The sequence below is a fragment of the Nostoc sp. genome (assembly GCF_036917535.1).
Taxonomy (GTDB): Bacteria; Cyanobacteriota; Cyanobacteriia; order Cyanobacteriales; family Nostocaceae; genus Nostoc.
The window spans coordinates 115,343-173,013 of record NZ_JBALDA010000091.1; the positions used below are offsets into that span (position 1 = coordinate 115,343).

The 57,671-nt window shown below is 42.0% G+C and carries 42 protein-coding genes and 1 pseudogene (2 of these 43 running past the window's edge); 24 read left to right on the top strand and 19 right to left on the bottom strand.

Annotation, left to right across the window (positions count from 1 at the left end):
- Positions 1–194 carry the 5' portion of a hypothetical protein gene (locus V7K56_RS30365; RefSeq protein ID WP_334916729.1) on the bottom strand. It extends 529 nt beyond the left edge of the window, so only the first 194 of its 723 coding nucleotides appear in the window; it begins with the start codon at positions 192–194; the stop codon falls past the left edge of the window.
- Between the two features lie 354 nt (positions 195–548).
- Between V7K56_RS30365 and V7K56_RS30370 the strand changes: the two genes are divergently transcribed.
- The 3 genes from V7K56_RS30370 to V7K56_RS30380 all read left to right on the top strand — a co-directional run bounded on the left by V7K56_RS30370 (position 549) and on the right by V7K56_RS30380 (position 4,554).
- Entirely contained in the window at positions 549–2,186 is a 1,638-nt protein-coding gene (locus tag V7K56_RS30370; protein WP_334916731.1) for a peroxidase family protein, read from the top strand.
- A gap of 28 nt (positions 2,187–2,214) precedes the next feature.
- Entirely contained in the window at positions 2,215–3,222 is a 1,008-nt protein-coding gene (locus V7K56_RS30375) for a DUF2235 domain-containing protein (protein WP_334916733.1), read from the top strand.
- A 150-nt stretch (positions 3,223–3,372) separates the two neighbouring features.
- Complete coding sequence (locus tag V7K56_RS30380) at positions 3,373–4,554, top strand: catalase (protein WP_334916735.1); 1,182 nt, start codon at positions 3,373–3,375, stop codon at positions 4,552–4,554.
- A gap of 612 nt (positions 4,555–5,166) precedes the next feature.
- Here V7K56_RS30380 and rpsU read toward each other — a convergent pair.
- The 5 genes from rpsU to V7K56_RS30405 all read right to left on the bottom strand — a co-directional run bounded on the left by rpsU (position 5,167) and on the right by V7K56_RS30405 (position 8,585).
- A complete protein-coding gene (rpsU, locus tag V7K56_RS30385) occupies positions 5,167–5,361 on the bottom strand; it encodes a 30S ribosomal protein S21 (protein WP_069073011.1) in 195 nt (64 codons plus the stop codon).
- A 122-nt stretch (positions 5,362–5,483) separates the two neighbouring features.
- Positions 5,484–5,798, bottom strand: a complete 315-nt coding sequence (locus V7K56_RS30390; RefSeq protein ID WP_292779617.1) for an RNA recognition motif domain-containing protein — start codon at positions 5,796–5,798, stop codon at positions 5,484–5,486.
- 415 nt (positions 5,799–6,213) lie between these two features.
- Positions 6,214–7,074 (bottom strand): 3'(2'),5'-bisphosphate nucleotidase CysQ family protein, encoded by an 861-nt coding sequence (locus tag V7K56_RS30395; protein WP_334916737.1) that lies wholly within the window; start codon positions 7,072–7,074, stop codon positions 6,214–6,216.
- Positions 7,075–7,111: 37 nt separating this feature from the next.
- Positions 7,112–7,972, bottom strand: a complete 861-nt coding sequence (locus tag V7K56_RS30400; RefSeq protein ID WP_334916739.1) for a sugar kinase — start codon at positions 7,970–7,972, stop codon at positions 7,112–7,114.
- Positions 7,973–7,991: 19 nt separating this feature from the next.
- Positions 7,992–8,585 (bottom strand): PadR family transcriptional regulator, encoded by a 594-nt coding sequence (locus V7K56_RS30405; RefSeq protein WP_334916741.1) that lies wholly within the window; start codon positions 8,583–8,585, stop codon positions 7,992–7,994.
- A gap of 387 nt (positions 8,586–8,972) precedes the next feature.
- Here V7K56_RS30405 and V7K56_RS30410 point away from each other — a divergent pair, with 387 nt between their 5' ends.
- The 3 genes from V7K56_RS30410 to V7K56_RS30420 all read left to right on the top strand — a co-directional run bounded on the left by V7K56_RS30410 (position 8,973) and on the right by V7K56_RS30420 (position 11,917).
- Positions 8,973–9,386: a hypothetical protein gene (locus V7K56_RS30410; protein ID WP_334916743.1), complete on the top strand. Its 414-nt coding sequence runs from the start codon at positions 8,973–8,975 to the stop codon at positions 9,384–9,386.
- 224 nt (positions 9,387–9,610) lie between these two features.
- The gene (locus tag V7K56_RS30415) at positions 9,611–10,588 is read left to right on the top strand and encodes a DNA polymerase III subunit delta' (RefSeq protein ID WP_334916745.1); all 978 of its coding nucleotides are present in this window, start codon (positions 9,611–9,613) and stop codon (positions 10,586–10,588) included.
- A gap of 135 nt (positions 10,589–10,723) precedes the next feature.
- On the top strand, positions 10,724–11,917 hold the full coding sequence (locus V7K56_RS30420; RefSeq protein ID WP_334916747.1) for a Coenzyme F420 hydrogenase/dehydrogenase, beta subunit C-terminal domain: 1,194 nt from the start codon (positions 10,724–10,726) through the stop codon (positions 11,915–11,917).
- Between the two features lie 86 nt (positions 11,918–12,003).
- On the opposite strand, the gene V7K56_RS30425 is transcribed toward V7K56_RS30420, so the two are convergent.
- The 3 genes from V7K56_RS30425 to V7K56_RS30435 all read right to left on the bottom strand — a co-directional run bounded on the left by V7K56_RS30425 (position 12,004) and on the right by V7K56_RS30435 (position 18,843).
- On the bottom strand, positions 12,004–12,363 hold the full coding sequence (locus tag V7K56_RS30425) for a VOC family protein (protein ID WP_334916849.1): 360 nt from the start codon (positions 12,361–12,363) through the stop codon (positions 12,004–12,006).
- A 124-nt stretch (positions 12,364–12,487) separates the two neighbouring features.
- A complete protein-coding gene (locus V7K56_RS30430) occupies positions 12,488–14,137 on the bottom strand; it encodes a hybrid sensor histidine kinase/response regulator (protein WP_334916749.1) in 1,650 nt (549 codons plus the stop codon).
- On the bottom strand, positions 14,134–18,843 hold the full coding sequence (locus tag V7K56_RS30435; protein WP_334916751.1) for a PAS domain S-box protein: 4,710 nt from the start codon (positions 18,841–18,843) through the stop codon (positions 14,134–14,136). Before V7K56_RS30435 ends, V7K56_RS30430 begins: the two co-directional genes overlap by 4 nt.
- 202 nt (positions 18,844–19,045) lie before the next feature.
- Here V7K56_RS30435 and ldpA point away from each other — a divergent pair, with 202 nt between their 5' ends.
- The 7 genes from ldpA to aroF all read left to right on the top strand — a co-directional run bounded on the left by ldpA (position 19,046) and on the right by aroF (position 26,075).
- Positions 19,046–20,254 carry a circadian clock protein LdpA gene (gene ldpA, locus V7K56_RS30440; RefSeq protein WP_334916753.1) on the top strand — a complete coding sequence of 403 codons (1,209 nt, stop codon included), beginning with the start codon at positions 19,046–19,048 and terminating at the stop codon, positions 20,252–20,254.
- Between the two features lie 82 nt (positions 20,255–20,336).
- Positions 20,337–22,070 carry a R3H domain-containing nucleic acid-binding protein gene (locus tag V7K56_RS30445; protein WP_334916755.1) on the top strand — a complete coding sequence of 578 codons (1,734 nt, stop codon included), beginning with the start codon at positions 20,337–20,339 and terminating at the stop codon, positions 22,068–22,070.
- 663 nt (positions 22,071–22,733) lie between these two features.
- A complete protein-coding gene (locus tag V7K56_RS30450) occupies positions 22,734–22,913 on the top strand; it encodes a chlorophyll a/b-binding protein (protein ID WP_322729405.1) in 180 nt (59 codons plus the stop codon).
- A 179-nt stretch (positions 22,914–23,092) separates the two neighbouring features.
- Positions 23,093–23,416, top strand: coding sequence for a hypothetical protein (locus V7K56_RS30455; protein ID WP_334916758.1), 324 nt, complete (start codon positions 23,093–23,095; stop codon positions 23,414–23,416).
- Positions 23,417–23,927: 511 nt separating this feature from the next.
- Entirely contained in the window at positions 23,928–24,197 is a 270-nt protein-coding gene (gene rpsO, locus V7K56_RS30460; protein WP_041565894.1) for a 30S ribosomal protein S15, read from the top strand.
- Between the two features lie 11 nt (positions 24,198–24,208).
- A complete protein-coding gene (locus tag V7K56_RS30465) occupies positions 24,209–24,679 on the top strand; it encodes a PAM68 family protein (protein ID WP_334916760.1) in 471 nt (156 codons plus the stop codon).
- Positions 24,680–25,016: 337 nt separating this feature from the next.
- Entirely contained in the window at positions 25,017–26,075 is a 1,059-nt protein-coding gene (gene aroF, locus V7K56_RS30470; protein WP_334916762.1) for a 3-deoxy-7-phosphoheptulonate synthase, read from the top strand.
- A 494-nt stretch (positions 26,076–26,569) separates the two neighbouring features.
- Here aroF and V7K56_RS30475 read toward each other — a convergent pair whose 3' ends face one another.
- Positions 26,570–26,821 (bottom strand): hypothetical protein, encoded by a 252-nt coding sequence (locus V7K56_RS30475; RefSeq protein ID WP_334916764.1) that lies wholly within the window; start codon positions 26,819–26,821, stop codon positions 26,570–26,572.
- A 533-nt stretch (positions 26,822–27,354) separates the two neighbouring features.
- Positions 27,355–28,611, bottom strand: a complete 1,257-nt coding sequence (locus V7K56_RS30480; RefSeq protein ID WP_334916766.1) for an HhoA/HhoB/HtrA family serine endopeptidase — start codon at positions 28,609–28,611, stop codon at positions 27,355–27,357.
- Between the two features lie 178 nt (positions 28,612–28,789).
- Between V7K56_RS30480 and V7K56_RS30485 the strand changes: the two genes are divergently transcribed.
- Together V7K56_RS30485 and V7K56_RS30490 are read left to right on the top strand one after the other, a co-directional pair.
- On the top strand, positions 28,790–29,686 hold the full coding sequence (locus V7K56_RS30485) for an ATP adenylyltransferase family protein (RefSeq protein ID WP_334916851.1): 897 nt from the start codon (positions 28,790–28,792) through the stop codon (positions 29,684–29,686).
- 310 nt (positions 29,687–29,996) lie between these two features.
- Positions 29,997–30,815 (top strand): hypothetical protein, encoded by an 819-nt coding sequence (locus V7K56_RS30490; RefSeq protein WP_334916768.1) that lies wholly within the window; start codon positions 29,997–29,999, stop codon positions 30,813–30,815.
- Positions 30,816–31,108: 293 nt separating this feature from the next.
- On the opposite strand, the gene bioD is transcribed toward V7K56_RS30490, so the two are convergent.
- Entirely contained in the window at positions 31,109–31,798 is a 690-nt protein-coding gene (gene bioD, locus V7K56_RS30495) for a dethiobiotin synthase (RefSeq protein ID WP_334916770.1), read from the bottom strand.
- The gene (locus V7K56_RS30500) at positions 31,798–33,558 is read right to left on the bottom strand and encodes a protein kinase domain-containing protein (RefSeq protein ID WP_334916772.1); all 1,761 of its coding nucleotides are present in this window, start codon (positions 33,556–33,558) and stop codon (positions 31,798–31,800) included. Before V7K56_RS30500 ends, bioD begins: the two co-directional genes overlap by 1 nt.
- A gap of 995 nt (positions 33,559–34,553) precedes the next feature.
- Between V7K56_RS30500 and V7K56_RS30505 the strand changes: the two genes are divergently transcribed.
- The 4 genes from V7K56_RS30505 (at position 34,554) to V7K56_RS30520 (ending at position 38,533) form a co-directional block, all read left to right on the top strand.
- Positions 34,554–35,570 (top strand): ribose-phosphate pyrophosphokinase, encoded by a 1,017-nt coding sequence (locus tag V7K56_RS30505; protein ID WP_334916774.1) that lies wholly within the window; start codon positions 34,554–34,556, stop codon positions 35,568–35,570.
- A 329-nt stretch (positions 35,571–35,899) separates the two neighbouring features.
- Complete coding sequence (locus tag V7K56_RS30510) at positions 35,900–36,592, top strand: Uma2 family endonuclease (protein ID WP_334916776.1); 693 nt, start codon at positions 35,900–35,902, stop codon at positions 36,590–36,592.
- A 651-nt stretch (positions 36,593–37,243) separates the two neighbouring features.
- The gene (locus V7K56_RS30515) at positions 37,244–38,248 is read left to right on the top strand and encodes an aldo/keto reductase (RefSeq protein ID WP_334916778.1); all 1,005 of its coding nucleotides are present in this window, start codon (positions 37,244–37,246) and stop codon (positions 38,246–38,248) included.
- 123 nt (positions 38,249–38,371) lie between these two features.
- Complete coding sequence (locus V7K56_RS30520) at positions 38,372–38,533, top strand: hypothetical protein (protein ID WP_334916780.1); 162 nt, start codon at positions 38,372–38,374, stop codon at positions 38,531–38,533.
- 49 nt (positions 38,534–38,582) lie between these two features.
- Here V7K56_RS30520 and V7K56_RS30525 read toward each other — a convergent pair whose 3' ends face one another.
- The 6 genes and pseudogenes from V7K56_RS30525 to V7K56_RS30550 form a co-directional block, all read right to left on the bottom strand.
- Positions 38,583–42,206, bottom strand: coding sequence for a response regulator (locus V7K56_RS30525; RefSeq protein ID WP_334916781.1), 3,624 nt, complete (start codon positions 42,204–42,206; stop codon positions 38,583–38,585).
- Positions 42,207–43,224: 1,018 nt separating this feature from the next.
- Positions 43,225–44,139, bottom strand: a complete 915-nt coding sequence (locus tag V7K56_RS30530; RefSeq protein WP_334916782.1) for a hypothetical protein — start codon at positions 44,137–44,139, stop codon at positions 43,225–43,227.
- A 59-nt stretch (positions 44,140–44,198) separates the two neighbouring features.
- Positions 44,199–44,477: a GlsB/YeaQ/YmgE family stress response membrane protein gene (locus V7K56_RS30535; RefSeq protein ID WP_289796500.1), complete on the bottom strand. Its 279-nt coding sequence runs from the start codon at positions 44,475–44,477 to the stop codon at positions 44,199–44,201.
- Positions 44,478–45,100: 623 nt separating this feature from the next.
- Positions 45,101–45,961 (bottom strand): 16S rRNA (cytidine(1402)-2'-O)-methyltransferase, encoded by an 861-nt coding sequence (gene rsmI, locus V7K56_RS30540; protein WP_334916783.1) that lies wholly within the window; start codon positions 45,959–45,961, stop codon positions 45,101–45,103.
- A 66-nt stretch (positions 45,962–46,027) separates the two neighbouring features.
- Positions 46,028–46,114: pseudogene (locus V7K56_RS30545) on the bottom strand (IS1 family transposase); the annotation flags it as partial.
- A gap of 77 nt (positions 46,115–46,191) precedes the next feature.
- Positions 46,192–48,099, bottom strand: coding sequence for a heavy metal translocating P-type ATPase (locus V7K56_RS30550; RefSeq protein WP_334916785.1), 1,908 nt, complete (start codon positions 48,097–48,099; stop codon positions 46,192–46,194).
- A 225-nt stretch (positions 48,100–48,324) separates the two neighbouring features.
- Here V7K56_RS30550 and V7K56_RS30555 point away from each other — a divergent pair, with 225 nt between their 5' ends.
- The 5 genes from V7K56_RS30555 to V7K56_RS30575 all read left to right on the top strand — a co-directional run.
- Positions 48,325–49,443, top strand: coding sequence for an AAA family ATPase (locus tag V7K56_RS30555; protein WP_334916787.1), 1,119 nt, complete (start codon positions 48,325–48,327; stop codon positions 49,441–49,443).
- Positions 49,430–50,008 (top strand): hypothetical protein, encoded by a 579-nt coding sequence (locus V7K56_RS30560; RefSeq protein ID WP_334916789.1) that lies wholly within the window; start codon positions 49,430–49,432, stop codon positions 50,006–50,008. The genes V7K56_RS30555 and V7K56_RS30560 overlap by 14 nt, the downstream gene beginning before the upstream one ends.
- On the top strand, positions 50,005–51,126 hold the full coding sequence (locus tag V7K56_RS30565; RefSeq protein ID WP_334916791.1) for a precorrin-8X methylmutase: 1,122 nt from the start codon (positions 50,005–50,007) through the stop codon (positions 51,124–51,126). The genes V7K56_RS30560 and V7K56_RS30565 overlap by 4 nt, the downstream gene beginning before the upstream one ends.
- A gap of 580 nt (positions 51,127–51,706) precedes the next feature.
- Positions 51,707–55,684 (top strand): DUF4912 domain-containing protein, encoded by a 3,978-nt coding sequence (locus V7K56_RS30570; protein WP_334916793.1) that lies wholly within the window; start codon positions 51,707–51,709, stop codon positions 55,682–55,684.
- A 694-nt stretch (positions 55,685–56,378) separates the two neighbouring features.
- Positions 56,379–57,671: the 5' portion of an FAD-dependent oxidoreductase gene (locus V7K56_RS30575; protein WP_334916795.1), read on the top strand. The gene runs 738 nt beyond the window's last position; only the first 1,293 of its 2,031 coding nucleotides appear in the window; its start codon is at positions 56,379–56,381; its stop codon lies beyond the right edge, outside the window.

The window sequence follows — 57,671 nt, forward strand, 5'->3', positions numbered from 1 at the left end:
TGCCAGTTAGTTGGAGTAGTAGCATTTCCCAGGATTTTCTGCCAGATATTTCCTTCATTAGGGTTGGGAAGTTTCACAACGGCAAGGGACTTCACTTCTTTGGGTGGAGAAAATTGGGGAAGAACAAATTTTGCTCCTAGCGGTATTAATACCAGCAAAATAGAACCTAGTAATAAATGATAAAGTCGTAACATTTGCTTGAAAATCTAGAGCCAAGGATTGCAGACTGAACAAATAATTCGTAATTCATAGTGACGCTCTCTACAAAATGCTGCGCGTAGCTTGCTTCTCCGTAGGAGTACGATGCATTCGCTAACGCAGTTCTACTTAATTACGAATTAAGTAGAACTGCGTAAATATTTGTAGTTGAGATGAGGCAGGAGAGAAAAGGTTTTAGCCTCATTTATCTTTATTAACATAGTTGTGTTTTTTCCCACCAACTTATTTAATTCAGGTTTCTGTTATTTTTATTAAAATTTATTACGTGTTCAAATTTGAAAATGTGATTTGTGATAATTCGTAATTAAAATCTGAAGGAGAAACAATTTATGATTGCAAAAAGAGACACATCAAGAGACGGATTTAGAAACAAACTTGAGACGGCTGTTTTAACTGGCTTTAAACCAATTTGGAACTTTATTCAAAGCAACCCAGGTCTCGCCAAAAAAGTCAACAAAACTCTCACTAACAACGCTATCTTAAAAATTCCGACTCGCCCCTATCCGTTTAGTACAATGTCTCCCTACACATCTTGGGATTCGTTGATTGATAGAACATATTCGGGACTCCAATTACCACCGCTAGATTGGAAACCTTTAACTAATAAAAACTATATCGGCATTAATTTAACGCCTGCGGAAAAATTTGAGAAAAATCTGCCGCCGATTCAAGATTTGGAGATTTTGTATCGTAAAACTGGGGAAACGAAATACTCGCCCAAATCCTCTCTAATTTTCCCCTATTTTGTTCAATGGTTTACTGATAGCTTTCTAAGAACCGATCGCCACGATCCGCGCCGGAATAGTTCCAACCACCACATCGATATGTGCAATGTCTATGGGTTAAATCCTAAGATTACACATTTGCTGCGATCGTATAAAGGTGGGAAGCTAAAAAGCCAAATTCTTAATGGAGAAGAATATCCTCTGTTTTATTATGATGAAGATGGAAAACCCAAAGAAGAATTTAATGGGTTGCCCCATCTTTACACCGACGACACTCCAAAAGCAGAAACGTTCCCTCCAGAAAAGAAACAAAAGTTGTTTGCAATGGGGTTGGAAATAGAACGAGCAAACGTTCAAATCGGCTATGTGATGCTGAATGTTCTTAGCTTGAGAGAACATAATCGCGTGTGCGATCTCTTGGCAAAAAATTATCCGACTTGGGACGATGAACGCCTTTTCCAAACAGCAAGAAATATTGTCATGGCTGAATTTCTCAAGATTGTTTTAGAAGATTACATCAACCACATCACTCCCTATCACTTTCAGTTTTTCACCGATCCCCTCGCGTTCACTGATGAAAAGTGGTATCGCCATAATTGGATGTCGGTGGAATTTAGTTTAGTTTATCGCTGGCATAGTATGCTACCCGATACTTTAATGTATAACGGGCAAAAGCTTCCCATGCCTGCCTCGATGTGGAACAATGACATGATTATCAACAAGGGATTAGGAGCCATCTTTGAGGAAAGCTGTTCCCAACCCGCAGCGCAGCTGAGTTTATTTAATACACCTGAATTTCTAATTCCCACCGAAATAGCTAGTATTCGCATGGGTCGTGAGGCAAAATTAAGAAGCTATAACGATTATCGGGAATTATGCAAGTATCCCCGCGTAACCAACTTCAATCAGATTAGTAGTGATAAAAAAGTCCAAAAAGAACTGCGACGATTGTACGGTCATGTAGACAATATTGAGTTGTATGTAGGACTTTACGCAGAAGATTTACGACCAAATTCTGCCTTACCACCTTTAGTCGGACGATTGATAGGAATTGATGCTTTTTCTCAGGCATTTACTAATCCTCTCTTAGCAGAAAGTGTCTTCAATCCAGAAACTTTTTCACCTGTAGGTTGGAAAGAAATTCAGAATACCAAGACTCTCTCCCAAGTGGTGCATCGCAATATTCCTAAAGGTAAAAACTATAGAATTTCGTTTTATCGAGAAGATTGGCAACCAGTTTAATAAAGTTGATGAATTAGGGGGTAGAACTATGAAACGTCTTGTTATTTGCTGTGATGGAACCTGGCAACAATTAATCAGTCCTTACCCAAGCAATGTAGTTAAGTTAGCTCAATCCGTGAAACCGATTGATAAGGACGGGGTTACACAGATCATATTTTATGACGAGGGCATTGGAACCGAAAGTCAAAAGATTTTAGGAGGAGCTACCGGATTAGGAATCGATAAAAATATAGAAGATTGCTACCGATTTCTTAGTCTTAATTATGTTCCTGGTGACGAAATCTATCTGTTCGGCTTTAGTCGCGGTGCTTACACAGTTAGAAGTCTCGCGGGGATGATCTATTGCTCCGGTCTTCTAGACCGCCCCCATGTCACCAAAGCACATGAGGCTTACGAGCTTTACCGTAACCGGGGTATTAAACCCAAGGATAAGAAAGCTCTGGAATACCGTCAAACTTACGGTGAGCGCGTCCCGATTACATTGCTCGGTTGTTTTGACACCGTTGGCGCACTTGGTATTCCTGGGATACCTGCCTTTAGTAAGTTGAACGAGCAGCTGAATAAGCGGTATAGATTCCATGACACTACTTTAAACAAATGCGTTCAGAATGCATTGCACGCGATGGCAATTGACGAAATCCGCGAAATCTTTGATGTCACTCCCATGAAAAAGCATCCTGGAGCTGAAAACCAGCGGGTGATTCAAAAGTGGTTTCCAGGTGAGCACGGTTGCGTTGGTGGTGGAACCAAAGAACATAGTGGGTTATCAGATGCTGCTTTAAAGTGGATGATAGATTCTGTCGGTACTCTGGGATTGGGGCTTGACTTAGATCCAAGTGTGATTCCGACAGGCATTAACCCCAATTATGAGTGTGACTTTAAGAACAATGCTGGATTCTTTAAATTGGCAGGAATCAAGTTTCGTGAGGTCGGCGATATCATTGAAGATATTCATGAAAGCACAATCAACCGTTTGAAAAGTCGCAAGGACTATCGACCCAAGAATCTACAAAAGATTATCGACAAACTGAAATAAGTTGAATGGGCTAAATATGCCTGTGCTTTAAGCCAAGCTGTGCAAAATGGTCAACAAGACTTCTACGAAGCTGGGTAGGTAATAATTGCAAAGCGATGCCTACGCAGGTTGGAATAAACTAAATTGATTAATTAATCCTCCTTTAAAAAAATGAAACTATTTACCGAATATCCAGAAAAAGACGAACTCAAATATTGCGCTCTTATGAGTGAGCTAGTCAAAAAGAACATGGATAATCTTTACGGCGGTGAGAAGAAAAAAACTGCAAAGAGAGATACCCACTCTAAAACCAACGCTGCTGTACAAGGAACTCTAGAAATCTTTGACTTTGATGAAGCAGCAATTAAGCAGGAGTTGAGCAAACGCGCTTCATTAACCCAAGCTCAACTTCAAGCCATTTCCCTAAAACAAGGTTTATTTGCCAAACCGAAACAATATCCGGTTTGGCTACGATTTGCAAATGGTGCGTTTTCAGTCAAGAATGATTATGAAGGAGATACGCGCTCGATGTCCGTAAAAGTGATCGGGGTAGAAGGAGAACGACTACCGCAAAGTCACGAGTTAAAAACCCAAGATATTATTACCCACAATACTGAGTTCTTTTTTATTAGAACCATTAAAGATTTCCACAGCTTTTTCTTGGCGGTTTATCGAGCAGGGCTGTTTCCGCTTTTTAAGCTGTTGGTGCTTTTATGGCTAAAGTCGCATCCCTACGAATCCACACTTCTAAAAAACAGTTTCAAACGCTTTCCCAAAAGTTTGCTTACAGAACGCTATTGGAGTGCTTCAGCGTATTCTTTGGGATTCAAATCTGATTTTGACCAATCTCAACCAGGGCGAGTTCCTGTGGAATATCCGGTTGTGATTAAATATGGATTTACTCCAGTTTCCAGTCAACCACCTCATCAACAACTTTCTTTAGAGTCCAGACCAGAAAGTGAGCTTCAACGTGCCAAAGCTTCAGGTTCAGAGGACAATTACTACCAAGAAGATATTATTCAAGCTTTAGCAAAGCCTGATGCTGAATATTGTTGGGACTTTCAAATCCAATTTCAAACTAGCCCAGAGATGTCGATTGATGATACAACCATTGTTTGGAATGAAAAGGAATCACCTTTCTTTACAGTTGGTCGCTTGACAGTTAAGCATCAGCAGGTTAATTCTCCTAAAGAAAGTGACTTTGGGGAAAATCTCAGTTTTTCTCCTGCGAATGGTCTAGCAGTGCATCGTCCGGTCGGTGCAATCAATCGGTTACGCAGCATTGTTTATCATATCGTTGCTGATAACCGTCACGAAAAACGAGGAGTCAAATACAAAGAACCAACTGGTTGATATCAAATTGCTTGGATGGCGAAAAATTCTCCAGTAATCTAATAATTCTCAGTCACAAAGAAGAAGCGATCGCACTACATGGTAGTTTATGCGATCGCTTGTAAAATGTAGATGGAAATGTGACTCTTTTACCTACATAACTTCTGTTAGAAACTATCTATGCAGGTACCATCTCCTTTTGAAATCTCATCCAATGGCGATGTTGTGCGATCGCATTGATAAAGACTTACTTAACCTTCTAAACTACCTCATTAGTATTAATTTTGAAAGGCTAGAAACAATCCTGCCTCTAGCATTGGTCAGTAAAGCCTAAGTTATTGTAGCGGAATAAACTACTACTAAATGCAGATGTGATTTTTAATACAAAAAAGTTAAGCAAAGCGTTAACATTGAAGCAAGGTGGTATTTGCTCTGTTTTGGCTACTGTTTAACATAATAGTCCTTATGCAATTGAAAATCTATATGGCTAATAGCGCTGAAAGTCAATACAAGGCTACTACGAACAGTATATTGATTGATGTGTGCCTAATTACTTGTGGCTTGTTAGAGATATGGCAACAATGAAGAGATGCTGACTAGATGTCAAATCGAAGGGCAAATTTGCTTGGACTTTTAATTGAAGCGAGAACGTTGTTGACGACGTTGTTTGTGCCTAGCAATTGCTTTACGCTTCTCTTTTTCTATTGGCGTCTCAAAGTGACGCTTTTTTCTCATATCTTGGAAAATTCCTGCTTTAGAAACTTCCCGTTTAAATCTTCTCAAGGCTGATTCAATACCTTCATTCTCCCCTAAAACTACTTGTGTCATTCTCATTCCTCCTTAATGTGGATGAATAGTTCAAAACTAGATACCAAATAAAATATTCCAGCAGAATGGAGCCTTTGGCTTATCTGCTGGAGACTCTAAATGTGAAATTTTCAGGAATAGACTTAATAACGATTATTGTTGCGGCGAGCATTATTACCGCCACCCCAGCTACCGCGAGAGGAGTTGCTTCTTTCCTCACGAGGTTTAGCTTTGTTAACTTTCAAATCACGTCCCATCCATTCAGCACCATCAAGTGCATCAATGGCAGCTTGTTCTTGTGTGTCTGATTCCATTTCCACAAAAGCGAAACCACGTGGCCGGCCTGTTTCCCGATCTGTGGGTAGTTGAACACGGTTTACTGTTCCGTATTCTGCAAAAGCCTGCTTTAGGTCATCTTCTGTAACCTGATAGGACAGGTTTCCGACGTAAATTGACATAGAAATCTCCGAATTCAGGGAGTGTAGAGAGTTAAATTCGGAGAGACGGTTTTTAGAAATCAAAACGAGTTACTCAACCGAAAATAATCTTTATGTCCATGAGTGTAGCACAGCATTCAGCCTTTGAATATTGTCTAATAGTGAATTTTATTCACAAATCAAACCTTTAAGGACGGTTTGCAAACTTTCTAAAGACTGGCTTTTGTTGCTTGTACTATATAAGGTTACACTTTTAATCGGAGATCGTAATTAACTCGCGATCGCCCAAATATTTAGTGTTTTTAAAATTAAGTTATGGACTAGGAGGCAAAGATTATTATTGGTAATGCGATTAATCATACCACGAGCAACTGTCTTAAAAGCAAATTAAAGCAAATTAAAGCAAATTAAAAAATATTCATCCTCCAGTACCCCCTTAGCTGTAGTCAAACTGCGCTAAAATACCTTCTGCTTTTTTACATAGTAGTTCGTGATATTCACCATTACTAGCTAGCAAACCTCCCCATTGATTAATATCATCAGTGTTATACTGCAACGGAGTGCCATCAAAGTGGGTAAATTTACCACCAGCTTCTGTTAAAATCAATTCTGGAGCGGCTATATCCCAGTCTTTGGGTGCAGACTTACCGGAAAGGGAAATGTAGATATCTGCCTGTTGCTCGACAATGGTGGCAATTTTGCAGCCTACACTACCCACAGATTTCTGGTTTTGACAAGGTAAATTGTCTAGTAAGTGATCTAACCGTTGGTTGCGGTGAGAGCGACTAACGACTAAGGTTAAATCCTCGATTTGTTTACCTGACGAAACTTGTAAAGGAACAGATCCGTCACGGGTTTCTACAAATGTACCCCCGCCTTTGGTAGCGTAATATAACTTTTGAGCCTCTGGTACTGCCACCACTGCCAACACTGGGCGTGTTTCCTTGACTAAAGCAATGTGAACTGCATAGTCGCCAGTTTTTTCGATAAAGTCTCGCGTACCATCCAAAGGGTCAATTATCCATACCCAAGGGACAGAAGGCTTTCTACTACTACTTGGCGATTGATAAGTTTCTTCGCTGATGTAAGCAAAATCTTCATTACCTAAAGTTGCTTGTAGCCTCTGCAAAATGTATTGACTCACAGCTACATCGGCAACAGTGACAGGTTCATTTTGCTTATATTGGACTTCTAAGTTAGGGTCTTTTGCAGTGCCGTGGTAATATGATCGCAGTATATCTGCTGCGCCCCAACCTACCTCACGAGCGATCGCTAATATTTCTTGTAAATCTTTCATTAATTTAGCCTTTTATAATTTTATCTAACCTGACAACTCAGCCCTTTAAATTCATCCAGCACCGAGTACCAAAAAATTTGCAGGAATCAGCAGCAATATTAGCTGCCAGTGCCAGTGCATCAGTAAAGCTTTGCCTTAAAATGTAATGACAAAAAGCACCGTGGAAAATATCTCCAGCCCCTAACGTATCAACTGCTTGAATCTGCGGCACATCTACGATACCAGTTTTAGTGCCATTCAAGTATTCAATTGGTTCTTGTCCGTGGGTAATGGCAATATGAGGAATGTCAAATCCACTGAGATAGCTAAAAACGTCTTCTCCAGTCTGGCAGTTGGGGGGATAAAAATTAGCTGAACAGATAGCGTAATCCACAAACGGTAGAATTTGCTCAAATCCAGGCTTCCAACTACCAGCATCGATCGCTACTGGGATATTATTGGCTTTAGCCTTTTGAACTATGGAATCACCAACCGCCATCTGATGTCCATCAATCAGTACGATATCGACATTTTGCAAAATATCTGGCGGGATAGATGCGCTGCTAGCTTGAGTTTTGACAGCATTGATCGAAACCACAGCGCGTTCACCTGTGGCTTGAGTGACAATGATCGAAGATACAGGCGGTACTAAATCAGTGGTAGGCTCAAGGTCTGCGATCGCAACTTTGTAATTTGCCAAGTCACCTCGAATTAGCTGCGTCATTGGGTGAGAACCCACTACACCTAAGACTGTAGCCTGATTTCCTAAATAATTGAAAGTTACAGCCGCGTTTGTTGCTGGGCCCCCTGCCGCTACAGTATAGTCAGTAGCGACAATCTTCTGATTATTCTTAGGGGCAGAGTCAGCAAGGTAAATCAAATCTAAAGTTATTAAACCTACAAATAATCCACGATTCATTTGCTCTTTCGTTCAAAATTCAATTGGAGAATTCTGGCTCCTGACTCCTAAATTCTTTCTTGGTAAATGGGTATGGCTCTTGGCGACTGACAACATCGATTGCTGTCTTCAACCAATCAATATAAGTCTCTTCTCTTCGGATTACCAACTCTAGTACCAACCTTTGCATCACCTGCTTGCGGTTGGCAGATTCATCACCGAGTGATGGCAAATCGATGATTTCACATTCAGCCAGCTTTTTGCTTCGAGCCGCCAATTGTTGCTCCAGTAGGTGAATGATGGTTTCATTCGACAACTGATCTGCAAAATGCAACTGGACGAGTAAAGGTTCTCTTATAGTCGGTAAGTGCTGATGAATCCCTAACCATCGGCTAAATTCGGCTTTCCCTAGCTCCGTCACACTGTAGACTTTGCGGTTGGGGCGATCGTGTTGAATCTCAATGTTACAGGTAATCCAGCCTTGCTCAACTAGCTTATCGAGAGTTCTGTAAATTTGTGCCTGATCTGCTGGCCATAAATGGGCAATGCATTGATCGAAGCAGCTCGTTTTGAGGTCGTAGCCAGTCATTTCTTGCTGCTGAAGAAGACCTAAAATTACATTTGCTAGCGACATGAAGATGGTTTTCCCATAATTGATATTTTCTCGCTCAGTACTATGTACTTCTTATAATTTTATGCTAATATATGAGTAATCAAATATAAGATATAACGGTTATAAAAAGATATGTTTATTATAATGCTTCTTAGCAAGGAAACCAAATACATAAAAAACTCCATTCACTAGGGCATGGGGAAGAGTTACCTACTCCCTTCAGGAGTACTGCTAGCGGATAAGGGTTGAGCCAGTGCTGAGTAGGGAAGAAGGGAATAGGTTACAGGTTACAGATTATTCTCTATAACCTTTTACCTGTCACCTCTCCCTTAATTTCAATGCCCAATTCTCAATGCTTAGAAATTATTTAAGCCATTGAAGACTATTGTAAAGAGAGGATAAGTAACATTGACTTCTAACACACTTACACAAAGAATACGTCAACATCAATATCTGCGTGATTTACGAAATAAATTACTCCACCTTCATAAGATGTTGCTGGAGACAGAACGCATTGCCTACGAACAGGTTAGTGGACGAGTATCAAGTGGAGAACTTCTTCAGCTAGTCATCGCTCATGAACAATTTGCTTGGCTACATCGCATTTCTGAGATGGTTGTACAAGTTGATGAAATGCTCCAAGCAGATGAACCGATATTGCTGGACGATTTCCAAAAATTGATTGCTGATGTCCGTACACTCATTGTACCGTTAGAGACGGGCAATACCTTCGAGAGAAAGTATTACAACGCTCTCCAGCGCGAACCTGGTGCTGTGTTGGCACATGCAGAGATATCCAGATTTCTCACGTCTAAGGTTTAAGTAGTAGGGGCATGGTATGCCGTGCCCCTACAATGGGATATTTTTTTAACTGGAAGTCCCTAAAGGTAAGATTTTTATAAGCATCGCTAATTTACCCAAACAGTGTCGAGTAAAAAAGTAAGAATTGTACTCAGCACTCATCAACTAACTGCTAATAAAGGCTAAGGTCTTTCAGCTTTATGCCATACCGATTTACTTGTCAGCAGTTTTACAACATCTAATTAATGACTAATAACCCATTTGCACCAGTAATTGGACAACAGCAAGCTATAGAATTACTTACTCAGGCTGTCAGACAAAACCGCGTTCCTCCAGCTTATTTATTTGTGGGGCCAGATGGTGTAGGCAGGAGTCTAGCAGCCAGATGCTTTGTGGAATTGCTATTTTCTGGTGGGATGGGAATTACTGCATCTTTACAAAACCGTTTACGTCAGGGGAACCATCCAGCTTTATTGTGGGTGCAACCAACATACCAATACCAGGGACAACGATTAACAGCAGCAGAAGCAGCCGAAAAAGGACTCAAGCGTAAAGCACCTCCAGTAATTCGACTAGAGCAAATTCGGGAAATTACCGAGTTTTTAGGTCGTCCGCCCTTAGAAGCGCCGAGAAATGTAGTAGTGCTGGAAGAAGCCCAAACAATGGCAGAAGCCGCAGCAAATGCTTTACTTAAAACCTTGGAAGAACCAGGCCAGGCGACATTAATTTTAATTGCCCCTACACTTGAATCTGTGTTGCCGACTTTGGTATCACGCTGTCAACGCATTCCTTTTTATCGCTTAGATACACAGTCTTTAGCTGTTGTACTCACACGAACAGGTCATCAGGAAATTTTGTCAAATCAGGCAGTATTGAACATAGCAGCTGGTAGTGCTGGAAGTGCGATCGCATCTTATGAGCAATTACAAGCTATTCCCCCTGAGTTACTTGAAGACTTGAAAAAAGCGCCTAAATCCTACCGTAACGCTTTAGAGTTAGCCAGGACAATTGATAAGGATTTAGATACAGAAGCACAACTGTGGTTAATTGATTATCTTCAGCAGTTCTACTGGCGGCAGTGGCATCAACCTAGTATCATTAACCAGCTAGAACAATCTCGAAAATACTTGCTTTCTTACGCTCAACCACGACTAGTTTGGGAATGTCTGCTTTTATCTGTGTATCAAAATTCAAATGTTCTGTCTGGCTTTCTTAATGCGTGACTTTTGAATTGGTATTACTTTGCGTCCCTCTGCGTTTAAAAACATTATAATTTCTTGTTCAATCTCTATCGTCAAGTTCATAGCCAGTGAAGGTATTGTAATAAAAGCGATTCCTGGATAAAACAAAAAGTTTATATGACCTCAGTTTCTCCTCACAAAAAAGCCAGAGCCTTAAAACCTACCAGTCGCCGCCCAGCCAAAGAACTCTGTAGCGAGTGCGGACTATGCGATACATACTATATTCACTATGTCAAGGAAGCCTGTGCTTTTATTAATCAGCAAATAAGCGAACTTGAAGAAGAAACGCACACGCGATCGCGCCATCTCGAAAACCCCGATGAACTCTACTTTGGTGTTCATCAAGACATGATAGCGGCGAAGAAACATCAGCCCATTGAAGGCGCACAATGGACGGGTATTGTTAGCAGCATTGCTATTGAAATGCTTAATCGCGGCTTAGTTGAAGGTGTAGTCTGCGTGCAAAACACCAAAGAAGACCGCTTTCAACCCATGCCCGTCATCGCCCGTACTCCAGAAGAAATACTAGCAGCACGAGTAAATAAACCAACGCTTTCTCCGAACCTTTCGGTATTAGAACAGGTGGAAAAATCGGGGATGAAGCGGCTGTTGGTAATTGGTGTTGGTTGCCAAATCCAGGCATTACGAGCCGTAGAAAAACAACTTGGTTTAGAAAAGCTGTATGTTTTGGGTACGCCCTGTGTAGATAACGTTAACCGCGCCGGACTGCAAAAATTCTTAGAAACCACCAGTCGTTCGCCTAATACAGTTGTGCATTACGAATTTATGCAAGACTTCCGGGTTCACTTCAAACATGAAGATGGCTCATCAGAAACAGTGCCTTTCTTTGGTTTGAAAACCAACCAACTCAAAGATGTCTTTGCCCCATCTTGTATGAGTTGCTTTGATTACGTCAACTCCCTAGCCGATTTAGTTGTTGGTTATATGGGCGCACCCTTCGGCTGGCAATGGATTGTAGTTAGAAATGACACTGGTAAAGAAATGCTGGATTTAGTAAAAGACCAGTTAGATACTCAAGCAGTGATGTCTAAAGGCAACCGGAAAGAAGCCGTACAGCAAAGTATTCCCGCTTACGATAAAGGCGTTACTCTCCCGATGTGGGCAGCAAAACTGATGGGTGTGGTTATCGAAAAAATCGGCCCCAAAGGTCTAGAATATGCGCGATTTTCCATTGATTCTCACTTTACTCGGAATTATTTATATGTGAAGCGAAATCATCCAGAGAAATTAGAGGCGCACGTTCCAGAGTTTGCCAAACGTATTGTTGGGCAATATAAGTTACCAGAATAGAAGAGGAACTGGGGCATTGGGCATTGGGCATTGGTTGTTTTTCCTCTGCTCCCCTGCTCCCTTGTTCCTCATCTCCCCACTTCCCCTCACTGCTGACTCAACTCGATAATATTCCCATCCGGGTCTTGAGTGAACAGGGCAGCGCGACCAGAGGCGCTGGCTTGAATGGGATAATTATGATTGAGGAATTCTTGTTTGGCGGCGTCTAAGTCAGCTACTGTGAAGGCGACGTGGGGATTACGTCCCCATTTTTTGTTTGGGTTTTCCGTGGGGACAGTGGTTGCAACTATCAGGTGAATTTGATAGTCACCGACTTGATACCATGCACCAGGATAGTTTAAGGAACGATCTATTTTGGATAATCCCAATACTTTGCCATAAAAACGTTCAGAGCGTTCTAAGTCAGTCACAAGAATCGCTGTATGGAGACTTTGGATAATCTGCATTGTCGGTAAGATGCGATCGCGTTTATTTAAATTTTGACGTAGTTTGAACTCTTTCGGTGAGTGGGGACAAATAGACAGGGGGACAAAGAGAATAACTATATCCAATGCCCAATGACAAATACCATTACAAACTTAAAGGCAGCCGAACTGTAAACGTTGTCCAGCCCTGAGAACTGGTAACATCAATCGTGCCTTGGAGATATTCTACTAACTTCTTAACCAATGTTAAACCTAATCCTGTACCGCTTTGTTGCCAGCGTTCCCGTTTCGGGTTGCCGTAGGCATCGCTTTCAGGAATCCGATAAAACGGCTCAAAAATTCGAGATTGTTCTTTTTTCGGAATTATTACCCCAGAGTTGCTAATTGTGATTTGAAAATAAGGAACTTGAAAATTATGTAATGCACCAAATTTAGCATTCTCATTTATCAGACTTTTTGTGGTGTAAATTACCTGAACATTCAACGCAATCTGTCCATCAGGCGGAGTGTATTTACAAGCATTGTTGAGTAATTCTGAAACAATTTCAGTCAGGCTAGCCAAGTCTGAAACTAAAGGTGGTAAATTTCGAGAAACACTGACTTGAAAAAACTGTTGCCTAGCTTGAGCACTTTCTTGAAAATACTCGGCAACGTGAGGCAGCCAGTTTTGGAGTTGAATTGAAGTTAATTCTAATGGATAAATATCTGCATCAATCATTCGTAGATGCAGCAAATTATCTACCAAATCCAGTTCTTGTTCGCACTGTTCACGCAGAATACCTAAATAGCGGGCTACAGATTCAGATGGAGAAAGTGTATTTGAATTTAAGATACCCTGCCGATCGAGAATATTTTCTAGCACTGAGATTGCCATTTTGATGTTTGACAAGGGCATTCGCATTTCATGAGAAGTGGTTGCCAGAAAATCTTCTTTTAACTGGTTCAGGCGTTGAAGTTCTGCCACGCGAATTTCTAGTTGTTGGGCACGTTCAGCTGCAAGATTACGTTCTTCAGTTAACCGTCGTTGCGTGTCATCCCGGAAAACAAATACGGCTCCTGTAATTACACCACTGTTATTTCTCAGAGAAGTAGCACTATCAGCTATTGGTATAGTTGTCCCGTCTCTAGCAATTAGTAGGACACCACTACCTAAATATATAGTATTTTCTTGTTGGAGGGCTGTAATAATTGGATTCTCTATCGGTAACTGAGTTTGTTCATCAATGAGTTTGATAACTTCAGTTAACATCTTGTCTTTAGCTTCATTCCATTGCCACCTTGTTAGAGCTTCAGCTACCTGATTGATATATTTAATATTTAATTCAGTATCGACTACAATTACCCCATCACCCATTCCTCGAAGCACAGAACTCAAAAATTGCTCGCGATTGTAGTGATTGATAGCGGTTTGAATGGCAACATAAAGTTCTTGCTCCTTAATGGGCTTGAGAATATATCCAAAGGGAGATGTCAGCGTTGCCCGCTCGACAGTAGCTTTATCAGAGTGACCTGTGACGTAGATAACAGGAATTTGCAAAAAATGCCAAATTTGCCCTGCTGCCTGGATGCCGTCCATTTCACCCCGTAATCTGATATCCATTAAAATCAGGTTTGGGTGCAATTCAGTTGCTTTTGCAATTGCCCCTTCGGCAGAATCGGCAATATCTAAAACAACATATCCTAGAGACTCTAAACTTTCTTGTAAGTTGATGGCAAGGATATATTCATCTTCAACAACAAGAACTCGAACTGTCTCCTTTATCTGCGTGTTTGATGGTATGCCAATTATGTTCATGACCAGCTGTTTGTAAAAGTAATTTTGAACTCTGTTCCCTGTTGAGAGTCAATTTCAAGCTTTCCCCTTAACTGCTTGACTAAACCCTGGACAAGGTTTATGCCCAACGTTTTAGTTTTTTTGCTATCAAAATTTTCAGGTAAGCCAACACCATTATCTCTAATAATGAGTGTCAAAGTAGATTCAAATTCTTGATAAAACTTAACCTCAATTTTGCCTTCACGATTTCCAACAAAGGCGTATTTCAAAGCATTGGAAACCAGTTCGTTGATAATCAAGCCACAAGGAATGGCGGTTTCGATGTCGAGACTAGCATTATCAACTTGAATATTTAGTTGAATCTGGCTGGAACTGACATTATAGGAATCAAATAAATGAGTTGTTAAATCTGGAATGTATTGAGCAAAATCAATATCAGCGAGGTCTTCAGAACAGTATAGTTTTTCATGAACTAGGGCAATGGAAGCAATACGGTTTTGGCTATCATGCAAAATAGCTGTCACCACAGGATCTTGTGTCCGTCTGCATTGCATTTGCAGCAAACTGCTGACAATTCCTAAATTGTTCTTAACACGATGATGAATTTCTTTGAGCAATACCTCCTTTTCTTTTAGAGAAGCTTTGATTTTTTCTTCTGCTTGCTTTTGTTCGGTGATATTTTGTTGGATGGCAACAAGGACGCTTCCATACTCAGGATGTTCAAAAACGGAAGCGGTAGCGCTACACCAAAATGGAGTGCCATTTTTTTTAATATTATAGACTTCATAGGTTGCTTCACCGTGTTCCAAAATAGCAGTGCAAATCTCCTGACTAACATCTTTAGGTGTATTATTTTCATTACCATAGTTGACAATCGATACATGCTGACCAATTAATTCACCAGGGCCATAGCCAAACATCTGCTCGAATTTAGGATTAGCGTAGACAAATACGCGATCTGTAGCACGAACTAGGCAAATTCCTTCTGCCATGTTGCGGGTGATGACTGCTTGCAACTCTAACATTTGTTCAGCGCGTTTGCGATCGCTGATTTCAACTACAACAACGCCTACGCTAATGGGTTGATCGGCTTCAGACTGAATTGGAAAATAGGAAGCTAGCCAAGTCCTGATTACACCTGGAAGTTTTGGGGTTTCTCCACTGATCTCCAAATCCAAAATTGGTTCACCCGTTGTTAAGACATGTCGAAAGAGTTGCTCTTGCTTTGGTGCTATATCAGGGACAATCTCCCACGGCGTCTTGCCAATATGCGCTGCTGCGGGAATACCATTTATTTCTGCTAATGCTTCATTAATAAATGAATAACGCAGTTCTCGATCAAGAATGGTTATACCAACGGGTGCACTATTGATGAAGGCATCTAATAACTTTTGTTTGTGAGCCAGTTCTCGCTCTAAAATCTTACGTTCTGTGATGTCGATCGCCACCCTACCCACTAGCTTTTGTTCAGACAATCCCAGAATCAAAAACTTGTATACCAAAAACTCACCAAGAGTACCGTCTGGTCGAGGAGCAACATCGATCGCCTCAATTACCTGATTTGTCTCTATGACTGTGCGAATGTGCTCGAAATGCTGCCGAGCAATTTCATCTGGGTAAAGGTCAGAAATGGATTGCCCAATCACCTGTTCGGGTTGTAATTTAAATGTCCGCAGGTATGTTTGATTTAAATAAAGTACACGCCCATTTGTATCAGTGATCCAAGCTAGCACTGGGCTATTGTTCATAAATGCCTGGAACCGAGCTTCACTTTCTTGCAAGGCTGCTTCTGCTTGCTTGCGATCAGTTGTATTAATAATTACTCCTAACATCCGTACGGGATCACCGACTTCGTTGTAAACGCCACGTCCTTTCCCCGTGAGCCAGTGAATTCTACCATCGGGAAAAATCACTCGATATTCACCTTGAAAATTAATATGTTGTGCCAGTGCATTTGATACAGCCTGTTCAATTCGGTCAACATCCTCTGGATGCACGCGATCGCGCCATAGTTGATAGCTGGCTGCTGATATTTCTGGCTCTAAACCTAACAAACGATAATGGTTGTCGTTCCAGGTAACTTCGCCTGTTTGAACATTCCAATCCCAAAGACCGATGTGGTTAAATTCCAACGTTAGTCTCAGTTGTTCTTCACTTTTGGCTAAGGCTGCTTCGGCTTGTTTGCGTTCGCGTAGCGCGGCTTGTCGATCGTTGATATCCCGATGAGTACCAGTCATTCGCAGAGGATTACCATCTGCATCTCGCATCACAACCTTACCGTAGTTGGCAATCCATTTGCATTCGCCCGACTTAGTTCGGAGTCGATAGTCAAATTTGTACTGTACTGAACTATCCTTGAGGTGATCTGCCAAGATTTTCTCCACCCAAGGTAGATCGTCTGGATGAACTAATCGCTCCCAGGTACTAAAATCCTGTGGCAGTTCATTAAAGCGGTATCCAAGCATTTCTAAATAGCGAGGGCTGTAATAAACCTGTCTAGTCAAAATATTCCAGTCCCACAAAGCATCTCCAGAAGCCTCAAGGGCTAATTGTAGTCGTTCCTCACTTTCTCGGAGAGCAATTTCTGATCGTTTGCGCTCTTCTTCACCATACTTCCGTGCAGTAATATCCGTGATTCGTACCAGTCGCATCACAGTACCAGCGACTGTAATTTGTTTGACAGCGATATTTCCCCAAAAGGGTTTACCCTGCTTAGTAATGTATTCAATTTCTCGACTCCAAAACCCTTGTTGGTTAATTTCTTCCACAAGGGTGGCGATTTCGTCGGAAGTGAAGGGTTGTTTTTGCAGAGTATTACCTTCAATATTAATCAGTTCAGCTTTACTAGAGGCTGCAAATAGTTTCACTGCTTGATCGTTACAGTCAACGATCAGTAATGTTTCGACATTTACCAGAAAGAGTGCATCAGCGGATTCATTGTAAACAGCTTCTAGCAGGTCACGACTACGAATAATTTCTAATTCGGTTTGTTTACGTTCTGTAATATCTAAAATCGCTCCCAATAGTTTAACTGGCTGCCCTTGAGCGTCATAAGCTATCTCTGCTTTCGACTCAATATAGCGCACCGAACCATCAGGTCGGATAATTCGATACTCATGATTGAAAGGAATTATTTGGGTAATCGTCTGTTCGAGTTGGGTTTGAATTGAGGCGCGATCATCTGGGTGAATTATTTGGAGAAATTCTGCTTGGTTGGGTTCGCCTTGAGTGGGATTTAGACCAAAAATGCGAAAGGTTTCTATTGACCAGCAGCGCTTTTTCATTTCTAAATTCAATTCCCAACTGCCTACATGGGCGATTTGTTGAGTTGTGGCTAGCAGTGCTTCACTTTGTCGGAGTTTTTCTTCAGCTTGTTTGAGTTCGGTGATATTTCGCCCTTCTGGAATCAACAACACAACTTGACCCGTCTGGTCTAAAAGCGGACGGAGTGAAAAATCAATTGTTGCTACTCGGTTATTTGCACCGAGAACATCAACTTCATAACGGATAAACTCCCCTTTGGCTGCACGAGCGATCGCTTGTTTTAATTCTGCTTGAGTTTGCGGTGAAATTGTCCACCAGTGTGCTTCCCAAAAAGGACGATTGATGACATCTTCCAGTTTCAGTCCGCCAAAACTTAGCGCTGTCTGGTTGGCCTCCAGTAAAATGCCAGTTGGCGTTAGCAGTCCTGTGAATTGGAAAGTGTTATTAAAGATAGCGCAAAATCGGCGATCACTTTGGTGCAATTTGGCAGTACGTTCTTCTACTTTGGCTTCTAACTCCGTGTTGAGAATTTGGAGGTTGTGGTAGAGTTGGGCTTGCTGGATAGCGATCGCTAGTTGCACCGTCAGTTGGTTAAGCAACTCCACCTCAAATGTCTGCCATTGTCGCGGGGCAGAACATTGATGGACAATAAATAGCCCCCAAAGTTCAAGTGCTTGAGTCCCCTTATTTTCTAACAAAATGGGGACAACTAAATTCGCCTTCACCTGAAACTGTTCCAAAAGTTGAATATGGCTATCACTTAAACCCGCTTCGTAGATGTTCGTCGCCGCCCAGATTTTTCCTTGGTGGTATTCTTCCCCATGATTTTTTTGAAAACAGGTAGCTTCAATCTCCAGTCCGAAAATTGGTGTCCATTGGGGTAGTATCGACTCCGCCACAACACAACCCTGTATCTGATGGGTAAATTGATACACCAATACGCGATCAGCCTTGAATAACTGGCAGACTTTTTTGACACTCGTGGCGAGGATATCTTGAAGCTTCAATGATTGACGAATATCAATAGCGATCGCTCCGACTAGGCGCTGTTGTTCCTGCTGCTGTTCTAGCTGCTGCATTAGCTGCTTATGCTTGATCGCCCCATGAATCGTGCGGCAGAAATTTTCACGAGTCAGTTTTCCCTTGACTAGATAATCATCCGCCCCACTTTTAATCGCTTGGACTGCGATCGTTTCGTCTCCCTGCCTAGTCAGCATAATTACTGATACTTGGCTGTTGGAAGTTTGCCTCTGTAGCTGAGTGAGAAATTCCAGTCCATCTAAATCTGGTAATTGAAAGTCCAACAAAATCACATCTGGTATTTTCTCTTGACAAGCTTGTAGCGCCTTATTTCCAGACTCAAATTCGTAAATATCATAAGTGTAGCGATCGTCTCGCTCTAGGAAGCGTCGATACAAAGCTCTATCTTCAGCAGAGTCTTCTACAAAAAATACAGTTGTCATGTTGTATATTGTGGCCTCCTAAGACACCTGCGGGAGTGGGGAGCAGGGAGAAATCAATTCAAAATTCAAAATTCAAAATTGAAGATTCAATGCCCAATGCCCAATGCCCCATGCCCAATTCAATAAATCCTAAATCAGCAAATTCGGACTTTTTCTCGATCGCAGACTACTATTTTTAGTCGCATAAACGCATAATAGAATAGTGACTGATCTGTTCGTACCTTTACAATCTCTCAAACAAGGTGACTGGTTCAAGCTGATCTGCGGAGCCAGTTTCCAGCATTTGCCGGCAGTCAGAAGTTTAACGTTAGCCTATACTTTGGCGGGCGCTGACTGTATAGATGTTGCAGCTGATCCAGCAGTAATTGCAGCAGCGCAATCAGGGCTACAAGCAGCCAAATCTCTGGCTAGGGATGCCCAAAAGCGAGGCTTTGACTACAAAGGCAATTTACCCTTTTTGATGGTCAGTCTAAACGATGGAGAAGATCCCCATTTTCGCAAAGCAGAATTTAATCCTCATGAGTGTCCTACAGACTGTCCTAGACCCTGTGAAAGGATTTGTCCGGCACAAGCGATCGTGTTTGACAGTCTCAAAGAAGACTTTTCAGGAGTAGTATCCGAAAAGTGTTATGGCTGCGGTCGTTGCATACCAATTTGCCCTTATAGTATAATTTATACAGCTTCAACCGTGACAACGCCGGGAGCGATCGCGCCATTGGTAATGTCAACGGGAGTAGATGCCGTAGAAATCCATACAAAAGTCGGGCGGTTGGCAGAATTTGAGCGATTATGGCAAGCAATTTCACCGTGGGCCGCTCAACTAAAGTTACTAGCTATCAGCTGTCCCGATGGCGAGGGGATGACTGACTACTTGAAGGCGCTATATGACCTGATTGCCCCACTTAATAGTGCTTTAATTTGGCAAACTGACGGTCGCCCGATGAGTGGTGATATTGGCGATGGCACCACAATAGCCGCAGTGAAATTAGGGCAAAAAGTTTTGGCAGCTAAGTTACCGGGATATGTGCAGTTAGCAGGCGGCACAAATAAGTATACCGTTGCTAAGTTAAAGACAATGGGACTGTTAAACAGTGCTGAGTTCCGAGTTATGAGTGCTGAGAAAGACTATATTACTCAGTACGGGCTAAACGCCCCGCTACCGCTAACAGCACGGGCTAAACGCCCCGCTTTTGCTAACAGCACTCAGCCCTCCCACATTGCCGGGGTCGCCTACGGTAGCTATGCTCGTGTACTGCTGTCACCAATTCTCGAACAGCTAGAGAATAAGGAGGTAAGTAACACCAATGTGAAGGCGACTGTTCGTCTAGAAGAAGATGAAGTATTACTTTGGCAAGCTGTAGAACTTGCCCATTCTCTTGTTTCCCAGATCAAGTCACAGCAGGAGGGTTAATCGCTCGTTCGGAAAAATACCCAGGCGGGTTCTCCTGCACGCAAATGTCCTCGCTATCTCTAAAAACGTCACCATAGAAAGCATGACGATTACAGACGATCTCCAAAAGTTATTAGACATTTTGCCCCAAGACCTGCAACAAGTACTAGAGAGTCATCCCAAACGAGATAGTTTAGTAGAAGTGGTCTTGGATTTGGGTCGTCGCCCAGAGGCTCGCTTTCCTAATCAAGCTGAGTATTTGAGCGAAGTACCCGTCACTCAAGAACAAATAGATGATTGCATTCAACGAGTCGGAATCTTTGGCGGAGATAATCGGGCAGGAATTGAGCAAACTTTGCATCGGATCAGCGCCATTCGCAACCGCACTGGTAAGATTATTGGCTTGACCTGTCGCGTTGGTCGGGCGGTATTCGGAACCATTGGCATGATCCGCGATTTGGTAGAAACTGGTAAATCGATTCTCATGCTGGGGCGTCCAGGCGTGGGCAAAACTACCGCCTTACGGGAAATAGCCCGTGTTTTAGCTGACGATTTGCAGAAGCGAGTGGTGATTATTGACACCTCCAACGAAATCGCTGGGGATGGTGATGTTGCTCACCCCGCCATTGGTCGCGCCCGGCGGATGCAAGTGGCTCATCCAAATGAACAGCATCAGGTGATGATTGAGGCAGTGGAAAACCACATGCCAGAAGTTATTGTCATTGATGAAATTGGCACGGAACTGGAAGCTTTAGCAGCTCGTACGATTGCGGAACGGGGTGTACAGTTGGTAGGTACTGCCCACGGTAATCAGATCGAAAATCTAATTAAAAACCCCACCCTGGCTGATTTAGTTGGGGGTATCCAAGCTGTAACGCTGGGAGACGATGAAGCCAGACGGCGAGGCTCTCAAAAGACTGTCTTGGAGCGGAAAGCCCCACCTACCTTTGAAATTGCAGTGGAAATGTTGGAACGCCAACGCTGGACAGTACACGAAAGTGTTGCTGACACCGTAGATAATTTGCTGCGGGGGCGTCAGCCTACTCCACAAACGAGAACCGTTGATGACCACGGCAAAATTGCGGTTACACGTCAGTTAGCTGTTGTCAACGGTCGTGGTGGACAGCTAGGAACAGTAGAGGATTCTTTCCCATCGGCGCGACCGTCTAATGGCTGGCGTTCATCTGGACAAATGGTCGCACTGCCGCAATTGCCTGTAGAGCGGGTAACTGGGCGCAGTGAGTTTGACCGTTTACTAGATGAATCTTTCAATTATTCTGAGAGCATTGATTTTGATGCTGCTACTAGACAGCCAGGGCCGAATGGTGAAGATTTGCCATTGCACGTTTACCCTTATGGGGTTAGCCGCCACCAACTAGAACAGGTGATTAGCGTGCTAACTTTGCCCGTAGTATTGACAAAAGATATAGATAGTGCTGATGCAATTTTAGCACTGCGATCGCACGTCAAAAACCACGCCAAATTACGCCAAATGGCCAAAGCTCGTCATGTACCCATCCACATGATTAAGTCCAGCACCATTCCCCAAATTACCCGTGGTTTGCGGCGGTTGCTGAATATCGACGACCCAGAGATGGCCGATGATAGAGAACTGCAATTGTTTTTGCACAATGGTAGCGATGATGAAATGGATGCTCTTGAAGAAGCTAGACTTGCCGTTGAGCAAATTGTGATTCCTAAAGGACAGCCAGTCGAGTTATTGCCGCGTTCTCCCCAAGTTCGCAAGATGCAACATGAGTTGGTAGAACATTATCGCCTCAAGTCGCATAGTTTTGGCGAAGAACCAAATAGAAGATTACGGATTTATCCAGCGTAACTTTAAAAACCCTACTAAAGAGCCAAAACGTAGCTTTATCTCCCCTAAGATCTTAACTACGGTCTACACACAAATCTTTGTCAAGGCAATTTAAATAACAAGGGATAACGTGAGGACACACTTGCCCTTTCATTTCTTTATGAGGATGGAAGGGTTGTGTTTTTTAACTTATCAAAAGTTGTTTTGGGAGCTCATACCATTTCTTTGTGAGGCTGCGCCAAATCCTTTTAACTTCATTCTTTCTCTGTGTCCTATCCTGCCTTAAGCCACTTCGTGTCTATGCGTCCTTTGCGGTAGCCTGCGGCAAGCCCTCCGGGTGACGCTCCTGCGTCGAAGAGGCTGCGCTAACAGCAGTCGCTCATGGGGAGCCAGTGCGTTGGGCGGCTCTGCCGACAGCCAAGCAACTGGCGTGGAAACCCCCTTGGCGCTAGCCTCTCCCTTGGGGAGAAGACCGCGCTGCTTCACCGCTTTGCATCTACGTTTTTCTTTCTTATCCTTAAACATGGTTTAGCGCATCTTCATACAGAATTGGTATTATGTTGGCTATTGGATTCCTTCTCCTCGTCAATAATTTGTTTTAGCTCTGCCTTTACTTAAACATCTGTTACATTACTTTACAGACAGTTACAACTGCTACAACACTTGAACTTTGGAGTTATGCTCATGTCAGATTTTAAGAATACTGCACCTATTGTTTCAGAAGATCCTAATGCTGTGCGTTTTGGCTTCACTCCTCAGAGTGAAAATTGGAACGGTCGTCTTGCAATGATTGGTTTTGTATCTGCAATTTTGATTGAAGCTTTTTCTGGTCAAGGGCTACTCCATTTCTGGGGTATCCTCTAAACTGATGACAGTAGGGTAGAACTGCTGTACTACCCTACAGAACTCTTTATATTCCACGCAGATCATTCGTTTCTAACCGATGGTGGCTGTTGCGATTGGTGCAAAATATCAGATTTTTCCGGTTGAGCCAAAATATAAGTGAATAATTACTTTACATTGAATATGTATAGCTAAAACTCATGGATATACCTCAACGCGTATTAGTCCGCTACAAAGACGCGTCATACAACACCAATGAAATCCGCTTGAGAACTTTTCGGCTTGGGTTGCAAATATGGGATGAACAGACCAAACCCAGAAAAACAGAGCTTTATCAGTTTATCTTGTCTTGTTTGAAACAAGTTGACCGCCAAGATCGTTTTATGTTTTCTCTGTTGTTCATAGAATTAACAGACCTTATACGCAACTCTTCCCTAGAAAGAGGAACGAAAGAGGTTCTGATTAAAACAGCTTTTAGAGAATTTGCTTGTGCGATAACAGATTTTGAAGACGTTGCCAAATAAGGTTAGTCATCGGGATGCTGGAATTGCGTAGGCGTAGGCATCACTCTATAAATCATCATACTCATGGATGAATCCGGCTCGATGAGCACACTGGAATTGCGTAGGCGTAGGCATCACCCTAAAGTCTAGTTGACCTAATTGAATAGGAAATCTATAAAGTAAACAGCTTTCCGAACAGATTAGTTTTTTCGTTAAATGCGCGGATGGGTAGGTGTTGAGGAAGGGAGAAATATAAAAATGGCTGAATTGCCGTATATGCTGCAAGGATTTGATGGCTTTAGTCTCTTGAAACCATCCGTGCACCTTATGTAGACTGACTTTCAGCTATTATCGCAATCAACTAAAATCCCTATTAGGAATTGAAACGAAGTATACCTAGATATTAGCCTTGGAAAAATAGTATTAAAAAGTACAAATATTCTTTCAAAGGTCATTCCACATCCAGCTTGAGGGCTGTGATATTATAGGAGACTGCTGCATACATTTAGAAAAACTAGAAACTGAATCGATCATGGCCCTTACGCAACTGCGGAAACAAGAAATAATCTCCAATTACCAAGTTCACGAAACTGACACTGGCTCGGCCGATGTCCAAGTTGCTATGTTAACCGAGCGCATTAACCGCCTCAGCGAACATCTTCAGGCAAATAAAAAAGACCATTCTTCCCGGCGGGGACTACTAAAGCTAATCGGTCAGCGCAAGCGTCTTCTAGCTTATATATCGCAAGAAAGCCGGGAAAAATATCAAGCTTTGATTGCTCGTCTCGGTATTCGTGGATAGGACTACCGCTTATGTCTGCTGAAGAATCTGAACGCAGTCGTTTACCTTTTGAACCGAATAAAAAGCGCCAAAAACCCACAAAAACTCCAAGTAAACCAGCAGCACAGCCCCAAGAATCCGTCAAACAGGCTGATAAAAAAGTGGTTTACAGCAAACAAGAGATGGCAATTCCCCAAGTAGTCAGCCAGCGGATGATCCGACGGGTAGCTGGGTTCTCTGGTGTACCAACAGCTTTGGGCATTAGCGCCTTGATTGCTAGCTATCTGCTTGCTACTTACTCTGACATCCGACTACCTCCCATTGCCGTGTTATTGGTGAACATGGGATTATTTGGTTTGGGGGTTTTAGGGATAACTTATGGGGTTCTCTCTGCCTCTTGGGATGAAGAAAAAGTCGGAAGTTTTCTGGGTTTGGGTGAGTTCAACACCAATTGGGGACGAATGGTGGCAGCTTGGCGCGAAACTCGGCAAAAAAACTCATAATGAACGGCGCTCAAGTATTAAGTAACTGTGATATTGGGTAAATGAAGAAGTGAGGCACTCCGTTGGGCGGGTTTCCCGACTTGAAGGAAGTGCCGAACCAGTGAATGTTGAAGTTGAAATTTTATCACTTCAACATTGCTAATTAAAATATTATAATTCTTTTTATACCCCATATTTAGCTATTTAGTAGTAAAATTACTGACTTAACGCTACATTTTGTCTATTTATTTTGTAAACAAATTTTATTTTTAACTATTTGTAATTAGGCCAATACACAACAATAAAGTTAGCCTATTTACAGAAAATTTTACTCAATTAATTAATCAGGAACTTTCAGATGATTATAGTAATGAAAAGTGGTTCTCCAGAGGCGGAAATAAACCGCATTGATGAGGAACTAACTGGCTGGGGGCTAACTCCAGAAAAAATTGTAGGTCAACACAAAGTAGTTATTGGTCTAGTAGGTGAAACTGCCAGCTTAGATCCACTACAAATTCAGGAACTTAGCCCTTGGATTGAGCAGGTGTTACGGGTAGAGCAGCCTTACAAACGAGCTAGCCGTCAGTACCGTCATGGCGAAGCTTCAGAAGTGGTGGTTAATACTCCTGATGGAGCAGTAGTATTTGGCGAACATCAGCCTTTGGTAGTCGTTGCTGGTCCCTGCTCCGTAGAAAATGAAGAAATGATTATAGAGACGGCGCGGCGCGTCAAGGCGGCTGGAGCCGCATTTTTGCGCGGCGGGGCATATAAACCCCGGACTTCACCTTATGCCTTCCAAGGACACGGCGAGAGTGCTTTGGATTTGTTAGCAAGAGCGCGGGAAGTTAGCGGACTAGGTATTATTACAGAAGTGATGGATGCCGTAGACTTGGATAAAATTGCTGAAGTTGCTGATGTGATTCAGGTGGGGGCAAGAAATATGCAAAATTTCTCCTTGCTCAAAAAAGTGGGAGCGCAGCGGAAACCAGTTCTCTTGAAGCGGGGAATGGCAGCTACTATTGAAGATTGGTTGATGGCAGCAGAGTATATTCTGGCATCTGGCAATCCCAATGTAATTTTGTGTGAAAGAGGAATACGCACCTTTGACCGTCAATATACGCGAAATACACTGGATTTATCGGTAGTACCCGTGTTGCGAAAGCTGACTCACCTGCCAATCATGATTGACCCCAGCCACGGCGTAGGTTGGTCTGAATTTGTGCCTTCAATGGCAATGGCTGCGATCGCAGCTGGCACAGATTCCCTGATGATAGAGGTTCACCCTAATCCTGCCAAAGCTTTATCGGACGGGCCCCAATCTCTGACACCAGATAGTTTTGATAACTTGATGCAAGAATTAGCAGTAATTGGTAAGGCGGTAGGACGCTGGCAGCAACCAGCAGTGGCTCTAGCTTAAAATTCAGTTACAACTTATTGCTAGGCATAAATAAATTAAAGTTTGTAGTGAGTTAGCGCAGTCTTCTCCCAAAGGGAGAGGACCGCGCCAAAGGGGTTTCCACGCCAGTTGCTTCAAGTCGGCAGAGCCGCCCAATGCACTGGCTCTCCATAAGCGACTAATATCAATTTGAAAAAAGAATGCGACAGATACATACGGACATACCTTTGTTATGTCTGGCTTTGTTAATGCATGGATTTTGAATTTTGAATTGGTATAACTTTCCCGTTGGGTCAGGAGTTTAGTCCTGATAAATCTGAAGAAGCGATAAATTACTTATTACAAACTAAGATTTTCTTGTATGTTTAATTATACCTACCTATTTATTGTAAATATGAAAAAATGCCCCTTTAAAAATCTTCTAAAGGGGATTTTTAAACACCAACTAAAGCTATGAACAAATAAATCTGCAATCAATATTGATGGACAATATTTTTTTGCAATTGTAAGACTTTTTATCGATATACATAGCGAGCAGGTATCCAGTGGCGACCACGATTTCTTTGCACCCAACGCCCAGGAACCAATATCCTCCTTCTCGCTTGAACAGGGGTATGAACTCTAAATCGCACTGGTCTTCTGATTATTCTCACTGGAACCGATCGCCTAATTGGTCGTCGGATCTGAGCATCGGCTTGAAAAGGAATAAAGGTAACAGCAATTGGTAAAATCAGCGATGCAGTAGCAAGCATTCTTTTAATACTCATTCGCAAACTTCCCTTTTTATGATATTGACATCAAAGAAATTAAGTAAGAATTCAGCACCCAGGAGTCAGAAGCAGAGCCGGAGGCGCTCCGCCTCTGGTCAGAATTTATCAGGAATTTAGAATGATTGGTATATTTATTCATTAAATGCTCTGCTGATTCTTCAACTATTCTGAATCCTGAGTTTTAACTCCTGAATTCTTACGAAATTAATTTTTCATAAAATATTAATTCCTTTGACAAATAAATACTAGAGTTGAAAAGACTTATACACTAGTGATAAAGGTCATTACTTGAACCGTGACTAATGTCATGAATAAAAAATGTAAACATGACTTTGCTATTGAATAAAACTATCTTTACAGGGTGGCACTGTTAATACCGAAAATTTCGATTTTGATGTTTGTAGCAGTGTCTAACTGACGGCAATACGCTTAAATACGCTTACTGCAACTCAATTTTGCCACTTGAAAAAAAGGGACGGGCAAAATACCCATCCCAGAAAACTCACTTTTATTCAATTGATAGTAAAATTTTATTGCACTTGTGTGGGGAAAGCACCAGGTTGCACAGCTATATTAATACTTTGGCCATTGCGACGTAATTCCATACGTAAGTCGCTTCCGACTTGACTATTTTCTACTGCCTTTTGGACACTGCTGGCATCTGTGACTGCTTGATTACCAAGCTTTTGAATTACATCACCAGCACGTATCCCTGCTTTAGCAGCTGGTGAATTTGGTATAACTTTTACAACTAATACACCTTTATCTTCATTCACACTCAAACCGCTATTGGGATCTGAGTTGATATTTTGTTTTAGCTGAGGTGTTAACCCCACCATCTGAATTCCCAGGTAAGGATGTTGTACTTTACCTGTAGATATTAGTTGACTAGAAATGCGTTGTGCTGTGTTGATAGGAATAGCAAAGCCTAATCCTTGTGCCCCTTGAATAATGGCTGTATTCATGGCAATTACTTGGCCACGAGAATTTAGCAAAGGCCCGCCGGAGTTACCGGGATTAATTGCGGCGTCGGTTTGAATATACTCTACTCGTTTATCGGGAGCGCCGATGAGATTGCTACTGCGTCCGGTAGCACTGATGATTCCGGTAGTTACTGTATTATCTAATCCAAGGGGGTTGCCGATCGCGATCGCCCATTCTCCGGGTTGTAGTTGATCTGAGTTACCCAAGGCTACTAACGGAAGATTGTCTGCCTGAATCTTCACAACAGCAACATCGGTCAACTCGTCTTTTCCTAACACCTTTCCTTTAAAGCTACGCCCATCTTTGAGTGTAACTGTTACGGTATCAGCACCATCAACTACGTGGGCATTGGTAAGAATACGACCATCAGCACTAATAATAAAACCTGAACCAGTACCTCGTTCTACACGATCCTGTTGTTCTGGTAGTTGAGAACCAAAAAAGCGTTGGAAAAGTGGATCGTTAAATTCATCTGGTATCTGGGTTTTTACGGTTCGAGAAGAGTCAATTCGCACCACAGCAGGCCCTACCTTTTGCACCACTTGGGTAACAAAATTAGGATCTGTGCCTGCTGGTATTGGAGGAGCAGCATTTACTCGACTTACTGCCAAATTAGATGCACTTTCAGATACCTGCTGAGAGTGTCCAGCCATATAGCCGCCTGCCAATGTCATACCCGATCCCAGCAGCACCAGCGATAGAGAGGCGGCAGCCTTTCTCCAGGGTTTATGATATTTGGCATCAGCAGTGTTATGTGAAATGCTATTTGATGGGTGTTCTCTGTCGCGAGATTGGTTTTGCATTGCTGTCTGGAAAGATATTTAGATGTATTATTAATGTAGATATAATTTGTGACAGTTTTGTTGCAGAGGTATTGCATTGTTGTGAAAGCTTTGCTATTTTATTGAACCGTATTGGAATATAGTCATTCGTAGAGACGTACATCGCTGCGTACTCTTTACCATGCCTGAAGGAATAGAAATGGTACAGGGGAAAATCTTACTTAAACCTGGCACTTTATGGACAAGTGTTAAAGAACGGACTGAACATGCTTTGCAATGCGGGGCGCTACTCTCGATTCCGACAGAATTTGAATTTGTTGAACAGGATGGCGTGCGCTTTTTAGTGCGGATTTTGTCTAACCTGAATCGCAAAAAAGCAGCTAAGAAGAAACAGGAAAAACAATCTGTTACTTCTGGTGAAGAGTTTAATCCTTTTTTGCCCTATGAAGAAAATTTATTTGTGGCGGATATCTCCGATACCCATGTATGTATTTTAAACAAATTCAATGTTGTTGATTATCATCTGCTAATCATCACTCGTGATTTCGAGGAACAAGAAAGCTTACTCACCCTAGAAGATTTTACGGCTATGTGGGCGTGTTTGGCTGATTTCGATGGTTTAGCATTTTACAACAGTAGCAAAACCGCAGGTGCTAGTCAGCGACACAAGCACTTACAATTAGTACCCCTACCACTTGCCCCTTTAGGGTTGCAAATACCGATTGAACCTTTACTAACATCAGCACAATTTCAAAACTCGAATGCAACTTTAGCAAAGCTTCCTTTTGTACATGCTTTCGCATCACTAAATTCTAATTGGGTGCGATCGCCATTGGCAGGGGCCCAAGCAACACTGGAAATTTATCACACTTTGCGTCACGCTGTAGGTTTAGATGCAAAGCAATCTGGTGCTTACAATCTACTAGCGACACGAGAATGGATGTTAATCGTACCGCGATCGCAAGAGCATTTCCAATCTATCTCTGTGAATTCATTAGGATTCGCTGGTGCGTTGCTTGTGCGAAACGCAGCAGAAATGGAGATTCTTAAAACCCAAGGGCCGATGACTATTCTCAAAAATGTTGCTGTATCCTAATTGAGTTGGTGCGATGTCTACACCTGTGCTGGCAATAAAATCCTCACCTTGACAATTCACAGTCAAGGTGATGACCTGAGCATCTGATAAATTGTCGCTACTTATACCAATTTGAAAAGAGAATGCGACAGACCGATTGATTCAACTTGGTACTGAGTGTGGTGGCACACCAGTACTGACTATGCGTGAGAGGTTAAGATAAATCTTGAGAATTTATTAAGTTTTTTAACTAATTTGTTCAACAGTTTCGCACGGCGAACTAATTTAAACTCCAGTTATTACCCACCAAAATCATATTTGAGGAATTTTTATGAAGTTAAATGTACATTTACGATACAGCACTTATGTCCTCAAACTAGTTACAATTGCTCTCTTTATGGTGATCACTTTGATAGTCACACTCTCTTTTGCCAACAATGGAGTTGCTGTCTCGGAAGTAATATGTAATAAATCTACTTCTAATGTAATTGCCAATCAAGCCAAGCAAATAGTCGATGAACTGCGCCTTGAGTTGGCTGGGGTAGAGAATCAGATCCGCAACCATCCCTATCTAACGGCTCTAGAAAACGGACAAGTGTCCCTGGAAAACCTAAAAGCCTTTGCCGGAGAGGAATACAACATAGTTAAGAGCGATATTAAGAGCGATAGCCTTTTAGTGCAGCGCTTTGGTGGAACTCGTAATGGGAAATTCTTTCGAGATATTCTCTCTGGTGAGGTTCAATCCCTCAATTTGCTGTTAGATTTTGCCAAAGCCTTCAACCTCAATGAAGATGATCTGAAAAAGTATGAACCATTACCCGGGGCGCAAGCATATCCCGCCTATGTAGTTTCCCTTGCTCTATACGGTTCGGAGGCTGAAGTTGGAGCCGCCTTTTTATTCAATTTCCCTATATTCGGTGAAAATCTTGGAAGGATGAGTGCTGCACTCAAAAAACAATATCATCTCACTCCTAAAGATACAGCATTTTTCGATTTCTTTGCCAGCCCTATACCAAACTTTGAATGTAATTCTTTAAGTGTAATTGAAGCAGGCTTAAAGCATGGTGCAGAACCGCTCTTAATCAAGCGTGCAGCGCGGTTGCTGCAAGCCTATGAGAAGTTGTTCTGGGATACAGTTGCAAAAGAATAAATATTCAGCCTTCGGGATTGAACTGTAGGCTTCGGAGGTTGTTCGTTTTAACAGAAAATCAAGACTTAGTTGTGGTTAAATCTCTCCCTTAGTCCCTAAGCTGGATTTATCCCCTTTTCCTGCACCCTCTTGACAAAAATGCAATTACCTTAACCTGTCAAGGATGCGCTATTCATCCCCGGATTCAGCAACGCGTGTATAAGTAAATCTAATTGTCCTAGAGGGTCGGCTATTAAGCTAATCGGCATTTAAATACCGATTAGCTTATCTATCAATATTAAAAGAATATCAATTTAATCATTCTCAAGTGTTAGTGTTTCCCAATCTAAACCTGATGCTATTTGAGCAAGTTTATCTAAATCAGTCAGGTTATCTAAATAGGGTAAGCAGCCTAAAACTGGCGTATTAGTGAGTGATTGAATCAGTTGAAATGGTGTCCAGTCGGCTATTTCTGCATCCGTTCGGGGTTGTACGCAGTTCAAAACAATGCCTTTGAGATTGAGGCGCGATTGTCTAGCTAATGCCACATTCGCCACTGCTTGAGCGATCGCACCCAATCTCACTGGTACTACCAATACCGTTGGTAAACGCCATTCTCCCGCCAAATCAGCTACCGTTAATTCCTCAGTTATTGGCGAACCTAACCCTCCCAAGGCTTCTACAAGTACAAAATCACGCTGCGATCGCAACTTAGATAAAGCTTGCCACACAAGCGCTAAATCTACTCGGCGATTTTCCCGTGCTGCTGCTATGGGAGGAGCAAGAGGTGCTTGAAAGTACAAAGGTGTAATTTCTTCAGCAGATTGTTCTAGCACAAATAGCTTTTGATACCACTCGCGATCGCCAGTCCCCGATTGAATCGGTTTCATGATTCCCCAGCGTCGCTGCGAGTAATATTTTTGCCAATAAGCTGCTAACGCTGTTGTTAAAACAGTTTTACCAGCTTCCGTATCAGTTCCAGTAATTAGTAGTGTGTTTAACATTAATTTCTTTGGCCAGAAAATGGTTGTGTTCCATCAGTCGGCGGCAAAGTCGGCGCTTCAGTAATGGTCGGAATTGGCAAGGGTGTTTCTGTGGGAAGTGGCAAAGGTGTCTCTGTGGGAATTGGCAAAGGTGTCTCTGTGGGAATTGGCAAGGGTGTTTCTATGGGAAGTGGCAAGGGTGTCTCTGTGGGAATTGGCAAGGGTGCTTCTGTTGGTGTTGGTTTGACTGGTTTTTCTAATGCAACATTGAGGTTGTAATTGCTTTCGGCAACTCCTGAAAGCAGAGTTAACTCAATAGTATATCTACCAGTAACCAACAATGTGCCTTGATAAAATGTGACTTGTTGGGCAGTATTCTCAATTGGTTGTCCATTTGGACTTAAGACTGTTAGCAGAATGGTGCTTCCTGGATCAATAAACGTGTTTAATTTAGCACCTTCTCGCCCAAAAAAGCTGTACTGGATGATTTGATTTGCTTTGAGAGTACCTTCAACCGTGGTTGGCTTAGATGCTGTAAGCTTGAGGCGCTTAGTAGATACAACAGGTTGATCGTTAGTAGGTGTGGGTATTGGTGTTGGTGTGGGCGTCGGTGTTGGTGTCGGTGTGAGTGTCGGTGTCGGTGTGAATGTAGTACCACCAGAAATTACTGGTGAAGGGAAATTTTGTGGAAGCGTCTCATCTGATGTTTTTGACTGACTGCGGATGGAACTTACTAGTGCCCAAGAACCAAATCCTGCTACGATCACTACAGCAATGGCAATTGCGGCGATCGCTAACGGATTATCTAAAATTGAACTACTGCGACTTGGTAGAATCACAGGATCGGTTTTCTTGGGTGAACCTGCTGGTGCTATTAAGTCAGGACGGCGACTAACTGCCATTGTCTGCAAGTTAGACACATTTGGGTTAGGGACAGTGGGTTGGGTCAGAGATTGCAGTGCTTGAGATACACTAGCAGCACTTTGATAGCGATCGCTCGGTATATGATTCAACATTCGATTCAAAACCTGGGCAAATCGCGGGTTCACTTTTACCCACCGCTGCCAATTCCAAGTTAATTGGTTTTGATCGAATAGATCCTTTGGTTCTTTACCAGTCAACAAAACAATCGCGCTTACCGCTAATGCATACAAATCACTACTAGGATATGCTCCCCCTGTTTGCATTTGTTCGCTGGGAGAGTAGCCTAATTTTCCTACGGTGGTTTTCGGTAGCGGACTATCTGGCGATTGTAAACGTGTTGCTAATTCCTTTACCACCCCAAAGTCAATTAACACAGGTTTAGCGTCACTATCTCGCAAAATAATATTTTCTGGCGAGATATCTCGGTGAATAATTCCTCTACTATGAATATGCTCTAAAACAGGCAACAACATTTGTATCAGCTGCAATACTTCAGCCTCTGTGAAAGTTTTACCCACAGCTTGACGTTCAGCCAGTAGAGTTCGGTACGTCTGACCTGCAACGTAGTCCTCCACCAAAAATAAGCGTTGGTCTTGCTCAAATCTTTCCCGGAATTTCGGCACTTGTGGGTGTTCAATTTGATATAAAATGGCAGCTTCTCGATGAAAAAGCTCTTGTGCCCTCTCCCAATCCAAAGCCGACCTTGCTATTAAATTCAATTCCTTGATCGCGCAAAGTTCGTTAAAGCGCCTCTGGTCTTCTGCCAGATAGGTTCTACCAAATCCTCCTTGTCCGAGAATTTGAATTATGCGGTAACGGTTTTGCAAGACAGTGCCAACTGTAATCGGTGGTTGCATGATCGATTGATTGAGTGTAGTAGCAACTGAGGAGGAAGTCACCCACAAAGATTAAGTCCAAGAGGCGACGTACAGTTACCTGCGGCAATATTCTACTGTAAAATTCCAAAAATTCTGCCATTGGGCTATTTCCCAAATTTATTCGAGTGGCGATCGCCCTAACATCCAAAATTATCATCCGTTTGAGTCGCAGGACGGATGCAGTTATCGCTGCACCCAACTGGAGCGATCACAACCACCCAAAAATCAGAGTATACACAACAGTATTAATTTTATCCCAGCAACAATATGGGTACTAACTAATTCAGCGGTGATTGGTAGCTTATAGTTGACAGGATGTTCGCGGACAGATTCAACATCTAGGATATTTATTGATATTGAACAATTTTTCTATATTTCACTAAAAACTTTTAAGTAAAAATATTTACAACACTTTACTTAAGTAGAATTACTTTTGTTAAGTAATGTTTTAGGAGCAAAAAAAATCTCTTTATTTAATCTTTATTTAATCTTTATTCAAATTTTATCTAAAAACTTGCTAGTGTGTGGATAAATTTTGTCCACAGCTAGCGTCTTCTCGGCTCTATAGTTGTCATTTTTGTCAATGCGTAGACTATAGAGTAATAAGCTACCATAGTCTACTTAGAAAGAGGTGCTATACTGTGTGAGCACAAACTCTTTAATATCACTAAAGTTGTCAATCCTTTACTTTCTAGCTATCAATGAGGTAATTAGAAGAACCTACCACACCAAATAATGTTTAAGCGATTAGGGTTACTTACCTCAACCAAAAAATTGAACTATAGACCTAGTGGATGGACTTGATGTCAGTTAAGCTATCAATAGCTTGTTTGCCAAGAAGACTAGATAATTAGTGAATAATAAATTTATGCAAAAATGTTTAAATTTTGTATGGAAGCTTCAACAAAGCTTACAGATGTTTTTTTAGGCTATTTCTTGGTTAAATCTATTAAATCTCTAATGATAATATTGCTATGAACGCACATAGAGGATCTGCTGTGCTCAGTTCTGCAACTTTCAAAGTGCAACCATCTGCAACAGGACTGAACGATAATCATCGCCTGCGGCTGTTTTCTGGCTCTGCCAATGTACAATTGTCTCAAGAAGTTGCTCGTTATTTGGGCATGGACTTGGGGCCAATGATTCGCAAAAGATTTGCGGATGGAGAACTTTACGTTCAAATCCAAGAATCGATTCGGGGTTGTGATGTCTATTTAATTCAGCCATGTTGTCAACCTGTAAACGATAATTTGATGGAATTATTGATTATGGTTGATGCTTGTCGTCGAGCTTCTGCGCGACAGGTGACGGCAGTAATTCCCTACTATGGCTATGCTCGTGCCGATCGCAAAACAGCGGGACGAGAGTCAATAACCGCCAAGCTGGTTGCTAACTTGATTACTGAAGCTGGTGCCAATCGCGTTCTCGCAATGGATTTACATTCGGCTCAGATTCAAGGCTATTTCGATATACCCTTTGACCATGTTTACGGTTCACCAGTATTGCTAGATTATCTAGCCAGCAAACAACTGCCAGACGTGGTAGTTGTTTCTCCTGATGTTGGTGGTGTAGCGCGAGCTAGGGCATTTGCAAAAAAACTGGATGATGCTCCACTGGCAATTATTGACAAACGTCGTCAGGCACATAATGTTGCAGAAGTATTAAATGTTATCGGCGATGTTAAAGGCAAAACGGCAGTGTTGGTGGATGACATGATCGACACTGGAGGCACGATCGCGGAAGGGGCGCGATTACTGCGTGAAGAAGGAGCGCGTCAGGTATATGCCTGTGCAACTCATGCGGTATTCTCTCCACCAGCGATGGAGCGATTGTCTAGTGGCTTGTTTGAGGAAGTCATTGTCACCAATACCATTCCTATACCAGAAAACAATCGTTTTCCACAACTAGTGGTGCTGTCAGTAGCTAACCTGTTGGGAGAAACTATCTGGCGAATTCATGAAGATACTTCAGTCAGTAGCATGTTCCGTTAACTACATTCCCATTACAGGGATGAATTACCCACATTGACTCCTTGATCGGGTGCAGTGTGGGCTTTTGCTTTTAGTTATTACGCCAACACTAACACCAATTTGCAATCATATGTAGTATTTCTCCCCCTGCCTCCCCTGCTTCTCCTGCCCCCTCTGCCTGCCAAAACTAATATTTTTGAACGCAACTCGGTATAACGTCCCTTGTGAGCGAAAGCACCCCTAATCGCTGCACAATAGCTTTTTTATGTGCGGTAGTAAAATGGATGCAGCACTGCCAAAATAGAATACTTTGATTGAGTTTAGACAATTTGGGTAAAGAGGACAAAGGGATGGTTACAACTCCTAAAAAAGGGATTTCAGTTTTACCTCTGGAAAATGGCGATCGCTTATCTCGCTGCGAATTTGAGCGGCGCTATCAGGCAATGCCGCATCTCAGAAAAGCTGAACTGGTTGAGGGAGTTGTGTATATCATGGCATCGCCACTGAGAATTAAAAGTCATGGGGAACCACATGGAGACTTGATCGGGTGGTTGTGGAACTATAAAACGGCAACCCCTGGCGTTGTTCTGGGAATTGAACCCACAGTGCGTTTAGATCCGGATAATGAACCACAGCCTGATGCGGTACTATTCATTCCGGGCAGACAGGCATTGATTAGTGAGGATGATTATATTCAAGGCGCACCCGAACTGGTAATAGAAGTGGCAGCAAGCAGTGCAGCGATCGATTTACATGACAAAAAACGCACCTATCGACGGAATGGAGTACAGGAGTATATTGTCTGGCGAACATTAGATAATCAGTTAGATTGGTTTAGGCTGCAAGCAGACGAGTATGTTTCGCTACCAACTGATGACCAGGGAATTATTCGCTCTCAGGTGTTTCCGGGGTTGTGGTTAGCAGTACCTGCCTTGCTCTTGGGAGAAATGGCAACGGTGTTATCTGTGTTACAAGCAGGTTTAGCTGCCATTGAACATCAAGAATTTATGCAAAAGTTGAATGAGACTATCGAAAATAGGTAATAGATATAGATATGTACTGAGTTTTTTTAAATCAAAAAATCAAATAGGGAGTATTATTTTCTCTCTATCTCCTATTTTTCTTACTTACCAATTTTGCTGCCTAGTCTCCACTTATCTAGGATAATTTAGACACATAGTTTCTATGTAACTTATCTTCTGTTTTATTATCCAACCAATAAATTTATTTTTTACTAATAGTTTTCTATGTATTTTATTTAACTATAGTAACAACTTATATATAAATAATTATAGCCTTAACCATTTTAATATCCTCTAAGTCTATCAATAAACCGAATTATATTAAAAAATTCTCTTGAAATTTGAAAAGTATATGCTATTTGAACTATGATTTTTAGCCGCAGTCCTGCTTCGATTGACGGTGGCGATCGTTTTGCATATCCGAGAGATTTTGCCAAAAGCGCCCTCTGCTAAATATTTCCTGATTCCCTATTCCATATTTTTCATTTATATGCAATTCTTAATCTTATAGCCATTAACTCCGGTAAACTGACAAACATACAGTATTTTATATACTGGCTCTTGTAAAGCAATGTTCATAGCTCTGCAATATTCTAGGCAAATCAATGTTAAAAGGCTATAGAAACATCACAACGTCCCACAAGCATCTCAACAAAAAGTGGAGCAGATCGGATGACGAAATATGTAAATCTTGGCAAAACTGGACTAAAAGTATCGCGTATTACCCTCGGCACCATGACTTATGGCTCGCGTAAATTGCGTGAATGGGTATTAGAAGAAGAAGAAAGTCGTCCATTTATCAAACTGGCTTTGGAATTGGGGATTAACTTCTTTGATACCGCCGATGTTTATTCGTTAGGTGCTAGTGAAGAAATTGTCGGGCGAGCGCTGAAAGACTTTGCCAAACGAGATCAGGTTGTTATTGCTACTAAAGTACATGGTAAAGTTGGCGATGGGCCTAATGACCGAGGACTATCTCGCAAACATATTTTTGACAGCATTGATGCTTCTTTGCAGCGACTACAGACTGATTATGTAGACTTGTACCAAATTCATCGTTGGGATTATGAGACACCAATCGAAGAAACCCTAGAAGCACTGAACGATATTGTCAAAGCAGGTAAAGTCCGTTACTTAGGAATTTCTAGTGTTTACGCATGGCAGTTGGCCAAAGCCCTCTATACCGCAGACATCCACGGCTGGACTCGTTTTGTATCAATTCAAAATCACTACAACCTAGTGTATCGAGAAGAAGAACGAGAAGTGATACCCTTAGCTCTAGATCGAGGAATTGGTATTATTCCTTGGAGTCCTTTAGCGCGGGGTTTTTTAGCAGGAAATCGCAGCAAATCAGATTATGGCCAAACATTGCGGGCAAAAACTGACGAATTTGCTCACAATCTCTACTATCAAGATTCAGATTTTCAAGTAGTTGATCGCGTAGTGGAATTAGCCGCAAAACGGGGTGTGAAACCCACACAAATTGCTCTAGCTTGGCTATTACATCAACCAAGTGTAACATCTCCTATCATTGGCGCTAGCAAGATTGAACATCTTAAAGAGGCTGTCGAAGCGGTGGATTTAGAGCTTTCTGATGAAGAGCGCAAATTCCTAGAAGAACCTTACACACCCCATCCCATCCTCGGGCATCAGTATCCTTCTGGAAATCGCCCATAAAGGAAGCAAAAGAGCATCGCCTTTACCTCTCCTCACCTGAAGCTCTCACCACACAAAGTTTGTGTGGTGGGCTATTAGGGACTGGGCGATCGCTATCTGCAACCATATTGCAGGTATGGTATCTTGTCTTTACGGGAAGCAGGGAAATATACTAAATTCGGCGTTGCAGAACAGTGGGATGAATTGGGGCAAGCAGGGGAGGCAGGGGAGGCAGGGGAAGCAAGGGGAGAATTTTGGAAGTTACTAAATCATCCCGCAACTATGCAACGCCCTAAATTCCAGTAATTAGTATGGAAAAGCCCTCTTGGAAAAGGCTAATAAAAAAGATGACTCCTTACCGATACAGCCAAACCCGGAGTAGTGAAAGCAGTTGCTCAGTATCTACAGGTTTGGTGATATAGTCAGAGGCTCCGGCTTCAATGCACTTTTCCTTATCGCCTGGCATGGCTTTGGCAGTTAAAGCAATGATTGGTAGTGAGCGAAACTGTTGTAGCTGGCGGATAGCGCGGGTGGTTTCGTAACCATCCATTTCCGGCATCATGATATCCATCAAAACTATATTAATTTCAGGATTAGCTTGCAGTTTCTCTATGCCATCTTTGCCGTTTTCGGCAAACAGTACTTGCATATGATAGCTTTCTAAAAAGCTAGTCAGGGCAAAAATATTTCGGAGGTCATCATCTACAATCAAAATTTTCCGATTAGTCAGCACCGGGTCAGTTTGATGTAGTTGCTCTAACATTTGCCGCTTTGGTGTGGGCAAATTTGCTTGCACCCTATGCAAAAATAGGGCAGTTTCGTCTAATAACCGCTCTGGCGATCGCACATTTTTAATAATAATTGTCTCTGCAAGTCCCCGCAGCTGGGTTTCTTCCTGTCGGCTGAGTTCTTTACCGGTGTAAACAATTATCGGCAGTTTCAAAAGCCTGGGTTCAAGTTTTATCTGCTCAATTAGGGCAAACCCGCTCATATCGGGCAGACCAAGATCCAACACCATACAATCAAAGTGATGCGATCGCAAAATCGAGAGGGCTTCTGCCCCCGTACCTACTGCTGTACTCTGGACATCACCATTACCAATCAGTTCAATAATGCTTTGGGCTTGTACGGGGTCATCTTCTACAATTAGGAGATTTTTTACTTGACGTTCAATAAAGCCTTTAATCTCAGTCAATACCTGAGTTAGCGCTTCTGGAGACACGGGTTTTTGTAAATAGGTAATCGCTCCTAGCTGTAAGCCCCGTTGTTGTCTTTCGTCAACAGAAAGTATGTGTACTGGTATATGTCTGGTATCTGGTTTATGCTTCAGACGATCCAGCACCGTCCAACCATCCATCTCTGGCATGTGGATATCTAGCATAATCGCATTGGGTTTAAACTGTTCTGCTAGTGCTAGACCTTGTTTGCTCTGTAAAGCAACAATAGTTTTAAAGCCCTGCTGACGCGCCATATCTAATAAGATGCGGGCGAACTTATCGTCATCCTCGATAATTAGCAAAATGCGATCGCCTGGTTGAATTATTTCCCGGTCATCTGGAATATCGTTGGGTAAGCTGGTAAGCACTTTCACTGATGGAGAGATGTCCACAGTTGTGGGTCTGCTTTCCACGATTGGCAGTTCTTTAATGGTCGATACTGTAGGGATAGAGGTAATTGGCTCAAAGGCTGGTGTGGTGATATTTTGGTCATTTTTTTCCTGTTGCCTGGGCAAGTAAAGGGTGAAGGTGCTTCCCTGTCCTGGCTGGCTGAGTAGTTCAATTCTCCCTCCCAACAGTTGAGCTAATTCACGGCTGATGGACAAGCCCAAGCCAGTCCCCCCGTACTTGCGGCTGGTAGTACCATCTGCCTGCTGAAATGCCTCGAAAATAATCTTCTGCTTTTCGGCTGGAATGCCTATGCCCGTGTCGCTGACGGCAAAAGCAATCATGGAATTATCAACTTGGAATATTTGTAATTTCACACCTCCCTGTTCTGTAAATTTAAAAGCGTTAGCTAGGAGATTTTTCAGCACTTGTTGCAGACGTTTGGAGTCGTTATAAATTGTCGGGGGTAACTTCTCATCCCGTTCAATAGTAAAACTGAGTTCTTTATTGTGGGCAACTTGCCGAAAAGTCTGCTCTAGAGATGTCTGCAAATCTGCAAGAGCAATTTGCTCAATATCGAGCGACATAGTACCCGACTCAATTTTTGCCAAATCTAAAATGTCATTGATTAATTCCAGCAAATCAGTCCCAGCCGAGTAAATAGTCCGGCTGTACTCTACCTGTTTCTCGGTCAAGTTGTTAAGAGAGTTATCTGCTAGCAGCCTTGCTAAAATTAATAGGCTATTTAACGGTGTCCGCAGTTCGTGGGACATATTCGCTAGAAATTCTGACTTATATTTGGAAGACAAGGCCAGTTGTTCAGCTTTTTCTTCCAAAGACTGCCTCGCCCGCTCAACTTCCTGGTTCTTGCGGGCTACTTCCCGATTTTGAGTTTCTAATAATTCTGCCTTTTCTTCTAGCTCCTCATTTAGTTGTTGCAATTCTTCGTTAGATTGCTTGACAATAAATTGTGATTCCTCCAAATCTTGCGCCTGTTCTTCCAAGCGTTGATTGCTTTGCTGTAATTCTTCTTGCTGGGTTTGCAGTTCCTCTGTTAAAGCAACAGACTCTTCAAGTAGTTGCTGTGTTTGCAATTGTGAGGCGATGTTATTTAAAAATACGCCCAGATTTTCACTCAATTGCTCTAGAAATGTCAGGTGTAACTTTCTAAAAGGCCCAAAAGAGGCAAGTTCAATTACAGCACTTACCTCCGCCTCAAATAGTATGGGCAACACAATAATATTTAGCGGTGGTGCTTCTCCCAAACCGGAACTGATCCGGATATAGTCATTGGGAACTTCCGTGAGGAGGATTCTTTGTTTTTCTAAGGCCGATTGTCCGACTAATCCCTCACCCAAGCGAAACTGATTTGCTAGGTTTTTCCGCTCTTTGTAAGCATAACCACTCAACAACTTCAGCACAGGCTGGTCGCCTATAGAGTCCATCACATAAAAAACGCCTTGTGAAGCTCCAACCAGTGGTGCTAGATTCGACAATATTAGGCGAGATGCACTTTCTAGATTTCGCTGCCCTTGGAGCATCTGGGTAAATTCAGCTAAGTTAGATTTTAGCCAGTTTTGCTCCTCATTTTTTTGAGTTGTGTTTTGCAGATTAACAATCATTTGGTTGAAGGTGCGCGTCAACACACCAATTTCATCCTGGCGATCGCTATCTGGTAAACTGACCAATAAATCCCCATCTGCCACCTTTTGAGCCAAATCAGAAACTCGCTTCAGCGGTACTGAGATATGTCTGGTCAGGGCGAATCCGATTAAAGCTAAGAGCAAAGAAAATAAGGGAATACTATAAACAATACTGGCGAGTGTTTGGCGAGCAGCAGTTTGTGCCTTCTCAGAGCGCTGTTTCAGCAGTGTATTCTCCTCATGTTCCATCGTCTGGATAACTTTGCGGATTTCACTCATTAGCTGCTTTCCCCGGTCTGTCAGAACGACCTTCTGAGAAGCTTCAAAACCTTGGTTTTGGCGCAAATCAATAGTTTCTTTAAGTTCGTCCAGCTTCTGAGTGATTAATGGCTGTAAAATATCCAGCTGCTGTTGCTGCTTGGGATTATCTGTTGTTAAATTCTGAAGATCCTTAACTTTTTGATCCACTACTTGAATGGCTGCGTTATATGGTTCTAAATAGCGCTCTTCTCCAGTCAGAACGTAACCACGTTGCCCAGTTTCAGCATTTGTCAGTTGCAAGTTGAGTTCTTCAAGCTGACTTAACACCTGGTAAGTATGGCTTTCTTTGCGCGAAGTTTCAACTAGCTGATTGGTGCTTTGGTAGGAGATTAGACCAATGGTGGCCAGAGTTGCCAAACTCAAGGCAAAACTTGCTCCAATCTTGATTCCAATCTTCAAACGGTTCAACATTATTACAGGCAGGTATTCAAATTATTTCTGTTTTTGAGACTATTTTAATTATCTTTTGGCTATCCAAAATAAATGGGGCATATTTAGTTTATGTAGGATATGTCTAGTTTTTTGCGGACTAACTATTGTTATTTGTATCCTCATTTTTTTAAAATATAACGTTTTTTTAAATAATTACTTAAAAATTATATATAATATAATCATATTTTTATCTAATCTTCTGCCCCTTTTTTTTACAATAAATCATTAGGTAATATAACTTATTTTATAATTGAACCTTGCGGTGGATAATTAAACACTTATTTTTGGATTATAAATTTAATATTAGACTTTCAACTAAAAAATGGTGGTTCTTATAAGTGCAGTAATTAACCTAGCAAGACCTAAATTTTGCAAAGGCCAAAAGGTAGAATTTATCAGTGGATTGGGAACCATAATACAATGCTATCGTAACTCTGGTCACTGGTCTTATCTTGTATAAATGGAAATGGGTTTAGAACTGGATATGGTAGGATTGATTATGAAACCACTCTTTTACTATTTGAAACAGATAGTATTTTACTTGAAGACTACCCTATTGTTGCTTATGTTTAATTAATATTGATATCACTTTTTCTCAAAAAATCTTGAGGAATACTAAATAATTCAATACTCATTTAATATTCTATTGTGATGGTTAAATAACTCTCAGGTTTGAAAAAAGTTAGATAGTAAAATTAAGTAGCCGGATAGTGAAAATTAAATTCATTAAAACACAATTTATATGAACGCTAAATGCAGTGGCTTTTGGAGTTGGATATGATATTTATGCCATTGTACATCACTTTACACAGCTACCGTAACATTAAGTTATCGCAAGCAGTATTCATTCCACAAGAAGTTTTAGGTTTCAAAAGACAACCTATACCCATAGAGGTATGAAATTTATTTATAGTACAAGAGTATTGCTTGGACTATATAATAATTTCAGGAATATAATTACATTGTGTTGTAAAACCTCTTGATATTAACTTGACGTTTAATTAGAAGTTGGTAATAACCTGGCATCGCCTCTAGCCGCATCAAGTTCAGATTGGCTATAGATACTAAAATGTTGAATCTTGTTACTCTCTAAAATAGCTCTTGCGCCTGCTACATAAATATCAGTGCTTTTTAATACCAATAGATAATGGCCAAGATTCAGATGATGCTCATAATATCTAGCTAGCTCATCAGAAATTCCTAAATTAGTATAGTTACTTTGAGAACTGCTGATGTCTACATCTGAAATATCATTTAGACTGCTTGTGTTTTTAACAACTATTGAGACCTGACTCATTGGGAAGCCAGCGGTTCTCAATTCAGTAAGCGCTGCTTCTGCGTCTTGACGCCGATAAAAAACACCAAGTGCGTGTCTATAGCGATTATTTGGGGTCGAGTATGGCTCATAAACCCCCCATTGTTGAATGTCACGGCGATTAAAAATCCTCTTGGCAAGACGAATTTCAATGTCTATACCGGTTACTATCACCAAATAGTAACCTTTACAGACAAGATCGCTATAACCCTGTGCTTGCTTTTCAGAAATTCCTAAACTTAGGAACAAAGCAGGCAAACCACCTGCTAAGGTGGTAGCGATCGCAGTTACTTCCGCTCCGGCTAAGATGACTGGGCCTATACCAGGAACTACTAAAAAGGCTAGACTGACTGATAATTCAGTAAAACCGCCTAAAGCATCACTAGCAACGGCTCCAGCACTATCTTCTGAGGATGTATTGCCAGTGTTTTCTATAATTTCAACACCAGCAATATCACTTTGTTCTTCTGTACTCCGTGCAATAACAGAAACTTTGTCCATTGGAAAATTAGAAGCTTTTAGTTCCTGAAGTACCAATTGTGCATCGGAATACCCAGCGAAAACTCCTATAGTTCTTCGCTCTTTCTCTAATGTCATTTTATCGGTTTATTGCAGTTAGAAGTGATTCCCAAAATTGCTACCTAAATTTGAGGTAATTACACAGCTCGACGAGTCAGTAAACCCCAAAGGAAAATTAGTATCATTGCACCAATAACAGCAAATAAAATGCTTCCCAGAGATAAAGCTCCTACAGATGCAGCTGCTGCTGAACTACTTCCTAACAATACTTGACCCAAATAACCACCGAATACGGCTCCAAGGATTCCTAATATAATGGTAGAGATAATACCGCCACCTTGGGTTCCAGGGTAAAATAACTTAGCTAACGCACCTGCAATTAAACCCAAAACCAACCAAGCAATAATGTTAGTCATAGAATTTCTCCTTCACTGAGAATCTGCTTTGTTTGCATTTGACTATTTAATATTAAAGTTTGCCTTCAAAATTTCCGATCTATCTAGAGAACTAATATCAAAAATCTTTAGATATCATTTGAATATTCGTTAGGTCTCTTTGAGGATGAATATACAAATTAGTAACATTCTGTACATTGAAGTATTTATATAGCACTCCTATTTAACATTAAGAAAAATGTCGATAAGGAAGCTAACCAGGGAGCATCCCAATGCAAGCCAAAAGACACAGGACTGATACAAAAACGCTGTACAAACCTCCTCTTTCCTTTGCGTTCTTCTCTAACGAGACGCTACGCAAATGCGTTCTACCCTGCCTTAGACCGATGCAGCATCTATGCAGTTCGTTATTTCAGGGACTTCCAAAGAATAAATTAATCAAAAAAATCTAAGATGGGCGATCGCTTTTTGTTCGGGCAGGGGGGAAAGCTCAATTTGCACCGCTTTAAGAATATCGGTATTTATTCGCCCAGTTCCGTGATATGCAGAATCTCATTCTCCGCCTAAGTCCAAATACCGTATAAAAATAAACTTGCACATTTCACATCTAGATTTTTGATTTTCAAAAAAGCGATATCAGCCGTTCAAGGCTCAAGACTGGAGACTATAGAAAGAGCTAGTTGATATAGTTGGCGACGGGGAAGGGAAGTAAATTTTGCTAACTGACGGCTAGCTTGCGATCGCGATATTCCTTGACTAATTAACTGTTTCAATTCGGCTTTCAATTCTTCTTCTGTCAGTTGGGGCTGACTGGCTGGAATTCCTGCTACCACTAATGTATATTCACCTTGGGGTTCTCGTTGGCTGTAGTAAGCGATCGCTTCGGCAATTGTCCCCCGCCAAAATTCTTCATACAATTTAGTTAACTCCCGTGCTAGCACAATTTGGCGATCGCTTCCCCAAACCTCTGCTAAGTCTTGCAAAGTATCTCGCAAACGGTGTGGTGATTCGTAGAAAATCAATGTGCGAGATTCTGTTTGCAGAGATTCTAAATGTTCTTGTCTCTGTTGAGTTTTCGCCGGGAGAAAGCCTTCAAAGACAAATCGATCTGTTGGTAGTCCAGCTGCACTCAAAGCAGTAATTGCTGCACTAGCGCCAGGAATCGGAACTACTGGAATTCTCGCTTCAATGCAGGCTTTCACCAGTTCATATCCAGGATCAGAAATACTTGGCATTCCAGCATCGCTCACCAGAGCGATCGCTTTATTATTAACTAAATGCTCTAATAATTCTGGAATACGACTGGTACGATTGTGTTCGTGGTAACTCACCTGGGGTGTTTTAACTTGAAAATGCTGTAGCAGTTTTCCAGTATGACGCGTGTCTTCCGCAGCAATGATATCCACAGTTTGCAAAATTCGTACCGCCCGAAAGGTAATATCTTCCAGGTTGCCAATTGGTGTGCCGACAATGTAAAGTGTTCCTGGTTTTGGATCGGTTTGCATAAGCAAGAGTTAAGAGTTAAAAGTTAAGAGTTCAAAATAATAACTTACGTTTAATGTGAATTGAGTATTAACCACACTCCATACCCAAATTTTGTTTTTTTTTGACCAGACGAAAGTTTCTAATTCATCAATTTTAGTGATTTCGGGTATTTCTGGTCTTTTAAGACGCAATAAATCGCATCTTTACATCTGGGTTTTGTTGCTCATTCTGAACTGTATTGCGTCCTATCTTATTTCAATAATCTTAGTCCACTCAGGGTAACTAATACTGTAGAACCTTCATGGCCAATGACGCCGATGGGTAAGTTAATATTTCCTAGAAAGTTGCCGACTAAAAGCAACATAATGAAACTCAACGCTACAACTATATTTTGTTTTACTATGAGTTGCGATCGCCTGCCCAAATACATCGCTACAGCAATTTTTTCTAAGCTGTCTGCCATCAATACTATATCTGCGGTTTCCAATGCCACATCACTCCCAGATACTCCCATCGCTATACCCACAGATGCTTGGGCTAAGGCTGGTGCATCATTGATTCCATCGCCCACCATTGCAACTGTTTGATATTGTTGCTGTAGACGAAGGATAACATTCAGCTTATCTTCTGGTAGAAGTTGGGCATATACCCGATCAATTCCTACTGCTTTGGCGACACTACGAGCAGTTTGTTGCTCATCCCCAGTTAACATGACAATTTGTTCAACTCCCAGTTTCTTCAATCTGCTGATGGTTGCGGCTGCTTCGACTCTTACTTCATCTGCGATCGCAATTACACCCATCACCTCTGCTCCCTGTGCTACCCAAACCACAGTTTTACCCTCTTGCTCCCAAGATTGAACTATTTCTCGCAATTCTTCAGGTAAATTTGTGACATAATGCTGTACAAAAATGACATTGCCAACAATTATCTGTTGCTCTTGGGCGATTCCGACAATTCCCTGTCCAGGTATGGCTTGTACTTGGATTGCACTAACCCAATTTAAATCACTAGCTGCCTGTACAATTGCTTTACCGATGGGATGTTCAGAAGATGATTCTACACTAGCAGCACTTTTTAATACATCATTGCTAGTGTATTTACTATTTGTAATTACCTGAAATACCTGTAACTGTCCTGTTGTGAGAGTGCCAGTTTTATCAAATGCGATCGCTCGGACTTTGCCAATCTTCTCCAACTGCGCCCCATTCTTAAATAAAATCCCCTGTCTTGCACCATTGGCGATTCCTGAAAGCAGCGTGGGCATAATTGCAGCCATCAGCGCACAGGGAGAAGCCACCACCAGAAAAGTAAGAGCACGATAAATTGTTGTTTCCCAATCCCATCCCCAAAGAAATGGCGGTAAAGTTGCCAGCAATATCCCAGCTACTACAATGACTTTGGCATATCCTTTCTCAAAGCGATCAATAAACTCTTGGGAAGGAGGTGCTTGAGTCTTTGCCTGTTCTACCAAGCGAATCACACGCTGAATTAAACTGCTTTGGGCTGGCTTATGTACTTTAATTTGCAATGCACCATAGCCGTTAAGTGTACCGGCAAATACTTCTGCACCGACTGTTTTCTCTACAGGTAAAGACTCGCCTGTAATCGCAGCTTGATTAAGGGTGCTATAACCAGATAAAATTATTCCATCGGTAGGAATTAACTCTCCAGGTTTGACGACAATCTGATCACCCACTTTTAACTGACTGATAGGAATTTTCTTTTCGTTTCCCTGAAGCAAAACCCTGGCTGTATCTGGTGTCAGGCTCATCAAACTGCGGATACTCCGCTCAGTTCGCTGCATAGCATAGCTTTCTAATGCGCCACTGATGGCAAAGATCAAAATCAAAATTGCCCCATCAATAATTAGATGATATTCTCTTCGCCATAAGCCGAGACTAGCAGCACCAATCGCTGCCACAATCATCAGCAAATCTACATCAAGTTCTTTTTCTTTGAAGAGAGTAGTCAATCCTTCCCGCGCACTTTCGTAACCACCAATTACATAAGCAGCAGGTAGCAGCAGGAACGCTAATCCCAAAGCGCCAAGATGTAAGGCGAACCATCCGAGAAATAATAGGAATCCACACAAAAGTGCAGCTACGGTATCTGCGTGTTCTCTGGTGAATTTGCCCAAACGTTGGGGATAAAGCATGAGAGGTGAATTAACAAGACTCTCTCACGCTAAACCTTGACATTAATGTTAATGTCAAGGTTTATAATGATTTTGAAACCTAGAAGAGGGCTGAAGCAAGGGCATAGGTAAGCAAAGTTAAATTTTTATCTGCGTTTTTGGAGTATTTATCAAAAGCGGGATGTGGATAAATGCAACGATTTAACTGTTAGCTTTAAAATAATTGCACCTAAGAGGAAAAAATCTATGCTAAAGCGAATTTATATTGATAACTTTCGCGGCTTAATAAATTTTGAGATGAATTTTGACTCAATTAACCTGTTTCTTGGCGGTAATGGGACAGGTAAATCAACGGTTTTTGAAGTCTTGCGGAAAATTCAAACGTTTGTAAGTGGTGATAGTAAAGTAGAGAGAATTTTTAAGCCTTCTGACTGTACCCGTTGGCAAACTCTGTCTCTTCAACGTTTTGATCTAGATATTGCTGGTAATGGTGGTAGTTACAAATATGAACTTGCCATTGAACACCATCAAGGAAAAAGCTATGTTTGGTATGAGCGTTTGTGGTTTAATAACAGACCTTTATTACAGTTTGACAGGGGTGAAGTTCAAACTTTTTATGATAATTATTTAGCTGGCTCAAGATATAATTTTGATTGGTCGCAATCTATAATTCCCTTAATAATGCCAAGAGATGATAATACAAAGTTAACTTGGTTCAAAAAACGTCTAGAAAGGTTTATTATTGTCCAAATAGTTCCTAGTTTGATGGTCGATGGTAGCGAACATGAAGAAATACAATTGACTTATAGAATGGAGAACTTTGTCTCTTGGTATCGCTACATTTCCCAAGATCAGGGTAAAATTGCTGATCTGATAAATATTCTCAAGGATGTATTAGATGGTTTTGTAAGTTTTAAATTTGAACAATTTAGTGAAGAATATCGAACTTTAAAATTACGTTTCTTAATAAATGAAGATAGAACAAAAATTATTGATTATCGATTTGGTGAATTATCCGATGGTCAAAAAGTGGTGATTGCTTTGTATAGCATTCTTTATTGCACTGAATCTGAAGATTATACACTTTGCATTGATGAGCCAGAGAATTTTTTAGCTCTGCCGGAAATTCAACCTTGGCTAATTCAACTTTATGATTTTTGTATTGATGGGAAAATACAAGCTTTACTAATTTCGCATCATCCTGTATTAATTAATTATCTTTTAACTTCACCTATAGGTTATTGGTTTGAACGTCAAAATAATGCACCTGTACGAGTAAAAGCAATTAGTAATCAAGAAGCTGAAAATTCAGGATTACCAATTTCAGAACTGATTGCGCGGGGCTGGCTCTATGACCCAGAATAGAGTACAGATAGTAATTTTGTGTGAGGATTTACAACAGCAAGTTTTTGCATATCATTTTTTAAAAAAGCGAGGCTTTAATATAAATCCAAAAAACCTCACAATTAGGACTTCTCCAAAAGGAAAAGGTGCAGGAGAGCAGTTTGTTAGAAAGCGTTATGCAGCAGAGGTTAAAGAATACCGGAGAAAAAACTATCGCTCAGGAATGCTAGTAGTGTTGATTGACGCAGATAACGAAACAGTAAAGGCAACACTGAAAGAATTAGATGATGCACTAATAGAAAATTCACAGGAACTCCGTAAGCCTGATGAAAAAATAGCAATCTTCGTGCCAAAAAGAAATATCGAAACTTGGATACATTATTTACAAACAGGAGAAGTTGTTGAAGAAGAAGGAGAAAAATCTAAATATCCAAAATTTCCTAAAAATGAGGCAATTTGTAAGCCTGGTGTTGAACAATTAGCAAACCAGTGTTCTCAAGGGAGTTTAGATGAAAATGCGCCGCCATCTCTTCAGGCAGCTTGTGAAGAGTTACAAAGACTTTTACCATTATTAAATAACTTATGAACGCTAGTTGCTTAACTATTAAAGAACTCACTGATACAGTTGGCGGCGGTTTAACTCCGCGGATGGTGCGACATTACCATCAATTAGGACTGCTACCGCAACCAGTGCGATCGCGCAGCAATTACCGTCTCTATACCCAAAAAGATGTCCTCCTGTTGCAACGGATTGTCGCACTTAAGCAGCAAGGGTTTCAGCTAAACCATATCCGCAATATTTTGGAAATGGAACCAGAAGCCGATACAACTGTTAACCTCATGGGACAACTTCAGCAGCAATATCGGGCGGTGATGCAACAAATTTCTCAACTGCGGCAAACTGCATCAGCATTAGAAGGATTATTGGGGCGCGATCGCCATTGTCAAATTATCCAGGCGGAAGTTTTGGCGCAACTGAAGTTACTTGATGTTGAAACCCAAGCCGGATTGGGGGGATTGGAAAACCTCTGGAATGGCTTGGATGCCGAAATTCATACCCATTCAGAAGCCTTTACCGAATCGCTACAACGCTTACTACCTGATTTATCTCAGCGTTCGGAAATTGAACAGCATTTAATTTCTCAGCTGGTTTTGGCTTGTGGCGATGTCAGTTTAGTGTCCTTTGTGAAATTGAGTCGAGATGCGATCGCAGCTAGTCGAGAAGCTTTATCTTCAAGTTGTCAAATTGTTGTCGATACTCAAACGGTTGCTGCTGCTTTAGATCAAACCCGATTACTTCACTTGGGATGTTACACCCAAACCTTGATTGATAACCCCCATATTACCACTGCCACAGAGGCAGAACTCGCTTTTTGGCAACATCAAGAATGGCGAACAAAATTGCTGCAAGTAAGTAATGGATGTGTGCTGGTAGTTGGTTATGCTCCCTCAGTACTTCTGGAAGCTTGTGAAGCCATTGCTAACCAAAAAATTCAACCTGTATTAGTAATTGGAATGCCCATTGGCTTTAGCCATGCTCCCGCAGCCAAGCGAAAACTGATGCAACAAGGGATACCTTATATTACAGTTGAAGGGACTTTGGGAGGTGGCGCATTGGCTGCAACTGCCTTAAATGCTTTGGTTGAGTCACTGATTGATAAGCCAGATTGTCATTGTTATCTCAAATTAAGTGCAGAACAATGAGTATTCGCTTAAAACAGTCTCAATGAAACGAGTTTCAAAAGCTTTGCATGAAAATGTTTTAGGAGCTAGGATTTTTTACTCAGCACGGGCTAAACGCCCCGCTTCCGCTAACAGCACTACTAAAAATAATATTGTTAAATAATATTGAATTTGCTACACTTTACCAGTTTTAGTAATTCAATGATTCATAATTGTGACCAGAAGTTACCAACTTGGTATAAGTAAAATGGTGTGGAAAAACCAAACTATGTTAAGAAAAAATTAAATAGACTCAAACCCTCTTCCCTCCTGCCTCCAGCATAGCTGCCTCCTGCCTCATCCCAACGATAAATATTCACACCAACCTACTTAAGTTGCAATCTAACTTAGAAAAATTTATAGTAAACAGACTTTGGCAATTAGAGTATAAATTATCATGCTATCCAAGCTCAAGCGAAGTATAAATCAGCATAGGTGCTTTGGAATAATTAGAACTAAAGATAACTCAGATGTATAATTAGCCCGTCTCCTCCATAATCTTTAAAAAGAATCGCGATTTAGGACTGGCAGGCTTTCTATTTTTACTTTAATTAAGGGGCTTATGTGGCAACAAGAAAAAAAAGATACTTCGATAGTCAGGCTGATACTATGGGTTGCCTTAGCTACAACCCCGATGGCAGCATCTCTGCTGGTATCAGCACCGATGCTGGCACAATCTACACCTGAAGCAACCTCTTCGCCACTGCCACAAACAGGGCAAAATGAATCGATAGTGCGGATTGACGGTTCCAGTAGCTTGAGTGCAATCAACCAAAGCTTGAAAGAAAGCTTTGAAAAACAGTTTAGCGGTAAAAAGGTTGAAGTTGCTGCTAACGGCACTGAGACGGCGCTGAAAGAATTGCTAGATGGCAAAATCGATATAGTCGCAATGGGGCGCGGGTTAACGCCAGCAGAAAAAGCCCAAGGACTAGAGCAAATTCGTTTGCAGCGTGAGAAGATTGCGATCGTAGTTGGTGCAGACAATCCTTTTAAAGAAAGCTTAACTAGTAAGCAATTCGCCCGGATTTTTCGAGGACAAATTACAAATTGGTCACAGCTGGGAGGGCCTTCAGGAAAGATTCGGTTCATCGATCACCCGAACACAAGTGAAACTCGCAATACTTTTCGTACTTATCCAGCGTTCAAAACTGCTGAATTTGCTACAGGAACTAATGCTACCCAAGTAACTGACGATAATACCGCAGAAATCATCAAACAACTGGGCAAAGACGGCATCAGCTATGTGCTAGCTAATCAGGTGTCGAAGTTGAAAGGTGTGCGAGTTCTGCAATTACATCAAGCCTTGCCAAATGATCCTAAATATCCCTTCTCGCAACCTTTAGTTTACGTTTACAAAAAAAATCAGAGTTTAACTACAGTAGATTTTCTTGGCTTTACTCTAGCACCCCCAGGACAGCAGGCTATAGAAAAAGGTAGAACTGCCGAAGCCGAGGCGATCGCAGCCAGCGTCTTACAACCTGCTGTTGCGGCTTCCCCTACGCCTACGCCTTCTCCTAGTGCTACTAGTTCTGCATTTGGCGAACAGCCCTTTGTGGCTGCTCCGGCACAAAGCACTCCAATTGTAAATAAAGAAACACCATTGTGGTTGCTGCTACCTGTCTTTTTTCTGGCTGTAGCTGGATCTGCACTATATTGGATTCTGAGAAAACGCCCATTGCCCGCTGAAACAACAGACAATTTACCAGAATCAAATCCTCATCCACCCAATGGAGAAACAGCGGCGCTCGTCGAGGCCAGCACAGGTTCCTCCCTGAATGGAGCAACGCTAGAGGAGCAGGCAGTACCGCACTCATCAGAGCAAGAAACCGCTGATCGCACTCCTTTCAACATCTACGCTCAAACACAATCTGACCTGACCCAAAATGCTACTCAGGGGACAGCAAATTTAGTACAAGAGAGAAGTAATGGTACTTCTAACCTCTATGAAGGCGCGACATCGGGCGTAGCTAATGGCTCGGAAAATAACAACTTAGGAGCCGCAGCCTTAGGTGGTGCGGCTATAACAACAGGTATCGGGGCAGCTACCTGGTCTACCTTTAGCAACAAAGAAACAGAAGCAAACGCAATTGATGATACGATTAAGCCGAGTAATTATACGGAGATAACCCCTCCTGATTCTGATGAAGTTGCATGGGATATAGAAGCTCCGGCAGCTGTAGTCAATACTTCATATCCTCACCTGAGTAATATTCCAGAAGAGGTATCTGATGTAGAACTGTCTTCATCTGAGGTGATAGCTCCACTCCCGGAATTACCAGATGTGCCAGAAGTAACAGATGATTATGACTATTGGGATACAGCAATTAGTGAAGATGAGGTAGATGAGGAACTTCAGGCAGAATTGAACTGGTTAGAGAGTATCACCTCAACTGAAGATACAGCCTCAGTAGATGACTTGCCCTTAGTGGAGTCTGAGGAAGTGGCAGATGATCAAGAAGCATCAGCGACAGATACATCCTCATTACTCGATTTACCGGAATTTCCAGAAGATGTATTGAGTAAAGATGCATTGAATGTGGTAGCGGACGCAGCCGAACCCACTTTAAATTTGCCAGAGGAAGAACTTCCCGCCGAGCCGACTGTCGGGGAAGGTGTTGCTGAAGCTAACTCTACAGATTTGGCCGCGGCGGCGGCTTTAGCTACGGGTGCAGGAGTTGGTGCTTGGGCTAGCACTCTCGGATCGGATGCTCAAAGTGAAACGAACGCAGCCGAAACAGCCAGTGATTTGGTTGATGCAGATGAAGAAAGCAGTATTGTGCTCATACCAGATACTCATACATCGGCTAATGTCTTTTGGCAGATTTCCGAAGCCAAGAAAGCAGCACTGCGGCAACAAGGCGGCTCGCAATTAGTAGTGCGGCTGTATGATGTGACTAACATTGATTTAAGTTATCAAAGTCCACAGCTAGTAAAGCAGTATGAATCTGAGGAAACTACAAACGAGGGATCGATAGAAATTACCCACAGCGATCGCGATTACATAGCTGAAATTGGCTATCTCGCTGATGGCGAGCGCTGGTTATTTATCGCCCGTTCCCCAATTGTTCGTGTCTTCAGTCCTGTGAATCCAGATCCGATAGTTGATGATCTGGCGAATGCGAATCATACAGCTATTGGTTTGGTAGATACTCAAGAAGAGATCGGTGAAGAAGAAAACAGTATTGTGCTTGCACCACATACTAATACATCGGCTCATGTATCTTGGGAGATTTCTGCAGCCAAGAAAGCAGAAATGTGGCAACAAGGCGGCTCTCAATTGGTAGTGCGGCTGTATGATGTGACTGGCATTGACTTGAGTTATCAAAGTCCACAGCTAGTAAAGCAATATGAATGTGAGGAAACAGCACACGATCGCTTTGTAGAAATTCCCCTCAATGATCGCGACTACCTAGCTGAAATTGGCTATATCGCTTATGGCGAACACTGGTTATTCATCGCCCGTTCTGCGATTGTTCGTGTCTTCAGTCCTGTAAATCCAGATCCGATAGTTGATGATGTTGCAATCGCCGATAAAACAGATGTTGATTTGGTAGATGTCCAAGAAGAAAGCAGTATTATCCTCACACCCCGCACTTCCCAATGGGCTGATGTATCTTGGGAGATTTCCGCAGCTAAGAAAGCAGCACTGCGACAACAAGGCGGCTCTCAATTAGCAGTGCGGCTATATGATGTGACTGGCATTGATTTGAGTTATCAAACTCCGCAGCTAGTACAGCAGTACGAATGTGAAGAGACAGCACACGATCGCTTTGTGGAAATTCCCATCAGCGATCGCGATTACATAGCTGAAATTGGCTATGTCGCTGATGGCGGTCGCTGGTTATTCATTGCCCGTTCTGCGATCGTTCGTGTTTTTAGTCCAGCGCCTACAGATTCGACAACAGATCCTACTGTTGAAAATGTCGCGTTAGCAAGCGAAACAGCTATTGGCTTAGCAAATGTAGAAGCAGAAACTGCCCCAGAAGAGAGCAGTATTTCCCTCACACCCCGCACTCCCAAGTGGGCTTATGTCTCTTGGCACATTTCCAAAGCTCAGTCTGAAGCACTGCGACAACAAGGCGGTTCCCAATTAGCAGTGCGGCTCTATGATGTAACCGGGATTGACTTGAATTATCAAAGTCCCCAGCTTGTCCAGCAGTATGAATCTGAAGAAGTAGCACGCGATCGCTTTGTGGCGATTCCCGTGAGCGATCGCGATTATATGGTTGAAATTGGCTATATTGCTGATAGTGATCGTTGGTTACTCATCGCTCGTTCCGCTAACGTCCGGGTATTCAGTCGTGCCTACGGAGATTTCTGGTTTGTGGCTGATGCTGAGTTAATTATTCACGGAGCAACTCAACCAAATACCAGTGTAAACATTGGTGGACATGCCATCAAAATTAAACCCGATGGTACTTTCCACCTACGTCTTCCCTTTTCAGATGGTTTAATGGACTATCTGATAACGGTAGCTGCTGATGGGGAATCCCCAAAAACTATCCATAAGAAGTTCTCTCAGGAAACTTCCGAAAGCTAACAATTAACCTGAATTATCCCCTCTTACCCGATTCTCCCTTTTTAGGGGGTGTAGGAAGGGGGGATTTTATTATGCCAATTTTCCGCTAACTTTCGTTTCCATCCCCGTTAGGGGAAGTGGTTATTTAAAGAAGGACGGGTACGCCCTTGCGGCCCAACAACTGAAGCTGTTTCCATCCCCGTTAGGGGAAGTGGTTATGTAAAGTTAAAAAAAGCACCGGATATTTTAGTTCTCCGTTTCCATCCCCGTTAGGGGAAGTGATTATGTAAAGTCCTTGTGCCGTGGCATCACCTGCCGTGATGACGCGTTTCCATCCCCGTTAGGGGAAGTGGTTATGTAAAGAGTTACCTTTTAGAAACTTTACTAGGAGCGGGTTTGGAACCCCTCAATCGACGCGTCTCTGGAAAACCGGAAAAAACTTTTCCAAATCACTCTATTTTGCAGCCTGGAAACCTTACTGCATAAGGCATCGATGCATCTCAACGAAGTTATGCGGTTTTCAAGGTTCGGGCGAGATGCGTCGATGAACTTCAACACACTCCCTAAAAGTAAAATATATTACTTAAAATTGTCAAGTGATAACAAAAATTTAGCATTGAGTATCTGTTGCTCTGGAAAAATTGCTTGAGTTATACATTTCCTAAATGCTAACGTCTACAAGGTGACACAGGATTTGGAGTGGTTTTTTTTAAATATGAAGCACAGACACAAAGTAGCTTTTAGCTTAACATCATTGATCGGTCTCAATTTAATATCTAGCTTAGTTGTATTTGATGAGGCGAACGCCACACCACCGAGAACCCCAGACAAAAGTGTAAATTGCGAGATTTTAGTTGTGGGTGGTGGACTTTCTGGTGTAGCCACAGCTTACGAGGGTTTGCTAGCAGGGCGAACAGTTTGTCTGACAGAAATTACTGACTGGCTAGGAGGACAAATTTCTGCTCAAGGGACATCTGCATTAGACGAACGCCCAACTCAACGAGCTTTGAAATTCTATTCTCGCGGCTATCTGGAATTGCGAAACCGCATTGGGCGTAAATACGGTAAGCTTAACCCTGGTGACTGCTGGGTAAGTGAATCATGTTTTCTTCCCCGCGATGCTCACGCCATTTTAGCCCAGATGCTTAAAGATGCCGAAAAGCAGGGCAAAGGGAAATTGCAATGGTTTCCCAACACAGTAATTAAGGATTTGGAAATCGCTGCTGATGGCAAAATAATTAATAGTGCGATCGCAATTCAACATCAACCAGCAAAAGACGCGCCACCTCTCAATACTTTTACGTTATCTCAAACCATTGAAGATGCTTATCGCTACGAAAATTCATCTCGGTTTACCAAAACGATTCTCCGTTTCATCCCCAAAGCAACGAAAGAGGATGCTCCTAAATGGTATGTCGTAGACGCGAGCGAAACTGGAGAAATTATCGCCCTTGCTGATGTTCCTTACCGATTAGGTATTGATGCCCGTTCCTACTTAGAACCTTCTGCTTCTAGCGCCAACAACGACCCTTATTGCCCTCAAGGTTTTACCTACACCTTTGCAATGGAGGCCACTAAGGAACCGCAACCGCAGACAATGCCTGCATTTTATCCAGAATATGCGCCATATTTCAGCTATGAATTGAAGCGACTGGCTAACTTTGATTTAGTTTTTACCTATCGTCGCATTTGGAGTCCAAACAAAGGGAAATCAGCAAAATTCGGCGGTGTAAGTTTTACTGCACCTACACCAGGGGATATCTCGATGCAAAACTGGACTTGGGGTAACGACTACCGCCCCGGAACAGCCCAGGATAACCTAATTTATACCCGCCAACAGTTACAAGCGACTGGACAGTTAGAGCCAGGAGGGTGGATGGGAGGACTGCGGACAGAAACCCTCCGCAAGGCTGAAGAAAACGCTTTATCTTTCTATTACTGGTTGGTAGCTGGAATTACAGATTCTCAACTAGGAGACGGTGTCAAGCAGCAGCAACCCAATAACCGC

What these genes read in the sequence shown, in the direction of transcription:
- V7K56_RS30510 (WP_334916776.1), top strand. Translation starts at nt 35,900, where the DNA reads ATGGTTACAACTCCTAAAAAAGGGATTTCAGTTTTACCTCTGGAAAAT.
- V7K56_RS30435 (WP_334916751.1), bottom strand. Translation starts at nt 18,843, where the DNA reads ATGACAACTGTATTTTTTGTAGAAGACTCTGCTGAAGATAGAGCTTTG.
- V7K56_RS30430 (WP_334916749.1), bottom strand. Translation starts at nt 14,137, where the DNA reads ATGAACATAATTGGCATACCATCAAACACGCAGATAAAGGAGACAGTT.
- V7K56_RS30490 (WP_334916768.1), top strand. Translation starts at nt 29,997, where the DNA reads ATGAAGTTAAATGTACATTTACGATACAGCACTTATGTCCTCAAACTA.
- V7K56_RS30535 (WP_289796500.1), bottom strand. Translation starts at nt 44,477, where the DNA reads ATGACTAACATTATTGCTTGGTTGGTTTTGGGTTTAATTGCAGGTGCG.
- V7K56_RS30485 (WP_334916851.1), top strand. Translation starts at nt 28,790, where the DNA reads ATGGTACAGGGGAAAATCTTACTTAAACCTGGCACTTTATGGACAAGT.
- aroF (WP_334916762.1), top strand. Translation starts at nt 25,017, where the DNA reads ATGATTATAGTAATGAAAAGTGGTTCTCCAGAGGCGGAAATAAACCGC.
- rsmI (WP_334916783.1), bottom strand. Translation starts at nt 45,961, where the DNA reads ATGCAAACCGATCCAAAACCAGGAACACTTTACATTGTCGGCACACCA.
- V7K56_RS30565 (WP_334916791.1), top strand. Translation starts at nt 50,005, where the DNA reads ATGAACGCTAGTTGCTTAACTATTAAAGAACTCACTGATACAGTTGGC.
- V7K56_RS30375 (WP_334916733.1), top strand. Translation starts at nt 2,215, where the DNA reads ATGAAACGTCTTGTTATTTGCTGTGATGGAACCTGGCAACAATTAATC.
- V7K56_RS30505 (WP_334916774.1), top strand. Translation starts at nt 34,554, where the DNA reads ATGAACGCACATAGAGGATCTGCTGTGCTCAGTTCTGCAACTTTCAAA.
- V7K56_RS30555 (WP_334916787.1), top strand. Translation starts at nt 48,325, where the DNA reads ATGCTAAAGCGAATTTATATTGATAACTTTCGCGGCTTAATAAATTTT.
- V7K56_RS30570 (WP_334916793.1), top strand. Translation starts at nt 51,707, where the DNA reads ATGTGGCAACAAGAAAAAAAAGATACTTCGATAGTCAGGCTGATACTA.
- V7K56_RS30515 (WP_334916778.1), top strand. Translation starts at nt 37,244, where the DNA reads ATGACGAAATATGTAAATCTTGGCAAAACTGGACTAAAAGTATCGCGT.
- V7K56_RS30400 (WP_334916739.1), bottom strand. Translation starts at nt 7,972, where the DNA reads ATGAATCGTGGATTATTTGTAGGTTTAATAACTTTAGATTTGATTTAC.
- V7K56_RS30530 (WP_334916782.1), bottom strand. Translation starts at nt 44,139, where the DNA reads ATGACATTAGAGAAAGAGCGAAGAACTATAGGAGTTTTCGCTGGGTAT.
- V7K56_RS30395 (WP_334916737.1), bottom strand. Translation starts at nt 7,074, where the DNA reads ATGAAAGATTTACAAGAAATATTAGCGATCGCTCGTGAGGTAGGTTGG.
- V7K56_RS30370 (WP_334916731.1), top strand. Translation starts at nt 549, where the DNA reads ATGATTGCAAAAAGAGACACATCAAGAGACGGATTTAGAAACAAACTT.
- rpsU (WP_069073011.1), bottom strand. Translation starts at nt 5,361, where the DNA reads ATGACACAAGTAGTTTTAGGGGAGAATGAAGGTATTGAATCAGCCTTG.
- V7K56_RS30405 (WP_334916741.1), bottom strand. Translation starts at nt 8,585, where the DNA reads ATGTCGCTAGCAAATGTAATTTTAGGTCTTCTTCAGCAGCAAGAAATG.
- V7K56_RS30480 (WP_334916766.1), bottom strand. Translation starts at nt 28,611, where the DNA reads ATGCAAAACCAATCTCGCGACAGAGAACACCCATCAAATAGCATTTCA.
- V7K56_RS30420 (WP_334916747.1), top strand. Translation starts at nt 10,724, where the DNA reads ATGACCTCAGTTTCTCCTCACAAAAAAGCCAGAGCCTTAAAACCTACC.
- V7K56_RS30390 (WP_292779617.1), bottom strand. Translation starts at nt 5,798, where the DNA reads ATGTCAATTTACGTCGGAAACCTGTCCTATCAGGTTACAGAAGATGAC.
- V7K56_RS30425 (WP_334916849.1), bottom strand. Translation starts at nt 12,363, where the DNA reads ATGCAGATTATCCAAAGTCTCCATACAGCGATTCTTGTGACTGACTTA.
- V7K56_RS30560 (WP_334916789.1), top strand. Translation starts at nt 49,430, where the DNA reads ATGACCCAGAATAGAGTACAGATAGTAATTTTGTGTGAGGATTTACAA.
- V7K56_RS30380 (WP_334916735.1), top strand. Translation starts at nt 3,373, where the DNA reads ATGAAACTATTTACCGAATATCCAGAAAAAGACGAACTCAAATATTGC.
- V7K56_RS30475 (WP_334916764.1), bottom strand. Translation starts at nt 26,821, where the DNA reads ATGAGTATTAAAAGAATGCTTGCTACTGCATCGCTGATTTTACCAATT.
- bioD (WP_334916770.1), bottom strand. Translation starts at nt 31,798, where the DNA reads ATGTTAAACACACTACTAATTACTGGAACTGATACGGAAGCTGGTAAA.
- V7K56_RS30445 (WP_334916755.1), top strand. Translation starts at nt 20,337, where the DNA reads ATGACGATTACAGACGATCTCCAAAAGTTATTAGACATTTTGCCCCAA.
- rpsO (WP_041565894.1), top strand. Translation starts at nt 23,928, where the DNA reads ATGGCCCTTACGCAACTGCGGAAACAAGAAATAATCTCCAATTACCAA.
- V7K56_RS30525 (WP_334916781.1), bottom strand. Translation starts at nt 42,206, where the DNA reads ATGTTGAACCGTTTGAAGATTGGAATCAAGATTGGAGCAAGTTTTGCC.
- V7K56_RS30455 (WP_334916758.1), top strand. Translation starts at nt 23,093, where the DNA reads ATGGATATACCTCAACGCGTATTAGTCCGCTACAAAGACGCGTCATAC.
- V7K56_RS30550 (WP_334916785.1), bottom strand. Translation starts at nt 48,099, where the DNA reads ATGCTTTATCCCCAACGTTTGGGCAAATTCACCAGAGAACACGCAGAT.
- V7K56_RS30450 (WP_322729405.1), top strand. Translation starts at nt 22,734, where the DNA reads ATGTCAGATTTTAAGAATACTGCACCTATTGTTTCAGAAGATCCTAAT.
- V7K56_RS30465 (WP_334916760.1), top strand. Translation starts at nt 24,209, where the DNA reads ATGTCTGCTGAAGAATCTGAACGCAGTCGTTTACCTTTTGAACCGAAT.
- V7K56_RS30500 (WP_334916772.1), bottom strand. Translation starts at nt 33,558, where the DNA reads ATGCAACCACCGATTACAGTTGGCACTGTCTTGCAAAACCGTTACCGC.
- V7K56_RS30415 (WP_334916745.1), top strand. Translation starts at nt 9,611, where the DNA reads ATGACTAATAACCCATTTGCACCAGTAATTGGACAACAGCAAGCTATA.